The organism is Pseudomonas mandelii, assembly GCF_024138395.1.
GTDB classification, from domain to species: domain Bacteria; phylum Pseudomonadota; class Gammaproteobacteria; order Pseudomonadales; family Pseudomonadaceae; genus Aquipseudomonas; species Aquipseudomonas mandelii_E.
Genome location: NZ_JAMYDU010000023.1, coordinates 1 through 57,671, shown reverse-complemented (window position 1 = coordinate 57,671; position 57,671 = coordinate 1). Strand labels below are relative to the sequence as shown.

At 55.7% G+C, this 57,671-nt stretch carries 40 protein-coding genes and 2 pseudogenes (1 of these 42 running past the window's edge); 25 read left to right on the top strand and 17 right to left on the bottom strand.

Features of this window, described 5'->3' with window-relative positions; translation table 11 throughout:
* Positions 1–400, top strand: partial view of an NADH:flavin oxidoreductase gene (locus NHU87_RS23855; RefSeq protein ID WP_253552939.1) — the 3' portion only. It extends 1,637 nt beyond the left edge of the window; only the last 400 of its 2,037 coding nucleotides appear in the window; its start codon lies beyond the left edge, outside the window; the stop codon is at positions 398–400.
* A 111-nt stretch (positions 401–511) separates the two neighbouring features.
* On the opposite strand, the gene NHU87_RS23850 is transcribed toward NHU87_RS23855, so the two are convergent.
* The 4 genes from NHU87_RS23850 to NHU87_RS23835 all read right to left on the bottom strand — a co-directional run bounded on the left by NHU87_RS23850 (position 512) and on the right by NHU87_RS23835 (position 4,431).
* Positions 512–1,285 (bottom strand): pyrroline-5-carboxylate reductase family protein, encoded by a 774-nt coding sequence (locus NHU87_RS23850; RefSeq protein ID WP_253552937.1) that lies wholly within the window; start codon positions 1,283–1,285, stop codon positions 512–514.
* On the bottom strand, positions 1,278–1,982 hold the full coding sequence (locus NHU87_RS23845; protein ID WP_253552935.1) for a TetR/AcrR family transcriptional regulator: 705 nt from the start codon (positions 1,980–1,982) through the stop codon (positions 1,278–1,280). The genes NHU87_RS23850 and NHU87_RS23845 overlap by 8 nt, the downstream gene beginning before the upstream one ends.
* A gap of 222 nt (positions 1,983–2,204) precedes the next feature.
* Positions 2,205–3,326: a mandelate racemase/muconate lactonizing enzyme family protein gene (locus tag NHU87_RS23840; RefSeq protein WP_253552934.1), complete on the bottom strand. Its 1,122-nt coding sequence runs from the start codon at positions 3,324–3,326 to the stop codon at positions 2,205–2,207.
* Positions 3,313–4,431: an alcohol dehydrogenase family protein gene (locus NHU87_RS23835; RefSeq protein ID WP_253552933.1), complete on the bottom strand. Its 1,119-nt coding sequence runs from the start codon at positions 4,429–4,431 to the stop codon at positions 3,313–3,315. Before NHU87_RS23835 ends, NHU87_RS23840 begins: the two co-directional genes overlap by 14 nt.
* A gap of 545 nt (positions 4,432–4,976) precedes the next feature.
* Here NHU87_RS23835 and NHU87_RS23830 point away from each other — a divergent pair.
* Together NHU87_RS23830 and NHU87_RS23825 are read left to right on the top strand one after the other, a co-directional pair.
* A complete protein-coding gene (locus NHU87_RS23830) occupies positions 4,977–5,744 on the top strand; it encodes an SDR family NAD(P)-dependent oxidoreductase (protein ID WP_095942149.1) in 768 nt (255 codons plus the stop codon).
* A 12-nt stretch (positions 5,745–5,756) separates the two neighbouring features.
* Positions 5,757–6,512: an SDR family NAD(P)-dependent oxidoreductase gene (locus NHU87_RS23825; RefSeq protein WP_253552932.1), complete on the top strand. Its 756-nt coding sequence runs from the start codon at positions 5,757–5,759 to the stop codon at positions 6,510–6,512.
* Between the two features lie 109 nt (positions 6,513–6,621).
* Here NHU87_RS23825 and NHU87_RS23820 read toward each other — a convergent pair.
* From NHU87_RS23820 to NHU87_RS28515, 5 genes and pseudogenes are all read right to left on the bottom strand, one after another.
* Positions 6,622–6,846 (bottom strand): annotated as a pseudogene (locus NHU87_RS23820) (SDR family oxidoreductase); the annotation flags it as partial.
* 87 nt (positions 6,847–6,933) lie between these two features.
* Positions 6,934–8,280, bottom strand: coding sequence for an NAD(P)/FAD-dependent oxidoreductase (locus NHU87_RS23815; RefSeq protein WP_253552931.1), 1,347 nt, complete (start codon positions 8,278–8,280; stop codon positions 6,934–6,936).
* On the bottom strand, positions 8,277–9,794 hold the full coding sequence (locus tag NHU87_RS23810; protein WP_253552930.1) for an aldehyde dehydrogenase: 1,518 nt from the start codon (positions 9,792–9,794) through the stop codon (positions 8,277–8,279). Before NHU87_RS23810 ends, NHU87_RS23815 begins: the two co-directional genes overlap by 4 nt.
* Complete coding sequence (locus NHU87_RS23805) at positions 9,787–10,698, bottom strand: dihydrodipicolinate synthase family protein (RefSeq protein WP_253552929.1); 912 nt, start codon at positions 10,696–10,698, stop codon at positions 9,787–9,789. Before NHU87_RS23805 ends, NHU87_RS23810 begins: the two co-directional genes overlap by 8 nt.
* Positions 10,695–10,811: pseudogene (locus NHU87_RS28515) on the bottom strand (GntR family transcriptional regulator); the annotation flags it as partial. The pseudogene NHU87_RS28515 and the gene NHU87_RS23805, both read right to left, overlap by 4 nt.
* Before the next feature lie 370 nt (positions 10,812–11,181).
* Between NHU87_RS28515 and NHU87_RS23800 the strand changes: the two are divergent.
* Positions 11,182–12,417 carry an aromatic ring-hydroxylating oxygenase subunit alpha gene (locus tag NHU87_RS23800; RefSeq protein WP_253552927.1) on the top strand — a complete coding sequence of 412 codons (1,236 nt, stop codon included), beginning with the start codon at positions 11,182–11,184 and terminating at the stop codon, positions 12,415–12,417.
* Between the two features lie 111 nt (positions 12,418–12,528).
* On the opposite strand, the gene NHU87_RS23795 is transcribed toward NHU87_RS23800, so the two are convergent.
* On the bottom strand, positions 12,529–13,482 hold the full coding sequence (locus tag NHU87_RS23795; RefSeq protein WP_191630287.1) for a LysR family transcriptional regulator: 954 nt from the start codon (positions 13,480–13,482) through the stop codon (positions 12,529–12,531).
* A 451-nt stretch (positions 13,483–13,933) separates the two neighbouring features.
* On the opposite strand from NHU87_RS23795, the gene NHU87_RS23790 reads away from it, so the two are divergent.
* The 6 genes from NHU87_RS23790 to NHU87_RS23765 all read left to right on the top strand — a co-directional run bounded on the left by NHU87_RS23790 (position 13,934) and on the right by NHU87_RS23765 (position 20,863).
* Positions 13,934–14,971 carry a quaternary amine ABC transporter ATP-binding protein gene (locus NHU87_RS23790; RefSeq protein ID WP_253552925.1) on the top strand — a complete coding sequence of 346 codons (1,038 nt, stop codon included), beginning with the start codon at positions 13,934–13,936 and terminating at the stop codon, positions 14,969–14,971.
* 48 nt (positions 14,972–15,019) lie between these two features.
* The gene (gene proW, locus NHU87_RS23785) at positions 15,020–15,985 is read left to right on the top strand and encodes a glycine betaine/L-proline ABC transporter permease ProW (RefSeq protein ID WP_253552923.1); all 966 of its coding nucleotides are present in this window, start codon (positions 15,020–15,022) and stop codon (positions 15,983–15,985) included.
* Between the two features lie 67 nt (positions 15,986–16,052).
* Positions 16,053–17,096 carry a glycine betaine/L-proline ABC transporter substrate-binding protein ProX gene (gene proX, locus NHU87_RS23780; protein ID WP_253552921.1) on the top strand — a complete coding sequence of 348 codons (1,044 nt, stop codon included), beginning with the start codon at positions 16,053–16,055 and terminating at the stop codon, positions 17,094–17,096.
* An 86-nt stretch (positions 17,097–17,182) separates the two neighbouring features.
* Positions 17,183–18,532, top strand: coding sequence for an MmgE/PrpD family protein (locus NHU87_RS23775; RefSeq protein ID WP_253552919.1), 1,350 nt, complete (start codon positions 17,183–17,185; stop codon positions 18,530–18,532).
* Positions 18,533–18,580: 48 nt separating this feature from the next.
* Positions 18,581–19,615: a GlxA family transcriptional regulator gene (locus NHU87_RS23770; RefSeq protein ID WP_253552917.1), complete on the top strand. Its 1,035-nt coding sequence runs from the start codon at positions 18,581–18,583 to the stop codon at positions 19,613–19,615.
* A 96-nt stretch (positions 19,616–19,711) separates the two neighbouring features.
* Entirely contained in the window at positions 19,712–20,863 is a 1,152-nt protein-coding gene (locus NHU87_RS23765; RefSeq protein ID WP_253552915.1) for an MFS transporter, read from the top strand.
* A gap of 150 nt (positions 20,864–21,013) precedes the next feature.
* Here the strand turns inward: NHU87_RS23765 and NHU87_RS23760 are convergent, their stop codons facing one another.
* Positions 21,014–24,034, bottom strand: coding sequence for an EAL domain-containing protein (locus tag NHU87_RS23760; RefSeq protein WP_253552913.1), 3,021 nt, complete (start codon positions 24,032–24,034; stop codon positions 21,014–21,016).
* A complete protein-coding gene (locus NHU87_RS23755; RefSeq protein ID WP_253552964.1) occupies positions 24,022–25,041 on the bottom strand; it encodes a substrate-binding domain-containing protein in 1,020 nt (339 codons plus the stop codon). Before NHU87_RS23755 ends, NHU87_RS23760 begins: the two co-directional genes overlap by 13 nt.
* Positions 25,042–25,691: 650 nt before the next feature.
* Here NHU87_RS23755 and mexE point away from each other — a divergent pair.
* The 6 genes from mexE (at position 25,692) to NHU87_RS23725 (ending at position 36,350) form a co-directional block, all read left to right on the top strand.
* The gene (gene mexE / locus NHU87_RS23750; RefSeq protein WP_253552911.1) at positions 25,692–26,945 is read left to right on the top strand and encodes a multidrug efflux RND transporter periplasmic adaptor subunit MexE; all 1,254 of its coding nucleotides are present in this window, start codon (positions 25,692–25,694) and stop codon (positions 26,943–26,945) included.
* A 15-nt stretch (positions 26,946–26,960) separates the two neighbouring features.
* A complete protein-coding gene (locus tag NHU87_RS23745; protein ID WP_253552909.1) occupies positions 26,961–30,140 on the top strand; it encodes an efflux RND transporter permease subunit in 3,180 nt (1,059 codons plus the stop codon).
* The gene (locus tag NHU87_RS23740; RefSeq protein WP_253552907.1) at positions 30,137–31,558 is read left to right on the top strand and encodes an efflux transporter outer membrane subunit; all 1,422 of its coding nucleotides are present in this window, start codon (positions 30,137–30,139) and stop codon (positions 31,556–31,558) included. Before NHU87_RS23745 ends, NHU87_RS23740 begins: the two co-directional genes overlap by 4 nt.
* Before the next feature lie 340 nt (positions 31,559–31,898).
* Positions 31,899–32,954 (top strand): tetratricopeptide repeat protein, encoded by a 1,056-nt coding sequence (locus NHU87_RS23735; protein ID WP_253552905.1) that lies wholly within the window; start codon positions 31,899–31,901, stop codon positions 32,952–32,954.
* 226 nt (positions 32,955–33,180) lie between these two features.
* Positions 33,181–34,683, top strand: coding sequence for an ATPase domain-containing protein (locus NHU87_RS23730; protein ID WP_253552903.1), 1,503 nt, complete (start codon positions 33,181–33,183; stop codon positions 34,681–34,683).
* A complete protein-coding gene (locus NHU87_RS23725; RefSeq protein WP_253552900.1) occupies positions 34,680–36,350 on the top strand; it encodes an ATP-binding protein in 1,671 nt (556 codons plus the stop codon). Before NHU87_RS23730 ends, NHU87_RS23725 begins: the two co-directional genes overlap by 4 nt.
* Before the next feature lie 123 nt (positions 36,351–36,473).
* Here NHU87_RS23725 and NHU87_RS23720 read toward each other — a convergent pair whose 3' ends face one another.
* The 4 genes from NHU87_RS23720 to NHU87_RS23705 all read right to left on the bottom strand — a co-directional run bounded on the left by NHU87_RS23720 (position 36,474) and on the right by NHU87_RS23705 (position 42,493).
* On the bottom strand, positions 36,474–36,851 hold the full coding sequence (locus NHU87_RS23720; RefSeq protein WP_253552898.1) for a response regulator: 378 nt from the start codon (positions 36,849–36,851) through the stop codon (positions 36,474–36,476).
* Between the two features lie 44 nt (positions 36,852–36,895).
* Positions 36,896–38,110, bottom strand: coding sequence for a hybrid sensor histidine kinase/response regulator (locus NHU87_RS23715; protein WP_253552896.1), 1,215 nt, complete (start codon positions 38,108–38,110; stop codon positions 36,896–36,898).
* Between the two features lie 76 nt (positions 38,111–38,186).
* Positions 38,187–39,002: a CheR family methyltransferase gene (locus NHU87_RS23710; RefSeq protein ID WP_253552894.1), complete on the bottom strand. Its 816-nt coding sequence runs from the start codon at positions 39,000–39,002 to the stop codon at positions 38,187–38,189.
* Positions 39,002–42,493: a response regulator gene (locus NHU87_RS23705; protein WP_253552892.1), complete on the bottom strand. Its 3,492-nt coding sequence runs from the start codon at positions 42,491–42,493 to the stop codon at positions 39,002–39,004. The genes NHU87_RS23710 and NHU87_RS23705 overlap by 1 nt, the downstream gene beginning before the upstream one ends.
* A 259-nt stretch (positions 42,494–42,752) precedes the next feature.
* Between NHU87_RS23705 and NHU87_RS23700 the strand changes: the two genes are divergently transcribed.
* A complete protein-coding gene (locus NHU87_RS23700) occupies positions 42,753–43,136 on the top strand; it encodes a response regulator (protein WP_253552890.1) in 384 nt (127 codons plus the stop codon).
* A gap of 9 nt (positions 43,137–43,145) precedes the next feature.
* Here the strand turns inward: NHU87_RS23700 and NHU87_RS23695 are convergent, their stop codons facing one another.
* The gene (locus NHU87_RS23695; protein WP_253552888.1) at positions 43,146–45,488 is read right to left on the bottom strand and encodes a hypothetical protein; all 2,343 of its coding nucleotides are present in this window, start codon (positions 45,486–45,488) and stop codon (positions 43,146–43,148) included.
* Between the two features lie 129 nt (positions 45,489–45,617).
* Between NHU87_RS23695 and NHU87_RS23690 the strand changes: the two genes are divergently transcribed.
* The 8 genes from NHU87_RS23690 to NHU87_RS23655 all read left to right on the top strand — a co-directional run bounded on the left by NHU87_RS23690 (position 45,618) and on the right by NHU87_RS23655 (position 57,590).
* Positions 45,618–49,613, top strand: a complete 3,996-nt coding sequence (locus tag NHU87_RS23690) for a hypothetical protein (protein WP_253552886.1) — start codon at positions 45,618–45,620, stop codon at positions 49,611–49,613.
* A 101-nt stretch (positions 49,614–49,714) separates the two neighbouring features.
* Positions 49,715–51,007 carry a glycosyltransferase gene (locus NHU87_RS23685; RefSeq protein WP_253552884.1) on the top strand — a complete coding sequence of 431 codons (1,293 nt, stop codon included), beginning with the start codon at positions 49,715–49,717 and terminating at the stop codon, positions 51,005–51,007.
* Between the two features lie 127 nt (positions 51,008–51,134).
* On the top strand, positions 51,135–51,992 hold the full coding sequence (locus tag NHU87_RS23680) for a phospholipase (protein WP_253552882.1): 858 nt from the start codon (positions 51,135–51,137) through the stop codon (positions 51,990–51,992).
* Positions 51,993–52,092: 100 nt separating this feature from the next.
* Complete coding sequence (locus NHU87_RS23675) at positions 52,093–52,974, top strand: phospholipase (protein ID WP_253552880.1); 882 nt, start codon at positions 52,093–52,095, stop codon at positions 52,972–52,974.
* Positions 52,975–53,053: 79 nt separating this feature from the next.
* Positions 53,054–53,959 (top strand): AraC family transcriptional regulator, encoded by a 906-nt coding sequence (locus NHU87_RS23670; protein ID WP_253552878.1) that lies wholly within the window; start codon positions 53,054–53,056, stop codon positions 53,957–53,959.
* A 414-nt stretch (positions 53,960–54,373) separates the two neighbouring features.
* Positions 54,374–55,684, top strand: a complete 1,311-nt coding sequence (locus NHU87_RS23665) for an ABC transporter substrate-binding protein (RefSeq protein WP_253552876.1) — start codon at positions 54,374–54,376, stop codon at positions 55,682–55,684.
* Between the two features lie 138 nt (positions 55,685–55,822).
* Positions 55,823–56,749 carry a carbohydrate ABC transporter permease gene (locus tag NHU87_RS23660; protein ID WP_437180855.1) on the top strand — a complete coding sequence of 309 codons (927 nt, stop codon included), beginning with the start codon at positions 55,823–55,825 and terminating at the stop codon, positions 56,747–56,749.
* A 10-nt stretch (positions 56,750–56,759) separates the two neighbouring features.
* On the top strand, positions 56,760–57,590 hold the full coding sequence (locus NHU87_RS23655; RefSeq protein WP_007905617.1) for a carbohydrate ABC transporter permease: 831 nt from the start codon (positions 56,760–56,762) through the stop codon (positions 57,588–57,590).
* The last annotated feature ends 81 nt before the right edge of the window (positions 57,591–57,671 follow it).

Sequence of the window (57,671 nt, the reverse complement as noted above, 5' to 3'; positions counted from 1 at the left end):
TGAAGTCATGGCCATGAACCTGGTGCCCTACATGCGCAGTCTGCAAGATCTGGACGTCACCTTCACCGTGACCTACCGCGTCGATACGGTGCAAAAGCGTGATGGCGGGCTCGTTGCAACCTTTGGCAGCGATTACGGACAGGTTCACAAGCAGCGCGTGGTCGATCAGGTGGTCATAAACCACGGCACCCTTCCCCTGGACGATTTGTACTTTGAGCTTCGGCCTCTTTCCACCAATGGCGGCGCGGTAGAACAACATGACCTGATCGCCGGCAACGCGCAGAACATCGTCACCCATCCCGAAGGACGCTTCCAGCTGTTCCGGATCGGCGATGCAGTGTCGGCCCGTAATACCCACGCGGCCATCTATGACGCGCTGCGTCTGGTGAAAGATCTCTGAACGAACCGTCATCCATTACTCGTCGGGAGCGCTGCCATGAATGGCCAGCTCCCAACACCACCACAACCCAATGAAGGCCCTTCAGCGGGCCTTCATTGCTTATCTCTTCGGCTACATGCCTTTGCGGGCAATTTCAGCGCCTGCCTGCACGGCTCGCCCCACAATCGACTCGATGTTTTGATCGGCCATCGACTGCAGCGCTGCTGCCGTCACGCCACGGTAAGCCATCAACGACTCAATCACTTGCCGCGGATCGCGGTTGGCAAGCATCTGGCCGCCCCCCACCACTACGCCTTGTGCAGCTCGCTGCGCGATGGCAAGGGGAATTCCCGCAGCCACCGCCTGATTAGTCAGTGCCATTTGCAACATTGCCGGGAAGGCCGGCCCAGTCCCGGACAACGCACTGAGGTAATCAATGCAGTCTTCATCCGGCACTTCGTCCGCCGAACCTACGCATTCGAACAGACGCTGCATCCACTTGCGGTCGTGATCACCCAGATTCCCGGCACTGTACCAGGGCGTGAATGATTGCCTGATTTCCACGGCCGCATTCGGCATGGCCCGCACGACCACATCCGCGCCGGTGGCTGCGCTGATGGCTACCGCCGGAACGCCGGCCATCAAGGAAATCACCAGCTTGCCGCGGGCATCGATTTTGAGTTCGCGAAACTGCTCCGGCCGGATGGACAGCACGACCCTGTCGCTGAGCTCAACCAACTGCTGGTTGTCGGCCAACAGCCTAACGTCTGGCCCGAAAGTACTGACGCCGGAGCGGTTCGAGATCAATAAACGGTCAGGCCCGATGAACCTGCTATCGAGCAGCGCCTCGGCGATTGCCCGCCCCAGCCAACCGGTGCCGCCGATGATGCCCAGGGTTTTATTCATCGGCAGTGGACTCCTCGAATGTTTCAACCAAGGGAACGAAAACACCGGGCTCTTTTTCTGCGTAGCCGAACTTTCCATAAAAGCGGTCCAGCTCGCGCCGCTTCGGTGCTTTGCCGGTAAACACGCTCACGTACTGAGGAATCCGTCGAAATCGAACGACGATATCTTCATTGGTTTTCATGGAGATGTAGCCGATCTGTGTGAGGTAGATCGTCCTGGCTCGAACGTCGGCAGCCTCACCGTCGTAGCCGAACCGTCGGAACATGGTGGCCAAGGCATTCATCCGCGCCTCATCGGCCAAAGCGATTTCAGCGGTGACTTCGTCCGATTGCAACGCCCAACTGCGCACGGCAAATTCGAATTGCGAGTCGAACACTTCAGGGTTCAGCCAGCACTCGAAAACGTTGAGAATCGCTTCGGAAATACTTTCAGCGTAACTCTCACATTGACTGATCATCCCGCCGGTGTTCTTGTCCTTCCAGCGGGCCAGGAGCGCCGCGAGTAGCTGTTCCCGATCTTCATAGAACCAATAGAAGCTGGTACGGGACAAATTCAAGCGTTTGGCCAGCGGCATCACCCGCACAGCATCCACACCCGACTCTTTAAGAGCATCGTAGGCGGCGTCCAGCCAACCATCGACGGAGCCTCGCCAGCCTGCGTCCTGCGCTTTTGTTTTCGCCCTTCCTGTCTGTGACATTCGGGATGACCTTTCTTTGAAAATTCCTCGTCACTGTACACCCCAAGATCTGTGGCGTACACGGAATGTACATAGGCGTACATTTCCGAGACGTACGTCTTCTAAAATAAAGTGATCACACCGTTAATGGATACGAATCAATTCACTGGTGGAAAGGCGCGGATTTCACACAAAGAAAGCGACGCCCGAAAAACTTCATGCGCCGCGCGGCTGGAGATCAACTCAGCGATATACCGTTACGGGTTCACCGACGACGTCCCGATTGATCGTGATGCCCAATCCTGGGGTCTGCGGGGCACGGATACGGCCATCCACCACGGGAATGTCGACGTGTGCCGTGATCGGTGGATACATATCGCGCGTATCAAGCACGCAGCGCAGATTTCGGTGCGGGATAGATTGCCCGAGGTGAGTCAGTGCGGCGAACGCTACCTGTGAGCCAGCGGTCTCCTGGACACTCATCGTCAAGCCGGAGGTCATGCACATGTCGCGCAGACGTCGGGCTCTGGTCAGGCCGCCATGTTTGGAAACTTTCAGACCAATACCGTCTGCAGCCTTCTCGCTGATCAGTTGCATCACCGAAGCTTCATCCGTCGCCAGCTCGTCCATGATCAGCGGCACATTGGTTCGCTGGCGCAGGGACATGTGCTCAGCCCAGGTGGCGCATGGCGCCTCAAGCACGAAGTCCAGCCCGGATGGCAGCAGTTTCAGCATGCGCAATGCATGTTCTACCGTCAGGCCACCGTTGCAATCAACGATGAAGTATTCCTCGGGGCGGGCATCTGCAAGTGATGCCTCAATGCGCGCGGCATCCAGCGCGGGCCCACCCTCCTCCGGTGTCGCGCCGACCTTCACCGAATGCCCCAGGTACCCTTGCTTTCGAGTCTGAGCAATTCGACGACGCATGTCTTCAGGATCGCCGGCATAGGTCGAGTCGATAATCGGCATGGAAAGTCCTGTACTGCCCCCCAGCAGTTCACACACCGGCATCCCGACCGCTTTGCCCAGGATGTCCCAGCAAGCCACATCAATCGCAGCTTTCGCATGAAGGTGGCCCATCAAGGTGCTGTCCATGAGATCGTTGATACGGTCAACCTGACGGGGATCCCGGCCGATGAGCAGGTCCGCCATTTCGGCGATACCCGCTCTCACACCCAGGGCGTGCGCTGCAATATAGTTCGGGCCAAAAGGCGTCGACTCGCCCCAGCCTTCAAGACCAGTGTCTGTACAAATACGCACTATCGTGGAGTCAAAACTTGTGTAAGTACGGCCGCCTGACAGCTTATAAACGCCGCCAGCGTATGGCAGATCTACTTGATAAACTTCAATTTCAATGATCTTCACAAACACTCTCCTGTGGTGGCACTAATACCAGTTTTCCCGCATAACATTTTTCTATGAAGTCATTCTGTGCCTTGGCAATGTCGGACAGTGGATAACTGTTGCTGACAAAGGGACGGATGCGACCGTGTTCAATATGACCGACCAACTCATCGAAAACTGCATCCTCCTGGAAAGTGCAGCCATGAAATGTGAGGTCTTTCAAGTAAAGCGTTCGCAGATCCAGCTCGACGATTGGGCCAGCGATAGCACCCGAAACAGCGTAACGACCACCTCGCTTGAGCACTTGCAAGAGTGCGGGCCAGTCTTTGCCACCCACCAGATCCAGCACCACGGAGACGCTATTTTCACCAAGCGCCTCAACTAAATTTGCGTCTCGATGAACAACACGATCGGCGCCCAGAGTCAGAATTTGATCCGCCTTGCTTGCACTGGTAATTGCAATCACCTCGGCGCCACGGTATTTTGCCAACTGGACCGCCGCCGATCCCACACCGCCACTTGCACCGGTGATCAGTACTTTGTCAGCGCCATTGACGGCTACACGCTGGAGTAAAAGTTCGGCGGTTGAATAGGCACATGGAATAGAAGCTAACTCGATATCGCTCCAATCACTGTTCACCGGCCATGTGTCCGCTGCCGGCGCAACTGTAAATTGCGCAAAAGCCCCATTGCAGTCTGAACCGTAAGTCCAGCACTCGAACGGCCGATTCTCAACCGGTGCTCGCAGCATGTTGCGTACCAGTACTCGCTGACCGATTCGAGAATCGTCCACCCCTTGGCCAACCGCAACAATGCGCCCGCAGCAATCTGCGCCCTGGATCAGCGGAAACTTGAGCGGCACACCAGACCAGGATGCGTCCTCAGTGTCGATCTGAGCGAACCCAGAAGCGCCACCCGAATTTGTATCGCCGGTTATTTGTTTGGAGTACCAACCAATACGCGTGTTGATGTCGGTGTTGTTGACTCCAGCAGCGCCAACTTTTATCAAGACTTCGCCGACACCAGGGCGAGGCACTGGCACATCGGTTCGATACTCCAGTTGCTCCGTACCCCCATGCCCCTTCAGAAGCACAGCGTGCATGGTCTTGGGTAATGTAAACGTCATTCGGCTCTCCTAGTCGTTTGAGTTATGCAACCTGTCTTCGATTTTTATTTGTCGGCGGATTGCCAAGAGGATGTTTGCTGCGCGTGCAAACAAAAAGACTGTACTGGCGGTTATTTATTTTTATTCATAGGCGCTCAAACTCTGTGTATTCAACGGCCTAGGTATTGCCAGCAAAACAATGAGGCTTGTAAATTGCAGATTTGTAGCTTTCTACTTAAAGAAAACCTTAGCAGCTGATACCCCCTGTCCATAATGATATTTTAGACACATAAACGATGACCTCCCGTTATGAACACCTCACGTTCCGTGGGATTGCTCGTCATGACACATCGATGCTCAGGCAGGGATTGTGTTAGCGGCTAAACTACATTCCGCCCCGTGCCAACCGGCTCGGCATACCGGTTTGAGCGCAGTTCTAAACTATCGAGTCAGAAATTCTTGGATAACGTCAGGTTATCTTTGGCCCTGTAAAAAAGTTGCTGGACGCTGCGCTCCATTGAAATTAAATAATGGATCCGCCAAAAACTTACCAGGCAGGTTGCCCGATGAAATTCAATAATAAAGTGGTGGTCATTACCGGCGCTGCCGGCGGTGTCGGACAGGCGTTAGCACTATTGTTCGCCCGAGAAGGCGCAAAGCTTGTTTTGTCTGATCTTGATGAAGCCGGTTGCAAATCAATTTCCGCCAAAGTCCGTGACTTAGGCGCCGAAGTGCACTACGTGGCAGGCGATTTACGCCGTAAAGAATATTGCGAAGCGATTGTCCAAACTGCCGTCGATGTTTTTTCGGGGATCGACATCGTATTGAACAATGCGGGCATCATTCCCCGCGGCACGATTGAGGAAACCACTGACGACATGTGGTTCGACGCCATGGGCGTAAACCTGAATGCAGTGTTCTTCATCTGCCGTGCCGCGATACCGCACATGAAAAATCGCCCGGGTGCCGCAATCGTCAACACATCATCTGTCTGGGGCATTTATCCAGGCCCCGCTCATGTTGCGTATTGCACAAGCAAAGGAGCTGTCGCGGCTTTAACCAAAAATCTGGGTCGTGATTGCGCCCCCTTGGGCATCCGCGTCAATGCCGTATGCCCGCACGAAATCAATACCCCGATGATACGCAGCGGCTTTGAACGTCGCGGCTTGGATCCGGACAAAGCCGTGCAAGAACTGAACAAGAGCGTGCCATTAGGCCGTATCGCCGAGCCTGAAGACATTGCGGATGTCATTGCATTTCTGGCGTCCGACGAGGCCAGGTACATCGCCGGCGAAACGGTAGAAGTTACAGGCGCCAAGCCGGTGTCCGGCTAAGGAGAGGTAGCGATGCTCAAAGGTAAAAATGTAGTGGTGACCGGGGGCGGCAGAGGGATTGGCCGAGGCATCACCGAACAATTGCTTGAGGCGGGAGCTTGCGTGTTGATCGCTCAGCGCCAGGCACTGGACGCCGACTTGCAAAATCACCCTCAAGTCTATTTCGTCGAGGCTGATCTCGCCTCGATGGAGTCACCTAATTTGATTGCACAGTTCGCCCAGGAGCAGCTTGGCGGTATCGATGTATTGGTTAACAACGCCGGGTTCATGTTCGAGAAATCCATTGATGATATGACCGAACAAGACTGGGATCGCATGATGGCAGTCAATCTGCGGGCGCCAGCGTTCTTGTGCAAGGCGTTGGTGCCTCAGATGCGTCAGCGAGGCGGTGGCAGCATCATCAACATCGGGTCGATCGAAGGGATAGGCGCCAACCCTGAACATGCCGCGTACTGCGCTTCCAAGGCGGGAATCCATGGGTTGACCCGAGCCTTGGCAATCGATCTCGGCCGAGACAGCATCCGCTGCAATGCCATTGCTCCTGGGTGGATCAATTCCGAGCTGAGTGATGCATACCTCTCCGCTCAAGCTGATCCGCGTGCGGCGCGCCAGGCACTCCTGCGCCTTCACCCGGTCGGGCGTACCGGATTGCCGGCGGATGTTGGCGGGACAGTCGTTTTCCTGGCCTCCGAATCATCGGCCTTCATCACCGGGCAGGTGCTGGTGGTGGATGGGGGGCGCACGGCGAAACTGCCACTGCCGTTTTGATCGAAGCAGCCTTACCTGCGACGGAGGGAGTCAGTCACCTACCTCCGTTGCAAGTCGCGCGAAGCCGGACTCAGACCCGCTGCAAAATTTTGCAGCGGGCACGCATTGATTACTTGGGTGCTTTGTTCTCTGTCAGGCAATTGCCACCATCGATCACCAGCAACTCGCCGGTAATGTAACTGGACTCAGGTGAGGCCAGGAATGTAACGGCAGCCGCCACTTCTTCCGGGCGACAAGCCCTGCCAACCGGTACATACTTCGCTTCATTCTCTTCCTCTGGAGTGCTTGACCCTGTGGCGATCCAGCCCGGCGCGACCGGATTCACAGTGATTCCATAGCAAGGCTGCAGGGGTAGAAGCGGTTGCATATTTCAGTGCTTGAATGAAGAGAATCTGAAGGAAAAGCCGACAACTTAAACTTGTTAACCTTCTCGCCCGGCCCAAAACTCATGCCAACGAATGACCGAACTGACACCCAGCTTCGTTATTATCTTGGGGGGTAGCCTGCTGGGTCCTGGCGCGTGACTGAAACTATCCAGAAAATCAGAACGTACACCCGAAGCCAATTCCGCCGCCATGACACCTGCCAGGGTGCTCTTGACCGTTCCCAACCCATTTTCGCAGCAAGCCGAATACAGGTTTTCTTCGATCTCGCCAAATGCAGCGGCGCTGTTGCGGCTCAAACACAGGCGGCCGGCCCAGCTGAACTCCAACGCAGTGGATTTCAATTCGGGAAAGCGTGCATCCAAGGAATGTCGCTGTTCTTTGGCCACCGCAGCTACCCGCTCTGGAGTGACCTGGATACTCGGGTCATAGGTAAACTTTGTCCGAATGACAATACGCGAGAGACCGTCTGAAGAGATCTTGCGAACGGTCGCGCCCATTGGATCCGCCGGCAACAACGCCCACTTGGCTTTGCCCGGCACCTCTTTCCTGAATGCATCATCACTGTACGCCGCTGTCATGGAAGCGTAAGTGAAGACGTGCAACAGGCGTCCTTGATAATGGCCAAAGTCTTCAATGTGCCCGTTAACCCCCAGAATGACCTTGGGGGCGTGCACCGTCCCGTTATGAGATCGAGCGCTCCAACCACTTCCCTGCTGGGTCAATTCAATAATCGGAGAGCGTTCGAACAGCGTGATTTTCCCTTCGAGCCCTGCTGCCAGGTCCCTAATGTATTGCGCGGGTTGAATCATCACTGCGCCGGGAGTGTAGATCCCACCGTGGTAATAGGTGGACCCGGTGATTTCGCGCATTTGCGCGGCATCAAACATCTCGAACTTCTCGCCAATTCGTTCAAGAGATTGAGCGTAATTGACGTTCAACTTCAATCCCCGCTCAGTGGCGGCCGCGTTGATCTTCCCGGAAGGGTCGAACGTTTCGGCAGACATGCCGTACTCCCGCGCGGCTTCAGCGGCAAAAGCAATCGCAAAACGATTTTGCGTGATTTCCAGCGCCGTTGCAGACTCACTCGCCACGGAATACTCCCCGGACGACAAACTGTGCGGCACATCGATCATGAAGCCAGAGTTTCTGCCCGCTGGCCCCTTGGCGACTTCATGAGCATCGACCACAACAATGCTGTCGCCAGGGTGTAACTGTGAAAGTCTGCGAGCGGCGGAAAGGCCGGCAAAACCGGCACCGATAATCAGCCAGTCCGCCGTCACGTTTCCATCAAGCATGCGGACAGGCGCAGTGCGTGCGGAAATCGCCTCCCAACCTGAAACCCCGGTGTCTACCGGCAGGCGCTTGATGGTATGGGTGCTCATTTTTCGGTCTCTTCATCCGACCGATCAGACACATCGATCCAGATGGTTTTGATTTCGGTGTATTGGTCATGGGCAAAGATGGATTTGTCCCGACCGCCGAACCCTGATTCCTTGTAGCCGCCGAAAGGCGTCGACGCATCACCCTCACCAAAGCAGTTCACGGTGACGATGCCGGCGCGGATTTCTCGCGACAACTTGATTGCCCGCCGCAGGCTGCCGGTGTAAACAGAGGCCGCCAGGCCATATACCGTGTCATTGGCCAGCGCAATGGCTTCGGAGATCGTGTTGAAGGAGGTGACCGAGAGAATCGGGCCGAAGATCTCTTCCTGGAACAGCCGGTTGTCTCGACCAACACCGTCAATCACCGTTGGCTCTACAAAGGCACCGTCTTTGGTCGCGCCACCGTAAACCACTTCAAGCTTTCCAGCGGCGGCGTGCTCAAGGTACGACTTCACTTTGGCAAAATGCTCAGGGCTGACCAGCGACCCTACGCGGTTTTCCGGATCGAGTGGGTCGCCCATTTTCCATTCGCGGATGTACGCGCCCATGCGCTCTAGCAGCTCGTCTTTAACAGACGCATGGACGATCAGACGTGACGTCGCGGAGCAGTTTTCGCCCATGTTCCAGAACGCGCCATTGACGACATGCTGAGCGACGAGATCCAGGTCTTGGGCATCATCCATCACCACGGCCGGATTTTTTCCTCCGCACTCAAGCACGATGCGTTTCAGGTTCGAATCGGCGGCGTAATGCAGGAAACGGCGACCGGTCGCGGTGGAGCCGGTGAAGCTCACCATGTCGACATCGTTGTGCAAGCCAATCGGCTCACCGACCTCTTTACCCGTACCGGTCACAATGTTCAGTACACCAGCGGGTATACCGGCTTCAAACGCCAGTTGAGCGACACGCAACGTGGTCAGCGAAGTTTGTTCAGCTGGTTTGACGATGACTGAACAGCCCGCAGCGAGCGCCGGGCCGATTTTCCAGGCCAGCATCAGCAGCGGGAAGTTCCAGGGCAATACGCAGCCCACCACGCCGATCGGCTCCCGAACTACCATGGTCAGCGCGTCGCTGCCCACCGGGGCGGTGTTGTCATAAATCTTGTCGATCAGTTCTGCGTGCCAGCGGATCGTGTGGATGGTGTCGGGGATGTCGACCAACTGACATTCGCTGACCGGTTTGCCGCTATCGAGACTTTCGAGGACGGCCAGTTCGTGTTGATGGCTTTCAAGCAGGTTTGCAAACTTCAACAGAACCGCTTTGCGCTCCCGAGGAGAAACAGATCTCCAGCGTCCATCCTCAAAGGCCTCCTTGGCATTGCTCACCGCGAAGTCGACATCCTCGGACGAACAAGCGGCGACGTCGGTCAAAAAGTCACCGGTCGCCGGATTGTTCGTGGCGAAGGTTTTGCCCGAGATCGCGGGTTTAAACGCGCCATTGATGAACGCCTTGGAAGGCAACGAAATATCTTTGGCCAGAGCGGCATACTCGGCCTTGCTCAGAAGATCACCCATGGCTGGCTCCCGAAGAAATGTTGGCTACGTTACGTTTGAGTTCAGTAATGACCGACGCGAAACTCAGCTTTTCGTCCGCTTCAAGTGGCTGCAATGGCAGGCGCACGTTACCGACTTTCAATCCGGCAACTTCGCAACCGTACTTGATCGACTGCACGAACTTCCCACCGTCCAGGGCATTCATCAGCGGCATCATTGCCGACATGATTTGACGGCCTTTGTCGAAGTTCTTTTCGATCACGCAGGCTTCATAAAGCGCAACGTGTTCCTTGGGCAGGAAGTTGGAACCTGCGCACACCCAACTGCGGGCGCCCCAGGCAAAAAACTCGAGGGCCTGGTCGTCCCATCCGCAGGACAAGGCGATGTTGGGGAACTGCCGGGCCAGCCTATGCACCTGGCCCATGTCGCCAGAACTTTCCTTGATGGCGACGACGTTTTTCGATTGACTGACACGCGTGAAATATTCTTCATCCATCGAAACGCACATGCGCCCCGGATAGTTGTAAAGCATGATCGGCAAGTCCGCTGCGCGATCGATAGTGAGCGCGTGAATCGCGTTTTCCTGTGAGGTTGGCAGCGCGTAAGGTGGGGACGTGACGAGAATGGCGTCCGCTTTGATCGATTTGGCATCCTTGGCGTACTGAACCGCATCTTCGGTGCGAATCGCCCCGGTACTGACGATCAGTTGCACCCGAGTGCCGATCACATCTTTGGCGTAGGCCGCCAACTCGGTGCGTTCTTCCGAAGTCTGCGCATAATACTCGCCGGTCGAGCCGCCGATAATAATGCCGTGCACCTTCGCCTCAATCAGCGACTCCAAAACTTCCGAGTACACATTCCAGTCAATCTCCCCATCAGAGTTATAAGGCGTAACTGCTGGCGTATAAATACCTTCAAATTTCAAGATAGTTGCTCCGAATGCGAGGTAGGTGGAAGGTCAACGAGCGCGTCAGCTTTGATGCCTTGAGGCGCGATAAAAATCTCCATGTTTTCACGGGACAGTTCCCAATGCTCAAAACACGAGATCGCCAGAGGTTGTTTTACTGACTAAGTACCGTTAGCTGTTGAATCCAGACTGGCATGGGGCAATAAAGTGGTCAATAGCGTGTCTTCCCCGTGCAGACATCTTTAAAGCGATATAGCGCACAGAGTCGAAAAATATTTATCCTTTAAATTCAATTGGTTGCGAATAGGATATTAAAGCCACGCTATCGATCGATAACATTTGTTTATGCATTGATAAGCGTAAAAGTTTCTTGTTGGGGTGTGATTGCAGACGTAGTCTTTACAACAGCGATATTTTCGGCGAAATGGCGTTACTCAATATCGAGATTTATGCAAATAATGGTCTTTTGTCGTCCCTTTGGTATTTTGGAGTGTGTTGACCGTGAGCACTAAATCGGCAGTTTCAAATCTTATTGCGCAGCGCAAGCCTGACCACGCGCTGCCAGGTGCCCTTTATAGCGATCCAGACGTTTACAGGCAGGATCTGGAACAGATCTGGCACAAAAGCTGGATCTTCGCAGGGCACACATTTGAGCTGGAGAAGTCGGGTCAGTACTTGTCGCTGCAAATCGGCGATTATCCTGTCGCTATCGTGCGTGGCGCAGACAAACAGATTCGGGCCTTCCACAACTCCTGCCGTCATCGCGGTTCCAAGGTGTGCCCGGAAGCCAGCGGCAAGGTCGCCAAGCTGGTGTGCCCTTACCACAAATGGACATTCGAGCTGGATGGCCGCCTGCTGTTCGCCGGGAACATGGGGGACGATTTCGACAAGTCTCAGCATGGGTTGAAGTCCGTGCATTGTGAGGTCGTCGAAACGTACATCTATGTATGCGTAGCTGATGTCGCCCCAGACTTTTCGTCGTTCAGAAAATCCGTCACCCCTTTCGTTGCGCCTCATAACCTGGACGACTGCAAAGTCGCCTTTGAGTCGAACATCATCGAGAAAGGCAATTGGAAACTGGTTTTCGAGAACAACCGTGAGTGCTACCACTGCGATTGTACCCATCCGGAATTGATGCACTCGTTCGTGGACAACCCATCAGTGGGCGGCGCCGGCGGCGATGAAGATCTCGAACTCAAAGAGCACTGGGATCGCTGCGAGGCGGCAGGTCTGCCTAGCCGATTGGTCATGGATGATGAAGGTCGTTTCCGAATGACGCGCATCCCCCTGTTTTCCGGTGCCGTCAGCTACACAATGGATGGCAAGCCTGCGGTCGCCGGCCGGCTGGACACCACCGGTGAAGCCAACATCGGTGCGCTGCTTTATTTCAACTACCCATCCACCTGGAACCACTTTCTGGGCGATCACGCGCTGAGCTTCCGCGTTCTGCCCATGGGTCCGGGCGAGACGTTGGTCACTACCAAATGGATCGTCAAGAAGGACGCGCAGGAAGGTGTCGACTACGACATCGATCGCCTGACCAAGGTTTGGCTTGCAACCAATGACCAGGATCGCACCTTGGTTGAAGGCGCACAGGTCGGCGTCAGCTCTCCTGCTTACGAGCCGGGTCCATTGTCGGTGGCCAGCGAAATTGGTGTGTGCCAGTTCGATCATTGGTACTGCAAAACGATGCTTGAGCAGCTCAATGACACGATCCCGTTAAGATCTGTCGGCTAAGTGCGAAACTGCCGGTGGTGAGAACCACGAATGATCACCACCGGCATACCCAAACTTCCCCTCCTCGCCCCCGAGTCACTGCTCAGGCAGTACTCCTATCTTCTAAACAGCTCAGGAAAACTGGGCGAGAATCCAGTCGCGTAACCGGCAACAGGCGTCGTCATTGATCCGGTCTTCTCGAAATGTCAGATAGTGCTGACTTTCATGAAGAACTACTTCTTCTTCAATCGGACGAATCAGCGTGCCGTTTTCGATCAGGTTTGCAACCAGGTGATTCCATCCGAGAGCTACGCCCTGATGGGTCAACACCATGCTAATTACCAGGTTGTAGTCGTTCGCGTTGAAAACGTGAGGGCTGTCGTGGGGGCGTTTCTCGATATCAACATCGTGATAAGCCAGCCAAACGCCCCAGTCAACGTGCTCCGCTACCTGGGATCTGCCATAGGGGCTGAGGTTTAGCAAAACCCCGTCGCGTAATCCTTCCAGGCTGGACAGCTCAGGGTGCTCCTCTTTGTAACGAGGTGTGCACACCGGGTAGATGACGTCATGAAACAACGGATAACTGCGGTAGCCATCCTGAACCCTGGCCATTTTGGTGATGAAGATGTCTGGAGTAACACCCGGCTCCATCGACAAAAAGTTCTGAGTGGTTACCAGATTGAGGTCGATGTCTGCGTTCTTGGTAAAAAAACCCGGTAGCTTTGCTGCGAGCCAGAGGGCTGAAAACGCGGGAGAACAGCAAAGTGTCAACGTGCGCTTGCCTGCATTGTTGGTGCGAATGCGCTCCGCCGCTTGGGAAATGTTGACGAAAGATATCTGTGCAGCATCAAAAAAGATGGATCCGGCCTCCGTCAACTCGACGGCTCGCCCCACCCTCTTGAAGAGATCCACCCCAAGGTACGCCTCAAGCTCCCGAATCTGACGGCTAATCGCCGCTTGAGTAACGCACAGCGCTTCAGCCGCACGCGTAAAACTCTGATATTTGGCGGCGGCTACGAATGACTTCACTGCTTTCAGAGACGGCATTTTCAGCAGCGTCATGTCTGGATCGATGTGCTTAACCATAACCTAGAGTATTGAATATCCGGTTCGGGGCCCTTTGGAGAGCCGTTTGGGACGAGATCGGTTCAAGAGGGTTCCACCTAGAGCCTATGTTGGAGCGTAGCTGAAACAGAGGGTCTAAGACAGGGCCAGCGGCAGTCGCCTTCGCAACCAGCACTGTCACAGTCGTAAATTGATACGACTAATTGATCGATAACATGACGTTATTGATTGGCCGGAAGAAATGTTGTTAGACGCTGACTCTATAAGGTAATAACTTGGGTCTCAAGGAACTGATTAATTCGGCACCGATAAAACAAGAATAATAAACATCACATAATAAAAGAGGATGGTCACAATGACTAACTCCCAACCTTTCTCCCAGCTTGACTGCCCCCATAAGCACCGTCTTAACTGATTAAGATAGGTATATCTAAACTCTTGATCTTACGTCGTATTTACAGCAGGAGGGGTTATGAGTCTTGGTGACGAAATACTCTCGGTAAAAAACATTTACAAAGTCTTTGGTACTCAGCCAAAGCTCGCGATGGAGATGCTGGCTCGCGGTGCTGATAAAAGTGAAATTTTCAGCAAAACCGGTCAAGTCGTTGGCGTTTTTGATGCCAGTTTCTCCGTAAAACGTGGAGAGATTTTCGTCATCATGGGGCTTTCCGGTTCCGGAAAGTCGACGATGGTGCGGTTGTTCAATCGACTGATCGAGCCAACCTCCGGAACGATCCATCTTAACGGACAAGAAATCACTGGTCTGTCGGACGCCGACCTTCTCAGCGTTCGTCGCAAAGACATGAGCATGGTGTTTCAGTCGTTTGCCCTGATGCCCCACATGAGTGTTATCGACAACGTTGCCTTCGGCCTGGAAATCTCGGGTGTCGAGGAAAATGAACGGCATAAACGTGCACTCGAGGCACTTAAACAGGTGGGGCTCGATGGCCACGCCTACAGCTATCCGCACCAACTGTCCGGCGGTATGCAACAGCGGGTAGGCCTGGCCCGAGCGCTGGCCAACGACCCCGCCATCCTGTTGATGGACGAGGCCTTCTCGGCACTCGACCCGTTGATTCGCCACGAAATGCAGGGCGAACTGATCCGCCTGCAGGCAGAACAGCATCGCACCATCATCTTCATCTCCCATGACATTGACGAGGCGATTCGCATTGGCCATCGCATTGCGATCATGGAGGGTGGCCGGGTAGTTCAGATCGGTACCCCGCAAGAGTTGCTTTGCAACCCCGCGAACGATTACGTCAGAGCTTTCTTCAAAGGCTTTGATGCCTCGAAGATCCTCAAGGCGGGTGATGTTGCGAAAATTTGCGCAGAGCATCCGTACGCCATGGATCAATCCACTCCTACGCTGCGCGACGATGTACTCCTGCAGGACGTCTTTCACATCGTTGCGGATGCAGTTAATCCCGTTGCCGTGCTGGATCGCCAGGGTGTGTTCAAAGGCACGATCTCCAAGAGCCTACTGCTTCAGACAATGAGCCGACACTAAATAGTCTCTATTTGCTGGCTTGCCAGGCTCGGACATTCAGGTGATGACATGAACGAATTCAGTTTTCTAGACCCGTTTCAATCCATCAACATCCCTTTGGGCCAATGGGTAGAAGTTGCCCTTAATTATCTGGTTCAGAATTTCCGCGAGGTATTCCGCTCGATAAGATGGCCAATCGACCAAGTACTTAATGGTATTCAGTACGGACTACTGGCCATTCCTCCGTCAATATTCATTATTATCGCCACGCTCTTTGGCTGGCAGGTAGGCGGAAAAAGAATTGGTATTCTTTGCTTTGTTACTCTTACGCTATTAGGCGTAATCGGCGTATGGAATGACGCCATGATCACCCTCGCGCTGGTGCTCACTTCACTGTTTTTCTGTGCAGTTATTGGCATACCGCTGGGTGTCCTGTGTGCCCGGAGTGACCGGCTGGAGATGCTTCTGCGGCCGGTGCTCGATGCAATGCAAACACTGCCTGCATTTGTTTATCTGGTACCCGTGGTGATGCTGTTTGGTATCGGCAACGTGCCGGGAGTACTGGTCACGATCATCTTTTCGGTAGCACCACTGGTCAGGCTCACCAATCTGGGAATTCGCCAGGTACCGGAAGACAAGGTTGAGGCGGCCCGGGCTTTCGGATGCACCCCACGCCAGATGCTCAGGCGGGTTCAACTTCCTTTAGCTGCACCGACGATCATGGCGGGCCTGAATCAGGCATTGATGTTGTCACTTTCCATGGTGGTGATCGCATCAATGATTTCGGTTGGCGGGTTGGGGATGATGGTACTTCGCGGGATTGGTCGCCTTGATATGGGCTTGGCAACCGTCGGTGGATTGGGGCTGGTATTGCTGGCGATTTTCCTCGACCGACTGACCCAGGCGATGGGCGAACGCAGTAACAGGGCAACCAAAGGTGAGCACTGGTACCAGACAGGCCCGGCGGGTGTCATTTATCGCCTGAAGAGAAAAAACACTGTTACAAAAATAGAAGTTAGTCCCAAAGAAAGTTAATCCGCTTAGCGGCGCGTTGTGAACAAAAAGAAATGCCAACTTAGTAACCCACCCAAGGTAAACGATAATGAACTTCACAACCTTCGGAATAAAACAGAAATTCATTCATTCTGTGGCGCTTTTAGTTTTAGCGGTAGCACCTGTGTTCGCATCGGCCGCAACGGCGCAGGAGCCCGGAAAAGGGGTATCAATCACCCCGATCTTTCCGTCAATCGCCGAGGAGCGGTTTCGCGGAGAGATTGCAATGGCGGGTCTCAAGGAGTTGGGCTACGACGTTGAAACACCAAAGGAAACCGAGTACTCCACGATGATGGTTGCGATTGCCAATGGTGACGCGGATTTCTCAGTGCATTTGTGGGAGGAACTGCACAAATCTTTCTACGCGAAGGCCGGCGGCGATGAGACGATGGTGAAAACCGGCGCTATCATGCCGGGCGTGTTGCAGGGCTACATGATTGACAAAAAAACAGCCGATGAACACCACATCACCTCGCTCGCAGATTTGCAGAAGCCGGAAATTGCCAAACTGTTCGATGCCAATGGTGACGGTAAAGCTGACCTCACGGGTTGCAACCCGGGTTGGGGCTGTGAGCTCGTCATTGCGCACCACATGAAAGCCTATGACCTGATGAAGACCGTTTCCAATAATCAGGGCTCCTATTTTGCCTTGATGGCGGACACCATCGCTCGTTATAAACAAGGTAAGCCAATTCTCTATTACACCTGGGTACCTCAGTGGATCTCCGGTGTTTTGGTCGAAGGTAAAGATGTTGTTTGGTTAACCGTGCCACGTACGGATCTTCCAGGTGGTAAAAACGATACCAACACTACCTTCAATGGTAAAAACCTTGGTTTCGCGGTAGACAGTGTCAAAGCGGTAATCAATAAAGAGTTCGCCGAGAAAAATCCGGCTGCCGTGAAGTTCCTGTCTGAAATGCAGATCACTACCGACGATGAAAGCGAGCAAAATCTGAAAATGCACAATGGTGAAAAAAGTGCAGCTGACATTACTCGTCACGCCAAAGAATGGATCGCGGCCCATCGCGCGAAATACGACAGCTGGTTGGCAGACGCACGAGCCGCGGCTAATACAGCCACCGCAAAAAAATAGTCCCTTCATTTAAATCTGCATGAAAGGTTGCCCTGCCCCCGGCAACTTTTTATCCGTTTGGGCGTTCATCATTCAGGAATCATGAAATGCAGTTGTATTCATTCGTCCAGAATTTCAGTTACAAGGACGCGCCCCTGCATACACGCGAGTTGGTTAAAACTTGCCTGCTCGACATTATTGGTGTGGCCGCCGGAGCCCGCGACAACCAAACCAGCGTGATGCTCAAAACTTACGCTGACACCCACTACTCGGCCAACAAGCTGTCCAGCCGCCTCTGGTTCGACGGCAGAGCCGTTCATCCATTGGGCGCCGCGTATGCAGGCGGTTTCTGCGTTGATAGCCTGGATGCACATGAAGGTCACTTCACCTCCAAGGGGCATGCGGGTGCAACCGTTGTCCCGGCCATTGTTGCATTGGTTGACGCGTATCGCAGTCAGGGCAAAGACATCAGCGGCGAAGAATTCCTCAGCGCACTGTGCATCGGTTACGAGACCGCCTTGCGGGCGGGCCAGGCATTGATGGCCACCGCCCCGGAATATCATGCCTCAGGTGCCTTTTCCGGGATCGGGGTCGTTTGCGCTGGCGCCCGCTTGCTGAAACTTGATGAAACGACGTTCCGTCATGCGCTGGGTATCGCGGAATACTTTGGCCCGAGGTGCCCGATGATGCGCCTGGTGAGCTTCCCAACGATGTTGCGTGATGCCCACGGCGCCGGGGCGTATGCCGGACTGAATGCACTACTGATGGCACAGATAGGTGTCACTGGCGCTCCAGCCGCCACCGTTGAACCTTTGGAGATTTCCACTTTCTGGCAGGACATCGGAACCCGTTGGGAGATCGACGAGCAATATTTCAAACCGTGGCCGGTATGTCGCTGGGCGCAACCGGCACTCACGGCCATGACCGATTTGATGCGAGCACATTCAGTCATCACTGCGGAGTTGATCGAGGCCATTGATGTTGAAACATTCCACGAGTCTGTGTGTTTGCAGGGGCATTTTCCAAAGAATGCGGACGAGGCCCAGTATGCGCTAGCGTTCCCACTCGCCGCCTTGATCGTTCGCGGGAAGCTGGGGCCAAAAGAGGTCACCGGGGATTCCATTCATGCGCCAGACATCTTGCATATCAGCGAGAAAATAACCCTTCATGAGGCGCCTGATCTGTCCGCCAGGTTCCCGGAGGAAATTCTCTCCCGCGTCACGGTTACCCTGACAGACGGCACACGCCTTACGAGTCCAACCGCGACGGCCAAGGGCGACCCCGGCAACCCTATGTCGAGCGACGAACTCACTGCTAAGTACCATTTACTGGCTGATGACAGCTTGGGAACCACACTCAGCAATGCCATCAAGAACAGTGTTGAAGCATTACCCGGTAGTGATGACTGCCAATCATTCTTTGATTTGTTGCTGTCCGCTCCAAAAACCGCTGTTTAGATTGCGCAACGGTTTCTTAGCTATTCGTTCAAGTGTCAAAGAGGATTTATGCCATTCGTATTCGAGAGCGTGCTTAAAGACAAGAATATGGGGTACTCCTATACGGCCGAGAAACCATTGAAGCCGCAGGCGGTAACTCGTGTAGCTTTCGTGCTTTTGAATAATTTCTCGATGATGTCGTTTACCGGCGCTATTGATGCGCTGGTGACTGCCAACCTGATTAGCGATACACCGGCGTTTGAGGTGTTGACTGTCGGCATCAAGAGCCGTCTGGTCATGAGCGATCTGGGAATTGCGATTTCAGCAGACCTGGAGCTATCACAACTACCGGATCGTATCGACGTTCTGATCGTCGCCGGTGGTTTACGGGTCAAACTGATCAGCGACCCGCTATTACGTCGCAAGCTGCGAAACGTCGCCTCTATTGGCGCGACCATGGGCGGTTTATGGAACGGCGCATTTTTCCTGGCAGAAGCTCAGCTAATGGATGGTGTCGAGTGTGCCTTCCATCCAGATGGGCGAGCGATGATGGAGGATGTTTTCCCCAAAGTCCTGGTCTCTTGTCGAACGCACGTCATCGATAGAAATCGCATAACGTGCGCCGGCGCCAGCAGCTCCTTACGAATGATGCTGGAGCTCATCACCGCTAAACAAGGCGTGTCTCTGACCCATGCTGTCGAGGAAATACTTAGCTGCGATCAAACCCCTGAAGTCTCTGGGATATCGACAGTCATCGTTGACGCTGACCCCACCTTGCCACAAACCCTGAAGCTCGCTTTAGAACTGATGCAAAAGAACATCGAAGAGCCGCTATCCATCGACGAACTGGCCGAATGTGTGAACATTTCCCGACGACAATTGGAGCGCCGTTTCTGCCGCTTCGTCGGCGCCACTCCCACACGTTACTACCTTGAGTTGCGCTTGACTCGAGCGCGACAGCTTATTTTGCAGAGCAATCGGCCGATTACCGATATCGCGATCGCGACCGGCTTTTGCAGTTTCGCCAACTTCCATATGCGCTTTCGTGACTTCTTTGGCGTAGCGCCAAGTCGTTATAGAGCGACGTATGAGCGCAGGCGTTAGTTTTCCGAAACGCAAGCACGCAAAAAACAAAAAAATCCGCAAAGTCTAAGCCGAGTAAATGATGGTTAACATCACCGATAAGGATTACCGAGAATTATGAATGCTCCATCGTCAGTGTTGATACCGACGGCTAACTACAGCGAGCGGATGTCTACACGCATTGCCTTCCTCATCGCGGGCTTACTCATGTCCGCTTGGGCGCCTCTGGTTCCATTGGTAAAGGCACGTGTCGGTTTGGACGATGGTGGCCTGGGGTTGCTGCTTCTCGGCCTTGGCGGTGGATCTATTGTAGCCATGCCCTTTGCTGGATATCTCACTGCGCACTATGGATGCCGACCGGTCATCATCTGGGCAACTATTGCACTGTGTGCCGTTCTGCCTCTATTGAGCACCGTGGTGTGGCTACCTGGACTGGTGATAGCCGTCATTATCTTCGGCGCCAGCATGGGCATGCTTGATTGCGCCATGAACATACAGTCCGTCATCGTCGAGAAAAACAGTGGGCAGGCACTTCAGTCCGGCTTCCATGGCCTTTACAGCGTCGGAGGTATATTGGGCGCCGGGGCGATGACCGCTTTACTGACCTTCGGCCTGGATCCACTGATGGCTGTGCTCTGCATCGTTGCCACAGTTTTGGGATCACTTTACAAGGCTGCACCTGCTTTGCTGACTTATGGCACTGAACGGGGTGGGCCATTGTTCGCGGTGCCCAGGGGTATCGTGCTGTTTTTAGGGACGCTGTGTTTCATCGTATTCCTCACTGAAGGTGCAATGCTTGACTGGAGCGCGGTCTTCCTTGTCTCGAACCGAGGGTTAGAGCCGAGCATCGCCGGTTTGGGCTACGCATCTTTCGCCGCTGCAATGACGGTGGGCCGCCTGACGGGAGACGCCATCGTCAGCAAACTAGGCGGCGTGCGCGTCGTTGCGCTAGGCGGGCTCTGCGCAGCGGCAGGCATGCTCGTGTCACTCGGGATCGATGGCTGGCCCGCATCCTTGATCGGCTACGCCCTGGTAGGGGCAGGCTGCTCGAACATTGTCCCAGTTATCTTTACCGCTGTAGGCCGACAGCAACGTATGCCACAGGCGGTTGCCATCCCCGCTGTCATTTCGATGGGCTACGCGGGCATTCTGATAGGTCCCGTATTTATTGGGGCAGTCGCCCATCTAAGCACCTTGTCATTCGCTCTGGGTTGCCTGATTGTTCTGCTGATTTTTGTCAGCACAACAGCTCGAATACTTCGCAATTAACCGAATCTTTTCAGGCGCGATATCTCTCCACTTCATCCTGGAGAGACCCTATAAGAATTGCTTCAGTGTTATTCCCCCACGGAGAGGTTTAGAGGGATCCGGATAGCCTGTCATAAACGCACGCCGAGCGTATTACCGTACGCAGAGTCATTAACGCCCGGGTATTGGAATGCTTGGGCGTTTTACAACGCGTTTTCGCCTTAGCGAGTCAAGGCTCGCAATGCGGCTCGATTGAGGTAACCGGGGCGTACGCAGTAACAGAGTGATTTCATCGCAGCTGACCGCGCTGCTGAACAAATGGCCCTGAATTTCATCGCAGCCGTTTTCACGCAGGAAAGTTTGCTGCTCTTCGGTTTCGACACCTTCGGCAATGACCTTCAGGTTCAATTTGTGCCCCAACGAAATCACTGCGGTGGCGATGGCTTTGTCGTTCTCATTGTCGGGCAGATCGCGCACGAAAGACTGGTCGATCTTGAGCCTCGCAATCGGGAAGCTTTTCAATGCTGCGAGGCTGGAGTAGCCGGTGCCGAAGTCGTCGATCGAGAGACTGATTCCCATTGATTGCAGTTCCTTCATTTTGCTGATGGCTTGCTGAAGGTCTTGCATGATCAGACTTTCGGTCAGCTCCAGCTCAAGGTACATCGGGTCCAGTCCGGTTTCTTGCAAGGCATGCCTCACCCGGTCGATCAGGTCTCTTTCGATGAACTGGCGTGCTGAAATATTCACCGACATGGTGATCGGCGGACAGCCCGCATCCTGCCAGGCCTTGTTCTGTCTGCACGCGGCATGAATCACCCAGTCGCCGATGGGCACGATCAACCCGGTCTCTTCGGCCTGCGGAATGAATTTGATTGGAGACACCATGCCGAGCTCGGGGTGCTGCCAGCGGATCAGTGCCTCTACGCCGATAATTTGACCTGACTGCAAATCCACCTGTGGCTGGTACAGCAGCAGGAACTCGTCATGATTGAGTGCGTTTCGAAGCCCGTCTTGCATGGCGAGCTTGCCCTGATCCTTGTTATTCATCTCGCTCGTATAGAACTGGTAACTGTTGCGACCCAGCTCCTTGGCGCGGTACATGGCGGCGTCCGCATTACTGAGCAACGTGTCGGTATCAATGCCGTCAGCGGGATAGGTAGCCAACCCCATACTGCAGGTGACGTGGAGTGTATGTCCGCTGAGCTGAATCGGTCGCAGGATGGCTTCCTGGATTTTGTGCAGGGCTGGAGTAACACCGTCGATGTCTGAGAGCTGGTCGAACAGGATGATCACGAACTCGTCGCCACCCAGTCGCACGACGGTGTCGGTGCGGCGTACACACTCCAGCATGCGCTGGGCGACGGTTTTCAGCAGTTCGTCTCCAGCACTGTGCCCAAGGCTGTCATTCACCAGTTTGAATTTGTCCAGATCGAGAAACACCACCGTCACCAGTCGGCTGTAGCGCTGAGCATAAAGTATTGCCTGCTTGAGACGATCTTCGAGCAGTGTGCGATTCGGCAGCCCGGTCAGTGCGTCATGGTCACCCATATAGCGAATGCGCTTTTCGGTAAGTTGGCGTTCTATCGCAATGCCGGCAAGAGGTGTCGCCATGTTGATCAGTCGCGTCTCGGTCGAGCTAGGGCTGCGTACGGTGCTGGAATACAAGGCAAACGTACCCAATACTTTTCGCTCATGGGACAGAATCGGCGTCGACCAGCAGGCGCGAAATCCATAGGGCGCAGCGACTGAACGGTACTCCTCCCACAGCGGATCCAACTCGATATCGGTGACGATGACCGGTTCTCGTCGATACACCGCGGTGCCGCATGAACCGACATTCGGACCGATCGCAATCCCGTCAATGAGCTGGTTATAGGCTTTCGGCAAACTGGGCGCAGCTCCGTGCAGCAGGTGCTTGCCCTCCTCATCCAGCACCAGGATGGACACCATCATCCCCTCCAGTTGGGACTCGACCAGGTGAGCCAGGCTTTCGAGGACTTCGGCAAGCTCGGTGCTCCTGGCGATCAGCTCCAGGACATGACCTTGCCCGGCACGGATGACGGCTTCTTGCTCTAATCGGCTGTTTTGCAGGGCGAGCCGCTCTGTGGCGATACTCAATTGGACCGTTCTTTTTTCCAGTTGAAGTCGGTCCTTGAGGAATTGATTCACCGCGCGAGCCATGTTGCCGATCTCGTCCTTCCCATGTTCCGCCATCATCACATGCGTTTTGTCAGTATGTTCCTGACGCAATTGCCGGCTTATTTCATTCAGGCGCACGAGCACATGACGCCCCATGAAGACCCGGGTCACAAACCAGGCGAACACCAGGCTGGCGCCCAACATGATCAGCACCCATTGCTGGCTACGATTTGAGGCCTCGACCAGGCGCTGCAGGGCTTCGCGATAGTCTTCGGTGTAAGCACTGGATTGCGCACGGGCCACCGCGACCAGAACCCCGGCCTCATTCTTCAGTTCCTCATTGAAACGCTGTATGACGTTGTGCTGATTGATGAGCCTCAGGCGCAGGGAGAAGAGATCGGGCGTCTGCACATCAGCGTCGGTTAACTTGCCAGCGGTGCGTGACAGGCGCTCATAGCGGATCCGCAGCCGTTGCACGGCATCACTGTCAACAGCCTGCGGCAGATCGAAAAGCAATACCGTCAGTTCCAGGCTGGCCCGGGTCTGCGTCGCGGTTAACCGGGCGGTGTGATCCTCCATGGTTTGCTCGAAGATGACCTCGGTTTGCAGCAGGCTTTCTCGCAGCTGCGCAACGATGTTGGCGGTATTGCGGAACATCTGACTCGACTGATGCATGTCGAGTATCGCCACGCCACTGTTCGCGGCAGTCAGCTGCTGCACCAATTGATCAAGGGCTTCAAGCTGTTCGACGGTCGCCGCATAGCTTGAGCGCAGGGTGTCGGGGGATCGGGTTGTCAGAAGCTGATCGGTCTGGCGTTCGATCAGCAAGGTACGCTGCAGCATGTCTTGCCCATCTTGCATGCGGATCAGTCGTTCATCCGTCAGCTGGCGGGTGGCGCTGTTTGACGTGCGCAAGGCGTAGACCGCAGTTGCACCACTCGCCAGGATCAGCAGCGCCAGCGTCAGAAACGCCAGGGTGAACTGTGCGCGTAGCGATTGCGGCAATAGCTGGCGTCCAAGCCGGGAAGTAACGTCCAATGTCAGGGATTCCATTGGTGGCGATAGATGTCTCGATAGCCATTGTCAGGGTCGTACTGGAATTTTTTTCCGCCGTCGAAGACGATATTGTCGGCATTGACCAAGTGAATCGGCGCTACGAAGCCGCTCACCGGCTGACCTGCAAACAGCCGGTTCAATTCATCCATCACTTGCCAGCCATGCAGGTTGAGCGGCTCGGCAACGGTAACGGTCTGGTAGGTTTTCGCCTGTATGCGCAAGAAAGCCGAAGCGCTGCCATCACCGGCAGACAACAGACTGATGCCGTCACTGGGTATTGCAGCACTGGTCAGTGAGGCAATCGAGTAGTCGAAATAGATATCGTTGATGGCCAGCGTGTGGGTCCAGCGCTTGCCATAGCGCTGAAGCAGCTCCTTGGTGATCTCCGGCATCTTCTCGCCACTTTCGGAGATCGCGACATCGCGCACTTCCAGCAACGTACATTCCCGACAAGCCCGAATAACGTTTTCCATGGCCTTGGCTTTCGCCATGGCGATGCTGTACTTGGAGTCGGTCAGGATGACCACGCCGGCGTGCCCGTTTGACTGTGCCACTGCCGCCATGGCCGTGAGGCGAGCCACTTCGAGCGGGTCGGTCGTGACGTTCATGGCCACCGGCGTGCCGTCAATCGGCCCCGGACGTGCCCCGACGTGCCAGCCAACCACCGGCACATCCCTGTTGGCGAAGAGGATCAGCGCCGCATTGTTCTCAAGGGCATCGGAGCCGCACAGAATAAGGCCGTCGGGTTTCGCTGCCAGCGCATCGGAAAAGGCCTTTGCGCGCCCGGCCGCTGATCCGGCGCCATCGAATATCTTCAGCGTCCAGCCCATCGCCTTGGCTGCCTCGCGAGCGCCCTGCGCGACACCGACAATTCCTCCGTTACGCAAATCTTCTGCGACAAGGGCGATGCTCTTGCCCCGCAGGGCTTGCGGGCCGGATTCAGGGCCGCTCCAGCGAACGGCTTCAAGGGTGGCCCTGGAAACGATTTCCTGCGCTTGAATCACCGTAACCGTGGTGTTTTCGACAGCGGATCCGGGAGTTGCCGTGAAAAGACAGAAAACCGTAATTGAAGCCCAGGGCCTGAGTATCCAGGACCTGATCAGACGGGTTCGATCACCGCATGTGATGCCGGGTCTGGAGCCGATGGCGCGATCATAGTCTGGCATGGTGTCCCTTTTTGCCAAGAGTGCAGCGTTCACTATCCGAAAGGATAGTCGGTTCTGCTGTCATCAGGTCTTTTGTGGGGAAAGTGCACGAACTTCAGTCCTGAACATTCAGGAATGTGGGACAGGGGTCCATGGCACAAAAACAGGGACGAAGGCCAATTGCATCGTTGACTACGCTGGTTTGATTTTTGTATTGGCTGATGGCCTCTTCGCGGGCAAGCCTCGCTCCTACAGAAGAACGCGATCAACCGTAGGAGCGAGGCTTGCCCGCGAAAGCCGTAACACGGTTTCAAGCCAACCGTTGCACTCTCTGCAACACAGAATTGTCATCATTTCATTTGATAGCCCACTGATGGAAGGTGCATGCTAGAGGGCTCGCTTCGAGCTGATATCATTCCGAATGATAGTTACCTTCGCTTCATTCGATTCGTGCCATACCACCCCGCCAAGCATCATCCGTCCATCTCAATACATTGGCGGATGCATCCATGGAACAGTCACTCAAACATTTGCGCTTCCCCTTGGCCCTGTTGGCCGTGCTGGTGATGAGCGCCTGCGGCAAGACCCCGGACGCTGCCGCCACGATGCCCGCGGCCAAAGTCAGCGTGGCCAAGGTGCTGGAACAACCGGTCAACGAGTGGGATGAATTCACCGGGCGCCTTGAAGCGCCGGAAACGGTAGAGATTCGTCCACGGGTTTCCGGTCAGATCGATGACGTGGCCTTCACCGAAGGCGCGCTGGTCAAGAAAGGCGATTTGTTGTTCCAGATCGACCCGCGTCCATTCCAGGCTGAGGTCCGCCGCCTCGAAGCCCTGGTTGCGCAAGCTCGCGCCACGGCCACCCGCAGCGAAAACGAATCCCAACGCGGCGAACGTCTGCGCACCAGCAACGCGATTTCCGCCGAACTCGCCGATTCGCGCACCAGCGCGGCTCAAGAAGCTCGCGCCGCCGTCGGTGCCCTCCAGGCCCAACTGGACCTGGCCAAACTGAACCTGAGTTTCACCCGCGTCACTGCGCCTATCAGCGGCCGTGTCAGCCGTGCGGAAATCACCGCTGGCAACCTGGTGACCGCCGATACCACCGCGCTGACCAGCGTGGTGTCCACCGACAAGGTCTACGCCTACTTCGACGCCGACGAGCGTGTCTTCCTTAAATACACCCAGCTCGCCCGCCAGGGCCAACGCGGCGCAACCACGCCGGTTTACCTCGGCCTGTCCAATGAAGATGGCAACCCCCACCAGGGCCAGATGAACTTCGTCGACAACCAGGTCAACCCGAAGACCGGCACCATCCGCGGTCGCGCGGTGTTCGACAACAGCGACGGCACCTACACCCCGGGGCTTTATGCTCGCCTGAAACTGGTGGGCAGCGGCACCTACTCCGCCGTGTTGATCAATGACGAAGCGGTCGGTACCGACCTGGGTAAAAAGTTCGTGCTGGTGATGGATGCCGACAACAAAACGGCTTACCGCCCCGTCGAGCTGGGTCCGAAGATTGAAGGTCTGCGCATCGTGCGCAGCGGCCTGAGCAAAGACGACACCATCATCGTCAAGGGTTTGCAACGGGTTCGTCCTGGTTCACCGGTCACTCCTGAAGTGATTCCGATGGCCAGCGAACAAACCCTCGCGGCTCTCGCACAACAACGAAAAGCGCTGGAAGCCAGCAACCTGCCTCAAGTCGCACCTGCCAAGGTCGCGCCAGGTACGGTTGTGAAAGTGGCTGCTGCGACTCCACGCGGTTAAGGGACAATTACTCCGATGAATTTTTCCCAATTCTTCATTTCACGGCCGATCTTCGCAGCGGTACTGTCGCTGCTGATCCTGATCGCCGGCGCCATCTCGCTGTTCCAGTTGCCGATCAGCGAATACCCGGAAGTCGTGCCGCCGACCGTTGTGGTCCGTGCCAACTTCCCGGGCGCCAACCCTAAAGTCATCGGTGAAACCGTGGCCGCTCCGTTGGAGCAAGCCATCACCGGCGTCGAGAACATGCTGTACATGTCCTCGCAGTCCACCGCTGACGGCAAGATCACCCTGACCATCACCTTCGCCCTGGGCACTGACCTGGATAACGCGCAGGTACAGGTTCAGAACCGCGTGACCCGAACCGAGCCGAAACTTCCCGAGGAAGTGACGCGCATCGGTATCACCGTCGACAAGGCGTCGCCCGACCTGACCATGGTTGTGCACTTGACCTCGCCGGACAAACGCTACGACATGCTCTACCTGTCCAACTACGCCCTGCTAAACATCAAGGATGAGCTGGCGCGTCTGGGCGGTGTCGGTGATGTTCAGCTGTTCGGCATGGGCGATTATTCGCTGCGGGTGTGGCTCGATCCGAACAAGACCGCTTCGCGCAACCTGACCGCCACCGATGTGGTCTCCGCGATTCGTGAACAGAACCGTCAAGTGGCGGCCGGTGCCCTGGGCGCTCCGCCTGCGCCGAATGCCACCGCGTTCCAGTTGTCGGTGAACACGCAAGGCCGTCTGGTTTCCGAGGAGGAGTTCGAGAACATCATTATTCGCTCCGGCGAGAATGGTGAAATCACTCGCCTGAAAGACATCGCTCGCGTCGAACTCGGCTCCAGCCAATACGCCTTGCGCTCCTTGCTGAACAACCAGCCCGCGGTGGCGATCCCGATCTTCCAGCGCCCTGGCTCCAACGCCATCCAGATCTCCAACGACGTTCGGGAGAAAATGGCCGAGCTGAAGAAGAACTTCCCGCAAGGCATGGACTTCAGCATCGTCTATGACCCGACAATCTTCGTGCGCGGTTCCATCGAAGCGGTGGTTCACACCCTCTTCGAAGCACTGATCCTCGTTGTGCTGGTGGTGATCCTGTTCCTGCAAACCTGGCGCGCCTCGATCATCCCGTTGGTGGCGGTGCCGGTATCCTTGATCGGTACGTTTGCCGTGATGCACCTGTTCGGCTTCTCATTGAACGCCCTGTCGCTGTTCGGGCTGGTACTGGCCATCGGTATCGTGGTCGACGATGCGATTGTGGTGGTGGAGAACGTCGAGCGAAACATCGGGCTCGGATTAACCCCTATAGAAGCCACCAAGCGTGCGATGCGCGAAGTGACCGGTCCGATCATCGCGACGGCACTGGTGCTGTGTGCGGTGTTTATCCCGGCTGCATTCATCTCCGGGTTGACCGGGCAGTTCTATAAACAGTTCGCCCTGACGATTGCGATTTCGACCGTAATCTCGGCCTTCAACTCGCTGACCTTGTCGCCGGCGCTGGCCGCCGTATTGCTCAAGAGCCATGACGCACCGAAAGACCGTTTCTCCAAGGTTCTGGACAAGATATTTGGTGGCTGGTTGTTCCGTCCGTTCAACCGCTTCTTTGACAAAGCCAGCCATGGCTATGTCGGCACCGTGGGCCGGGTTATCCGCAGCAGCGGGATCGCCCTGCTGGTGTACGCCGGCCTGATGGTGCTGACGTTCTTCGGTTTCTCCAATACCCCGACCGGCTTCGTACCCGGCCAGGACAAGCAATACCTGGTGGCCTTCGCGCAACTGCCGGATGCCTCGAGCCTGGACCGTACCGAAGACGTGATCAAGCGCATGTCCGACCTGGCCCTGAAACAGCCTGGCGTTGAAAGCGCCGTGGCCTTCCCGGGTCTGTCGATCAACGGCTTCACCAACAGCCCGAACGCCGGCATCGTCTTCGTCACCCTGAAACCGTTCGACGAGCGTAAGGATCCGAGCATGTCCGCCGGTGCGATTGCCGGTGCATTGAACGGCCAGTACGCCGGGATTCAGGAAGCCTACATGGCGATCTTCCCGCCGCCGCCGGTACAAGGCCTGGGGACCATTGGCGGTTTCCGCCTGCAGATCGAAGACCGGGGCAACCTGGGCTATGACGAGCTGTACAAAGAAACCATGAACATCATCACCAAAAGCCACGGCGTGCCGGAACTGGCTGGCCTGTTCACCAGTTACACAGTGAACGTGCCGCAGGTTGATGCCGCCATCGACCGGGAAAAAGCCAAGACTCACGGCGTGGCCGTCAGCGACATCTTCGACACCCTGCAGATCTACTTGGGTTCGCTGTATGCCAACGACTTCAACCGCTTCGGTCGCACCTATCAGGTCAACGTTCAGGCTGAGCAGCAGTTCCGTCTCGAATCGGACCAGATCGGTCAGCTGAAAGTGCGTAACAACCGCGGCGAAATGATTCCGTTGGCGACCTTCATCAAGGTCAGCGACACCTCGGGGCCGGACCGCGTGATGCACTACAACGGCTTCATCACCGCTGAAATCAACGGTGCGGCAGCCCCCGGCTACAGCTCCGGCCAGGCCGAGAAAGCCATCGAGAAATTGCTCAAGGACGAATTGCCCAACGGCATGACCTACGAGTGGACCGACCTGACCTACCAGCAGATTCTGTCCGGCAACACCGCGCTGTTCGTGTTCCCGCTCTGCGTACTGCTGGCGTTCCTGGTGCTCGCCGCGCAGTACGAAAGCTGGAGCCTGCCACTGGCGGTGATCCTGATCGTACCGATGACCCTGCTGTCGGCAATTACCGGGGTGATTGCCTCGGGCGGCGACAACAACATCTTCACCCAGATCGGCTTGATCGTACTGGTGGGACTTGCGTGTAAGAACGCGATTCTGATTGTCGAGTTTGCCAAGGATAAACAGGAAGAAGGCCTCGGCCCGCTGGCGGCGGTGCTGGAAGCTTGCCGTCTGCGTCTACGGCCAATCCTGATGACCTCCTTCGCGTTCATCATGGGTGTTGTGCCTCTGGTCTTCTCCAGCGGTGCCGGTGCCGAAATGCGTCATGCCATGGGTGTGGCCGTGTTCTCCGGGATGCTCGGGGTGACCTTCTTCGGTCTGTTGCTGACGCCGGTGTTCTACGTACTGATTCGCAACTTTGTGGAGCGCGGTGAAGCGCGCAAAGCGGCCAAAGCCCTGAAAGTGGAGGCGCAACAATGAGCCTGAAAGCCTTCCTGCCGAGCCTTCTGGTACTGGCCCTGAGTGCCTGTGCTGTTGGCCCGGACTACAAAACCCCAACCACGGAGGCGGCCAACATCACGGCCGCCACCGATGGCAGCGCCGGTCAGAAGAACTTCGACCGCGCCCGTTTCGAAGGCATCTGGTGGCAGCAGTTCGACGATCCGACCCTCAACCAGTTGGTGACGCAATCCTTGCAAGGCAACCGCGATTTGCGCGTGGCTTTCGCTCGCTGGAAAGCCGCCCGGGCAATTCGTGATGACGCCAGCAATGACGCCATGCCGACCATCACCAGCCGCGCGAGCAGTGATCTGGCCAAAGGACAGATTCCCGGCCAGACCACCGACCGCGTCAGCAGTGAACGCTATGACCTGGGCCTGGACATGGCCTGGGAACTGGACTTGTTCGGTCGCATCCAGCGCAATCTGGAATCCAGCGACGCCGAACAGCAGGCAGCTGAAGCCGATCTGTACCAACTGCAAGTCACCATGATTGCCGAACTGGTGGACGCCTATGGCCAACTGCGCGGTGCGCAATTGAGGGAAAAGATCGCCCTGGCCAACCTGAACAATCAGCAGGAATCGCGCAAGATCACCGAAAGCCTGCGTGATGCCGGTGTCGGTGATCAGCTGGACGTGGTTCGCGCCGATGCGCGCCTGGCCTCTGTCGAAGCCAGCGTGCCGCAACTGCAGGCCGAACAGGTGCGTCAGCGCAATCGCATCGCCACCCTGCTGGGCGAGCGTCCGGACAAGCTGACCGTCGACCTGAGTCCAAAAGACTTGCCGGCAATCGCCAAGGCCCTGCCGATCGGTGATCCGGGCGAACTGCTGCAACGGCGTCCGGACATCCGCAGCGCCGAACGCCAACTGGCGGCCGCCACCGCTCGTATTGGCGTGGCCAAGGCTGATTTGTTCCCACGAGTCAGCTTGAGTGGCTTCCTCGGTTTCACCGCCGGGCGCGGTTCGCAGATCGGTTCTTCGGCGGCCAACGCCTGGGCACTCGGCCCAAGCATTACCTGGGCGGCGTTTGACCTGGGCAGCGTACGCGCCCGTTTGCGCGGCGCCGATGCTGAAGCCGAAGGCGCCCTGGCGACCTACGAGCAGCAAGTACTGCTGGCGCTGGAAGAGTCGGAAAACGCCTTCAGCGATTACGGCAAACGTCAGCAGCGCCTGATCTCGCTGATTCGTCAAAGCGAATCAAGCCGCGCCGCTGCCGATCTCGCCGAGATTCGATACCGCGAAGGCACCGAAGACTTCCTCGTGCTGCTCGATGCTCAGCGTGAGCGCCTGGCAGCGGAAGACACCCAGGCCCAGGCCGAAGTCGATTTGTATCGCGGCATCGTCGCCATCTACAAAGCCCTCGGCGGCGGCTGGCAACCAGAGACGGTCGCCAGCAAGTAATGGTTTAAAGAGCTCCTTTGGTTGGCCGCAACCAACCAATTTCTTTGCCCCGCGCCTCATTCGGTCGCGGGGCTTTTTTTTTTGGCTGCATACCCTAGTGCAAACACCACAACTCCTGTGGGAGCCGGCTTGCCCGCGATAGCGGTCTGTCTGGCACATGGATGTTGGATGTACCGACGCAATCGCGGGCAAGCCCGCTCCCACAGGGATTTGGGGGTATCAGGAATAATCAGTTACCCCAAGACTCAAATCGCGAAATCCTCACTCGTGGTTTGACTCACAGCCCGGCCTGACCGAAGCTGATGACTTTGCAAAAACCTGCCACCCCCCGGATTCCTGCATGCCTCAGTCCCGCCGCTACTTGTTCATCAGCCTCTGCATATTGCTTGCCCTCGCCCTCGCCTGGTTTTTCATGCGCAGTACGACGCCTGTGGTGCCGGCGGCGATCAAGCATGGCTACAGTGAAGCGCTGGCCCAGGCACGCGCGGGTCAACCTGGCGCGGCGCGAGTGCTTTATCAGCAATTGGGTCGCCCTGACCTGTCGGCCAAGCGCCGTGTGTGGCTGCATACCGAACTGCCCAACTACCCAAGCCCGCAAGCCCTGAAACTGGCGAATGCAGACCTGCAACATCCCTCGGCGGATGTGCGCATCGCAGCGATCAAAAGCCTCAGCGGGCTGGTGCCCAATGGGCAGCGCAGTCTGTTGCTGGGGCCCTTGCTCGATGACAGCGACCCGAGCGTGCGGTTTGCGGCGGTCAACGCCTTGTTGGGGCTGACGCCGGATGAATTGGGGTTGTACTTCGGCCCTTTGGAGCAAGCCATCGATGCCTGGGAACAACGCCTCAAGCGTCAGCCGGAAAGCGCCGAAACCCAATACCAACTCGCGCGCCTGCACTTGCACAATGCCGAGTTGAAGGACGCGCAGCAGGCCCTGGAGCGCACGTTGCAACTGGCGCCCGGTAACCTGCCGGCGCTGGTAATGCAGATCGAAGTGCTGGATAAACAAGGCCAAAGCGATGCCGCCAGGCAATTGTTGGCAAAACAGCTAAAGGCCCAGCCTGACTCGGCCTACCTGCAACATGCGCTGGGGCTCTGGTTGCTGCATCACGGGCAAAGTGAGTTCGCCCTGCTCGGGCTGTCCAAAGCCGTGGAGCTTGAGCCGGACAACAAGGATTACCGCTACGACCTGGCCACCACGCTGCACAGCGAGCAAGAATTGGAAGCGGCGCAGAACCAGCTACAGGAAATCGTCCAGCGTCACCCGGCGGATCGCAAGGCGCGCGTACTGCTGATCAATTACTGGAAGGAAAGCGGACAGTTGCAGAACGTGCAGATATTGCTGGCACAGCTGGAGCAGCTCAATCCGGATGATCCAGCGTTGCAGCAAGGGCTTTAAAAGACCGCCTCTGTAGTAGCTGCCGAAGGCTGCGTTCGGGGCCGCAGCTCCCGTCGGTCAATCGATGACGAGTGCTACGCGCTCGAACGCAGCCTTCGGCAGCTGCTACAAATCAGAGCAACAAAAGGTTGAACCGCCGTCTCGGCGAAAGGTCAAGTGATCAGGCAGTCTATTGCGGTGCTCCCAGCCTGCTGCCTCGCTTCCCCTAGTCATGAGAGGGCATTTCTTGTCTACATCTAACGAGTTGATCAGTGCAAAAGCCGCCACCGGTATCGAAGGTCTGGATGACATCCTGGCCGGTGGATTGTCCCGCGGTCACGTGTTCTTGCTGGAGGGTGAACCCGGAACCGGCAAAACCACCGTCGCTTTGCATTTTCTGTTGGCTGGCGCCCGTGCCGGCGAGCGCTCGTTGTACATCACCCTGTCGGAAACCGAGCGCGAGCTGCGTCAAGGGGCGTTGTCCCATGGCTGGGAGCTGGATGAGAACATCCATATTTTCGAGCTGACGCCACCAGAAAGCCTGCTCAATGCCGAGCATCAGCAGAGTCTGCTGTATTCCTCGGACCTGGAACTGGGCGAAGCCACCAAACAGATTTTCGAAGCGGTCGAGCGAGTCAAGCCGACCCGCGTAGTGCTCGACAGCCTATCCGAAATCCGCCTGCTGGCCCAAAGCTCTTTGCGCTACCGCCGGCAGATTCTGGCCATCAAGCATTACTTCGTGCGCTACGACGCCACGGTATTGCTGCTGGATGACCTGACCACCGAAGCCCTCGACAAAACCGTGCACAGCGTGGCCCACGGGGTGATTCGTCTCGAAGAATTGACGCCCAACTACGGTGCCGAACGCCGGCGCATCCGCGTGGTGAAGTATCGCGGTCAGAAGTATCGGGGTGGTTTCCATGACTTCACCATCATGGGTGATGGCGTGCATGTGTTCCCGCGCCTGGTGGCGGCCGAACATCGCGGGCGTTATGTCCGCCAGCAATTGACCAGTGGCATCCCGGAAATGGATGCCCTGCTCGGTGGCGGTATCGAGACGGGTTCCAGCAGCCTGATCCTCGGCCCGGCCGGTACTGGCAAATCGCTGATCTCGATGGTCTTCGCCGCGGCGGCGGTGGCCCGTGGCGAAAAAGCCGCGCTGTTCATTTTCGATGAAGAACTGGGGCTGCTGTTCGAGCGAATGAAAAACATCGGCATCGACCTGAAGGCTCTGGAAGAAACCGGCAACCTGCTGATCGAGCAAGTGGACGCCGCCGAATTGTCCCCCGGCGAGTTCTCCTACCGGGTTCGTCGTTGTGTCGATGAGGGCAATATCAAAACCGTGGTGATCGACAGTATCAACGGTTATCAGGCGGCGATGCCCGAGGAAAATGCGCTGGTGCTGCACATGCACGAGTTGCTGCTGTACCTCAATCGCCAAGGCGCCGCGACGTTCATGACCGTCGCTCAGCATGGGCTGGTCGGTGACATGCAGGCCCCGGTCGACATTACCTATCTGGCCGACACGGTCATCCTGTTGCGCTACTTCGAAGCCCTGGGCAAGGTTCGCCGGGCGATCTCGATCATCAAGAAACGCACCGGCAGCCACGAATCGACCATTCGCGAATACCGCATCAGCGGCCAGGGCATGACCATCGGTGAACCACTGGATGCATTCCAGGGTGTATTGCGCGGCGTGCCAACCTACCTGGGTGCGAGCAAGCCGCTGCTTGAGGAAGATGTCCAGTGACGGCCATGGAGGCGATGTCCGAGCGCGCAATCATTCTTGCGCCGTTGGGGCGCGACAGCCAGATCGCGCTGATGATGCTCAACGAGGCAGGAGTCGAAGGGGTCATCACTCGGGATCTGGGCGCTTTGTGCAATGAGCTGTCGCTGGGTGCCGGCCTGCTGGTGATTGCTTCCGAGGCCTTACTGGGCGCTGACCTTGAACCACTGCTGGGGCTGATCGAGCAGCAACCGGCGTGGTCGGATTTGCCGATCGTACTGCTGACCCACCACGGTGGCCCGGAGCAGAACCCTGCGTCGCGACTCGGTTTGCAGTTGGGCAACGTGACCTTTCTCGAGCGACCGTTTCATCCGATCACGCTGATCAGCCTGGTTACCACCGCGTTGCGCGGCCGACGACGGCAATATGAAGCCCGGGACCGGTTGATTGATCTGAGCCAAAGCGAACTGCGCCTGCAAAATACCCTCGAAACCCTCGAACAACAGGTCGAGGAGCGCACCGCGCAATTGCGCCACAACGAGGAAGTTCTCAGGCAGTCGCAGAAAATGGAAGCAGTCGGCCAACTCACCGGCGGTATTGCCCACGACTTCAATAACATGCTGACCGGCATCATCGGCAGCCTGGAGCTGCTGCGTCGACGCCTGGCCCGAGGGCGCACCGAGGACCTGGACAGTCTGATCGATCTTGGGGTGACCTCAGCCAACCGCGCGGCGGGCCTGACACATCGTTTGCTGGCATTCTCCCGACGGCAGTCGCTGGATTCAAAACCGGTGCAGATAAACACCCTGGTGGTGTCGATGGATGAGCTGTTGCAGCGCAGCATCAACGAGAGCATTCACCTGGAAATGCAGCTGGACGAGCAACTGTGGGTGGCCGAGGCGGACCCCAACCAACTTGAAAGCGCCCTGCTCAACCTGGTGCTCAATGCCCGGGATGCCATGCCGGACGGCGGAAAGCTACTGGTCAAAACCTCCAATCAGCATCTGGACACGGTGTTCACCGAGGCGCACAGCAACCTGAAACCGGGCGATTACATCGTCCTGAGCGTCACCGATACCGGTTACGGTATGCCGCAAAGCACCATCAACCGGGCCTTTGACCCATTCTTCACGACCAAACCCATTGGCCAGGGCACGGGCTTGGGTTTATCGATGATTTACGGTTTCAGCAAACAGTCCGGCGGCCATGTCAGCATTCACAGCGAAGTCGGAAAAGGCACCACGGTCAGTCTGTTTTTGCCGCGTTTCAGCGGGGAACTGGTGCAGGACACCCGAATCGATGCCCAACTCGCGCCTTACGCCCGGAACGGCGAAACCGTGCTGATCGTCGAGGACGATCCCGCTGTGCGAGTTCTGGTCAGTGCCGTATTGAGTGAATTGGGCTACGCCTTCGTTGAAGCGGGCGATGCCGACAGCGCCGTACCGATTCTCAACTCCGGTCAGCGAATCGACCTGTTGATCAGCGACGTGGGACTGCCGGGCATGAACGGCCGGCAACTGGCGGAAATCGGCCGGCAGTATCGGCCTGATCTCAAGGTATTGTTCATCACCGGGTATGCTGAACACGCCGCCGTGCGCGGTGGCTTTCTTGACCCTGGCATGCAGATGATCACCAAGCCGTTCACCTTCGATTTGTTGACGGCGAAGGTGCGGGAGATGATCAGAATCTGAAGGATTGCGGCGTAGGAGCTGCCGCAGGCTGCGATCTTTTGATCCTGAACGCAAAAAAGATCAAAAGATCGCAGCCTTCGGCAGCTCCTACGGGGGGCCGTCTGGTCAACGATATAACCGCCTTCAGGACAACATGTCCTGCATGATCCGTTGCAACACATCCAGATCGAACGGTTTGGCCAGGATCGGCGCTTTGCGGGTGATCGGGCTGTCGGTCTCGCGAATTTCCTGCGGATAGCCGCTGATGAAGATGACCTTGAGCTCCGGTCGCAGCTTCACGGCGGGTTCGGCGATCTGCACGCCAGAGATTCCCCCCGGTAAGCGGAAGTCGGTGATCATCATGTCCAGATGCGGTTTGCTCGCCAGAATTTCAAAGGCCTGCTCGCCGTTTTCGGCTTGCAGCACCCGATAACCCTCGCCCGACAAGTAAGCAGACAGCACCATTAGGATCGAAGGGTCATCCTCGACGATCAGTACCACATCTTGTGCATCTTCACTCATGGAAAACCTTTGTTCGGTCAATAGCTGCTGATACGACCGTGAGGTCACTCAGAGGTTGCGTTTATCGGGCTGTTTTCCTGCAGCGGCAGACGAACGCGAAACAAGGCGCCTTCGCCAATCCGGCTCTCGACGGTGATGGAGCCACCGTGGGCGGCGACAATCTGCTCCGAAATAAACAACCCAAGGCCCAGTCCCGCTACAACAGCCTTGGCGCTAACCCTCTCGAACTGCTGAAAAATGCGCTGCTGATTCTCTTCACTGATCCCGATACCGCGATCCTGAACCTCGACCCACGCTTGCCCGCCCTGATTGTACACGCGTACGTCGATCGGACTCTTGGCGCCATAACGTAGCGCATTGGTCAACAGGTTGGACATCACTTGTTCAATGCGGAACTCGTCCCAATTGCCCACCACGGGCTGCTCGGCCGTCAAGGTGACCGACGACTCCGCGGCCTCGACCTGCGGGGCAAAGTTTTGCAGAAGGTTGTTCAGCAGCTGCACCAGGTCAAACCGACTGGGGCGTATCGATAACTTGCCGGTGCGGATCCGCGACACATCGAGCATGTCTTCGATCAGGCGGATCAGGCTTTTGATCTGCCGCTCGTCGCGATCGACCATGGCGTGCATCTTGTCCAGCGTGAATGCTGCGGCGTTATCCCGGGCCAGGTGCATTTTGCGCAGTTGGGTTTCAAGAATCAGGCCATTGAGTGGCGTACGGACTTCATGGGCAACGATGGACATGAAGTCATCACGCATGCGCACTGCTTGCTCCAGCTCATTCTGGGTGTTCTGCAACTGTTTAAGCAGCGCCTCCTGTTCCCGGCGACTTTGCTCCAGCGCTTCGACCTGATGCTTCATCGCTTTGCTTTGGCGATACAGGTCGACGAAAACATTGACCTTACTCTTGACCGCATGAATATCCAGCGGCTTGTGCAAGAAGTCTACCGCACCACTTTCGTAGCCCTTGAACGCGTAATTCAGCTCACGGCCGGCGGCACTGACGAACACAATCGGGATGTTTTTGGTTTTTTCCGTGCCGCGCATCAGCTCGGCCAGCTCGAAGCCGTTCATGCCGGGCATCTGCACATCAAGAATGGCCATGGCGAATTCGTGCTGCAGCAACAGCGACAAGGCTTCGTCGGCGGACAGGGCTTTGTAGACGATACGGTCTTCACGCCTGATCAAGGCTTCCAGCGCCAGAAGGTTCTCCGGCAGATCGTCGACGATCAGCAATTTGGCCTGGATGTTACTTAGCATGCGATTCGTTCCCGCTCGACAAGCAGACGGCCGATGCCGCGAAGATCCAACCGATGAGTATCCAGCACTGCCCTGTTCATGATTTGCGATAGATCCGTTCTGGTTTGACCAATGCTTCGAATTTATTGCCATAGGCCGAAAAATCCAGGGTTTCCTTACTGCCCAGCGCCAGAAACCCCCGATGACACAGGGATTCGTGAAACAAGCCGAATGCGCGACCCTGCAGTTTTTTATTGAAATAAATCAATACATTACGGCACGAAATTAATTGAGTTTCCGAGAATACGCTGTCGGTGGCCAAGCTGTGATCGGCGAAGGTCACGTTGTCGCACAAGCTCTTGTCGAAAATGGCGTAGCCATAGGCCGCCGTGTAGTAATCGGCGAACGAACGCCGACCTCCGGCCTGCTGGTAGTTGTGAGTGTAGGCCCGGACATTCTCCAGGGAGAAAATCCCCTGCCGGGCTTTATCCAGCGAGCGCGGGTTGATGTCGGTGGCATAGAGGATGGTGCGATCGAGCAGGCCTTCTTCGCGTAGCAGAATCGCCATCGAGTAAACCTCTTCGCCGGTGCTGCAACCGGCGATCCAGACCTTGATCGACGGATAAGTCTTGAGCAGGGGCACCACTTCCCGACGCAGCGCCAGGAAATGCGAAGGATCGCGGAACATTTCACTGACCGGGATCGTCAGCAATTGCAGCAGTTGCATGAACGCGGTCGGATCGTGCAGAACCTTCTCTTGCAGCGCCGAGATGGTTTGGCACTCGAACTGACTCAAGGCGTGATTGACCCGGCGCTTGATCGACGCGGCGGAGTAATCGCGAAAATCGTAGCTGTATTTGAGGTAGATCGCCTCGATCAACAACCTCAATTCGATTTCGGTATTGCGCTCCACTAGATGCGTTCCATCTTCGGTAACCACACACGAATCAGCGAGAACAGGCGATCCAGATCGATGGGCTTGGCCAGGTAGTCGTTGGAACCGGCTTGCAGGCAGCGCTCCTGATCGTCTTTCATAGCCTTGGCCGTCACCGCAATGATCGGCAGCTTGCGCCAGCGCGGATCCTTGCGGATTTCGAGGGTGGCTTCGAAACCATCCATCTCCGGCATCATCACGTCCATCAATACCAGGTCAATGTCCTCGACTTCATTCAATTTCTCGATCGCTTCACGGCCGTTACGGCCAATGACCACGATAGCGCCTTTCTGCTCCAGTGCACTGGTGAGGGCAAAGATGTTGCGTACATCATCGTCCACCAGCAGCACTTTACGTCCTTCAAAAACCTTATCGCGACTGCGAGCTGTCTTGAGCATTGTCTGACGTTCTTGGGACAGCCGCGATTCGACCTGGTGCAGAAACAGTGTCACTTCGTCCAGCAACCGCTCGGGCGAGCGCGCGCCCTTGATGATGATCGAACGCGAATACTTGCGCAGCTCGGCCTCTTCGTCCCGGGTCAGATTGCGGCCGGTATAGACGATCACCGGCGGGAACGAGCAGATATCCTCGGTGGACATGCGTTTGAGCAAGTCGTTGCCGAGCATGTCCGGCAGCTTCAGGTCGATAATCATGCAGTCGAAAATCGTGCCGCGCAGCAGGTCGAGCGCATCCTGCGCCAGGCCGACGGCGGTGATTTCGATGTCCTCATCGCCGATCAGACGGGCGATGCTGTCGCGTTGCACATCATCGTCTTCGACCAGCAATACCCGTTTGACCTTCTGCGTCAGTTTGTCTTCGAGGCGGGCAAACACATCCTTGAGTTCCTCGCGGGTGGTCGGCTTGACTGCATAACCGATGGCGCCCATGTGCATGGCGGCTTCGACGCGGTCTTCGACCGAAATCACGTGCACCGGGATGTGCCGGGTTTCGGCATGCTCTTTCAAACGCTGCAATACCGTCAGCCCGGAATGATCCGGCAGGCGCATGTCCAGCAGAATCGCATCGGGGATGAACTGCCTGGCCAGATCGTAGCCTTCGTCGGCGCCGTGGGCCACCAGGCACTGATAACCCAGTTCATGGGCCAGGTCATAGAGAATGTGCGCAAAGTTCGGCTCATCCTCCACCACCAGAATGCAGCGAGTAGCGAAGGGTGCCTTGTTGCGATCATCGTCGAAACGTGGAATGTCGACGTCGGCAATCAGCGGCACAGGCGCAGCAATCACGGGGCTTTTCAACATGGAAACCGGCGAGGCTTTCATCGTCTCGACAGGCGCGTCGCCCGGCTCGACGTAATGCTGCGGCAACACCAGGGTGAACACACTGCCCTGCCCTGGCGTGCTGGTCACGCTGATAGAACCGCCCAATAACGTGGCCAGATCACGAGAAATCGACAAGCCCAGGCCAGTGCCGCCGTAACGGCGATTGATGGTGCCATCGGCCTGACGGAAAGCTTCGAAAATGCTTTCTTGCTGATCCGGCGCTATACCGATGCCGGAGTCGCGAACGATAAAGGCGATGCCGTTGCCCGGGTGAGCAGCGACGTTCAGGTTGACCGTGCCCTTTTCGGTGAACTTCACTGCGTTGGACAGCAGGTTCTTGATCACTTGCTCCAGGCGCTGGCGGTCGGTGAACAGCATCAGCGGTGCATCGGCCTGCAAATGCACCTGGAAATCCAGTTTCTTGTCCGCAGCCAACGGCTGGAACATGCCATGCAAGCCTTCCACCAGACGCGCAACACTGGTGTTTTCCGCACGCACCTCAAGTTTGCCGGCCTCGACCTTGGAAATGTCGAGAATGTCGTTGATCAGGTTGAGCAAGTCGTTACCGGCGGAGTAGATCGACTCGGCGAATTTGACCTGCTCGGCGCTGAGGTTTTCCTGCGGGTTTTCCGCCAGCAATTTGGCCAGGATCAACGAACTGTTCAGCGGCGTGCGTAGCTCATGGGACATGTTGGCGAGGAATTCGGATTTGTATTTGCTTGAGCGCTGCAGCTCTTCGGCGCGCGCTTCGAGCTCAATCTGGGCCTGATTCAGTTCGGTGTTCTTCAGGTCCATGGCATCGCGTTGCGCGGCCAGGATCTGCCCCTGCTCGGCGAGTTGTTCATTGGTTTGCTCCAGCTCCACCTGCTGGGTTTGCAGGTGCGTCTGGGACTCCTTGAGAATCCGCGACTGCTCTTCCAGCTCTTCGTTGGCGCTCTTGAGTTCTTCTTGCTGAACCTGCAGCTCTTCGTTGAGTTGCTGGGCTTCGGCCAGCACTTCCTGCAAACGCTGACGATAGCGGGCGGCCTCGATCGAGGTGCCGATGTTGCCGGCAATCAATTCGAGCAGTTCAACATCACGATCCGCCAACGTGCGCAGAAAACCCAGTTCGATCACACCGTTGACCCGATCGTCGTCGCTGGTCGGCACCACCAATACGCTGTGCGGTAAACCTTCGCCAAGGCCGGAGCTGACTTTGAAGTAGTCGCCCGGTACGTGATCCAGACGAATCAAGCGCGCCTGTTGCGCCACTTGGCCGACAATCCCTTCGCCACTGTAAATCTGCTGATCAAGCGCTTCCTGTTCCCGGGAGAAACCGTAAGACGCGATGCGCTTCAGGCCGCCATGATCCTCACGGACATAGATCGCCGCGACAGCCGTCCCTAAATATTGGGCGCAGAACTGCAGAATGTTGCGCCCCAACAGATTGAGGGATAACTGCCCCAACACTTGCTCGGCCAGTTCGGTCTGGCCGTTGCGTAACCAGGCTTGCTGTTCCAGGCGCCGGGCACTGGCCTGTTGCCCGGCGAGGTTAGCACTGTAACTTTGCGATAGTTTGAGCAAATCCCGGCGGCCAATGTAGGCCAACAACCCGCTGATACCGGCCACGAACAGCAGATAAAGGGCGATGCTCCAGATCGTGGTGTGGCGCACTTCCTCGTTACGCGTGGTGCGCAACTGCTGTTCCATGTCGATCACGTCTTCGAATTGCTTGCGGATCTCATCGGTCAATCGTTTACCGCGTCCGGCCTTGACGGCGCCGCGATAGTCACCGCTGGCGCGCTGCAAATCGATCATCGATTGCGCGTAATGGGCCCATTCCGTCTGCAAGGCCTGGAGCCGGCGCAGACGATCAGTCTGGATCGGGTTGTCGGCGGTCAATTCGAGCAAGGTATTGAGCGCGACGGCGATTCTCGGCTTGGCCGTCTCATAAGGATCAAGGAAATGTTCGTCGCCACTGAGCAGGAACCCGCGCATGCCGGTTTCCAGATCGACGGTCAGCTTAATCGCCTCATTGGCATTATTGATCACCCGATCGGTGTGCTGGACCCACTGGATCACCGACAACAGGTAGGTGATCAAAGAAACGAAGAAAACTGCGCTGATGACGCCGACACCCAATGGCAGGCTGACGTTGCGGCTCAGGAGTTTACGGAATCGTTGCTCATCAACCGAGGACGCAGAGGTCATGGGGAGTCCTTGTCGAGCTGCTGAAAACCATCGAGTCTGCCCCAAAACGGCCGACCCCATCCATTTTTCTGACATGTTTTGCGGCAAAATCCTGCATTTAGCTGCTCTGGGACAAAGGAGCGGTTATTCTCTGCGGCTCTTGTGCGGCTATTGTTTTTGTAGCGCGTCGGGAACTTGTCGTGATTCGTCACTTACTCATGCAAGAGCCCGGCGGTTTCGATCGACCGGCAACCGCGAATTCAACCTTTGAGAGCCCACTATGTCCACGAACGCCTCCACCATTCTAGTCGTCGAAGACGATGCCATCGTGCGCACGCTGATCGTCGATGTGCTGGAGGAACTGGAATTCAGGGTGCTTGCGGCGGATGGCTGTGAAGCGGCGCTAGAGTTCATCAACGATGAAGACCAGTACATCGACTTGATGATGACGGATGTAGGGTTGCCGGTCATGGACGGTCGGGAATTGGCGAAGCAGGCGCGCATGCTGCGTCCCGAGTTGCCCATTCTGTTCGCCAGCGGCTATGCCGAAAGTATCGAGGTGCCTGATGGCATGCATCTCATCGGCAAGCCATTCTCGATTGAACAGTTGCGGGACAAGGTCAAGAATATTTTGCCCTCTCCCCCTTTGCCCACCGCTGGGTAATGACGCGACTCAAGCGCTAGGGCGTTTGCGTTTAGCCTCCTGCCGCTCTCTGAAAGCGATGATGTCATTGACATCCACTTTAGCCTGTGGCCGTGCAGGTGTCGGAGTAGTGTCTGGCACAGGCTGCACTGCTTCCTGCTCGGCCACCGCCTCATTACCAAAATCGACGCCAACAAGTCCGTTGATATCAGTCAGCGGCTGGCGGAATTTATTCCCAACGTCTCGACCAATGCCTTTCAATGGATTGACCTCACTCGCCATGATCGCTCGATTGATTGCTTTGGGGTTGGGAATGAACTTTCCGGTCTTGTCATAAGCGCCGAGGATCAAGGCAGGTGTTAAATCGACGGCATAGTTGATTTCCAAAGGAGGCAATTGTTTCAACCCGGAGTTGGGGCGAAACGCCAGTTCGGTATTGGCGTACAAATGAAATCCCTCCAACTGACGAGCATCGACGAAATAGGTATACCCACCTTTTTGGCCCCCATATACAAAGGCCCCTGCGCCGTCTTTCTGGTAAAAAGCCGAGGTTGAAATCCCGGCGCCATCAAGATCGAGTGCATCGTGCGCCCCCCCATAACCCCCTTTGAAGCCGTTAACCTGGTTGAGATCCCTGATCGGCGTGCGTTGGGTAAAACCCTTTTCAAATATTACCGTTGGGTCGCGCATGTCCCCGCGAAATACAAAACCCTGGTAAATAAAGCCTTTTTCCGGTCCGGAAAGCCTCACCACCTGCGAGTTCGTGGCGAGAGACTGCGCCACATTGGGCCCACCCGCCAACTCCGACAGGTAGCCTGCGACAAGCACCCCCTTACCTGCTTCAGGTATCTCTTTGCCAGCAGTACTCGCCAACTGATGGCTGATGCTGCCTGCGGGTCTGCGCACCAACGAGGGTCTGTTGCTGCGCTTTAGCGTTTCGAGCACTCGGCGGCTGATGTTTTTCCTGGCAACCGCAGAAAGAACCTTACCCAAGAGTTTTTCGGCAATGGGACCGGCGAGCTCAGCCAGTACCCCAATTGCCGCGTTGATCCTCAGTCGCTCCGCCTCGGAAGGGTCATCAGAGATCTCGGCACGGATCAAATCAGTCGCCGACGCCCCAATTCCCAACAAGAAGGGAACCAGCATTCGAATCGGTGCAGATACCCACGCCGCCGTTCCTCCGGTCGGAATCGAAACCGCGAAAGCGATGCATTGCAGCAGATACCCGGCTACTTCCAGTGCAATATCAGTCATACGCTCGGCGCGGGTTGAGACCAATGTATCAATGTCCGCCAACGCTCGCCCGATTTGCCGGTCAAAAAGGTCTTTGCCAATGTCCGCACTGGCTCGAAATACAATCTCTCGATAGTTTGGGCGCGTCGCGAACAAGGGGAATTCCATTCCACGATATTTGAAATCACGGACGTAAGGTTTCTGTTGGGCGCTCAATGGAACACGCTTTAACAGACGCTTTTGCAGTTCCGGATGGTTTTCCAGAAACCTTCCGCGCTCGTCATGCCCGGCGGGAAATTCGATGGCAACACCGTCTTCGCCCAAAAAAAACAACACGCCGCGATCCAGATTGCTGCGCCCGATAAACACGGCGTTATCGACCTCAAGATCCGGGTCGCTGTGCAAGTTAAGAAGGCGCGCAGGGATCAAGCCTTTGAGATACTCAAAGGCAATTATCCTGTCTTCCATTGAGCGAGCGTCACTCTTGATGAACTCTACGACCAGCTTGTTGAGTTCGGCTTTTTTTAGCAATCGCCCAAAAGCGTGCGCCGCAGGATGCTGTAAGCTTTCGGCAACATACTTATTGAAGTCAGCCTGATAGTCGGCCCCCTCCAAAGTCTTTACAAGCTTGGCAGGATAGTAGGAAGGCCATTGTATTTCAGAGTACCCCCTGTCTTTGAGTACACGATAATGATAGCCGGTGCATAGTTCTGCCAATGTAAATTTTCTCTCCTTCCAGTTGGCGGAATCTTTTTCAGCTTTAAGCATGTCACTGCGATTGGGTTGTTTAACTTGTATATATTTAATCATCACTTCTGAATCATACTTTATCTGCGACCTGCTTTTTTCGTCAGGCACTAGCGCTTGCACAGTCTCATCAATGCGATCACGAATAAAATATGCAGGATCAAAGCTGGCTGGGTCAGCGAAAACCGAACAGCCATGCAATATTTCATCACTCAGATTTTTCACATCAACACCATCAATCTCTGTTTCATCGAGCGAACTGATTTCGAATGTTCTGGTTTTCGCCATTGGCACAGGCTCTTCCTCCCCCAGATCACTTAGGGGGTCCAGCAGCCTTAGAAGCGAATATTGATCTTCGGCATCGTCATAAATGCCAGGCAAATCCATGTTCATAACTTATTCCTGCGAACAGCAACAAAGCACGACTGCACTTTTCCATTACTGCAAGCCAGGCACAAGCGTAGCCACCCCCAACCAAACAGTAAATCGTGGAGATATTATTAATAATTACGACACAACAACATGTATGCGATGATGATAAAAAACGTATTGCTCGCAACCGGCGACGGCAGCGCTTTAGAATTTCAAACCCTTGCAAAACACACTTACACAACAGGTCTTGATAACCGCAAGACAACAAAAGAGGATCTCCCAAACATAAAACCCAAACCAAATGGATTTGTCATGATCATCAAACACGCCAACTCGCCGACTCAAAGATACTTATCCAGATCTGTCCCCAATACCGCCATTCAAAATCACCATTCTCAAAGTGACCACAATGAGCGAATGGAGGTTGTATATAAACTAAATCAGCGCGGAGAAAAACCTGGCTCTTCGCAAGCAATCATGCTGGAAGGTGCCGCCATCTCCCTTGAGTCCGGGTCGACGCTTGAAGACGCTCTGCAACCCGGCAGGGAATTGCTGCAAAAATTGTCCGAACGAAACGCCTTCAAAAAATTAATGGCTACACTCCAACTTCCCGGGCACTCACTGTTCGAAGTAACTTCCGAAGGCGAAATAAACGCAAGATACTCAGGCAAAACAATTGGCTTTGCGAACGCATTCAAACTTGCACCGGATCTGAAAGATGATCTTCATACATTGGTTGAAATGGCGCAATTGACCGGTGGCGTCATCTCTCTCGCTGACCATGTCGAGTTGACGCAATGGCTGAAATTCCATGGTTACATCATTCCCCGAACCGCTTCCGAAGGTTCCAGGCTGACAGAGTTCATGAAACTGAAGCCAGTGAGTCCACCGCTTGGTAACTATTGGGAAATGATCAAAGCCGGAGGAGACAATTCGGTCACTCTTTCTGCCGATCAGCGCAGCGAATTCCGCACACTCATCAGCAGTTATATCAAGGGGCAGTCGTTACTTGAGCATCTTGTAAATGACATTTTGGGCGGGCGGTCTACGCCTTTCAAACGCTCGGAGGTTCAGGGCATTCTTGAAAAACTGGTGTCCAGTCCCATCGCTTTTTACTGGGCCAACGCTTATGTGCGGGATCTGGGCTGGTATGGAGCGCAAGAAAACCAGCCCCAATCCGATGAATCGCTCAAGCAAATGATACTGACTTCGCTCTTGCTCAATCTTCATTCTGGCGTCGGCGAACAAGAGCCTCGCAACCATGCGGCAGGTTTCAACTTATATGCTGTCGAGCACATGGAAAAATCCTTCGCCGATGTTCAAACGGAATTCGAAAGGCACCTGATCGAGAACCACCGGATTACCGAAAGAGATGCGGCACTGGCCGCTCATCTGTTGCTGGCAGAGGCCGCACCGGAATTTCTGGTAAGGGATCTGCCTCCCACCCTGTTATTGGGCACGCCGCCATGGGTCGAATTTTGCCGGATCGTCGCGGTGGAGGAAATCATTGCGCCGGGATCGACGCGCTCGATGACTTATGCGCAGCTACAACAACTGTTGAAGTTTGACGGGGTCTGCGAGTCGCGAAAGACGCTCGACGCTCTGGCTGCCGTGGATCCTGTGATTGATTGGGCATTGCTTAACAAAATCGTCACGCGGGATGACGTAGAAAAGTCGGTCACAGACTCGCTTGAAGTGGCATTAGGCGCGTACGTCCGACATGCCAAGACGCTTGCCGAAACGGCCGAAACATTGTCTCGCCCTCTGCCGACTCGCAAAAGCATCGCACTGGATATCCTCAAACAGGTGGCCAAAGGATGTACCTATCTTGAAAACGACGTCCTTCACCAAAAGAAAAATCGACCGCTGGAGGACGCTTACGCCGACCCGTTTCCCGTATCGCCTGTAGAACTGCACATGTCCAATGATCTGGTGACCGGTGACTGGGATTTGAAGAATGGCGAAAGCATCTACAAAGCGTTTCCCGGCATGCTTGCAAACCTGATTGCTCCTGATGGTGAGTTCTACCGTCAGTTCAATCACGCCTATGTGGCTCATGTACAAGCAATGAACATGCATGTGAAGCAGGCTTTTTCTTCAGTGCCACTGCCTGATCGGACACGCCTGCTAAAAGGCAAGGTCACGATATTCACCGTAAGACCTTCTGTCGCGAAACTCCAATCGATCACCAGCCTTCCCACGAATCCCATAGCGTCGATCATTGACACGGTCCTGAAAACGACCCAGCGCAAACCGACGGAAAGTCATAAGGACATAGATGAGGCAAAGGGTCGATATGGTGTAGTCATCTGTTCACACTTCGAAGGTCGAGTGACGTGTTACGAATTATTTACCTTGCACGGAACCTGTCGCGAAAACACCCGGCTGGCAGAGCTTATCCAAGGGGAAAACCTTTTAAGCACAACCGTTCGCAGCAATGAGAAAAACTACTCTCCTCCTGCAAAAGTGCTTCAGCTGCCTACGAACATCGAGTGTTATACCCATGGAGTCACACCCGGCCTCATCAACGTCAGTCATGGTGTGATCGAAAAAGTCGGTGAATTGTCAGCGTCTCCACTGGCGCCAGAAATCAACGGTTATTACCAGAGTTTCTATTCGACAGAGTTCGACCGATTGGTGAATTTCGTACTCAAGCACAGACCCGTCGCGACCTACGATGAATTGGTGAAAGAGTGCTGGGGACAGACCAGGCTGGAGGCATTGCGGGCAAAACGGGAAAAGGATCTGGATACGTTTCTAAATTTTGTCGTGCCCTTCAAATCATGTATCGAAGACTTGAGCTCAGACGATCTGGATCGACAATTCCAAGGGGTGACGGCCTGTACTTTAGAAGCCGCGATGACCGTTCTGTTAGTGGTCGGAGCCATTGCTCAGATTGCCAGCCTGGCCGCCAAAAGCATGAGCATTGCTACCAAGGCCAGCAAGATCGCTTCGACGGGACTCGGATTGGTGAGCAACCTGTTCAATCCGCTGGACGGAGCATCCGACTTGCTTTTACATGGCGCAAAACTGTTGCGCAATACGTGGCGCCGCAGCGTGGCTGCACTGGATAACGCGATTTTCGACGCGCGCAAATGGTCGAGCGTAACGCCACACCGCCAACTGGCCGCCACTATCGACCCTGACACTGTTCGCCTGGGAACCTGGCGTCCCGCGCAAACGTCCCAGGATGTTTTCCAGGTATGGGGTATACGCCACAATGACGAATGGTACGCGCTGAACCGATTGGGCCAGCCTTGGGGAGCCAAACTGGAACATTTCAATTACAAATTCAAACTGCCTACCCTGCCCTGGCACAGGATCATGCCCAAAAGCTACACTCATCGTTACATGAAGAAAGCGATTCCCGCAGCCAAAGCCAAACTCGACAATGCCATCCATTTGTTGGCCGATGCAGAGTCAAACGACGAAGTTCGCAAGGTTCTAAAATATTTGTTTGGGACGGGATCCGACGAAGCCGCTCAACATATCGGGCTCAAACTGCGAGCAATGCGCAAGGATCTTGATGCTTTCACGCTCTCTAATGTGTCGTTCAGAAAAGCTGATATCAACGCGGTGGCAGCACTGAATGTGCCCGATTACAAACGGTGGAAGAAAACGGTAATCAATGGGACTACACATAAAGAATCCATCAAGAAATTCATCAAGATTTACCCGGAACATCTGGATGATTTTTATCGCTCAACCAAATATGATGAATCCAGAATCGCGGATGTGTTGATTCATGAGATGTCACATGGTGCACCAGGCACACTCGATCTGTATTATGGAAAAACGCTGGATCGCATTGAATTCGACGCTGCACCGTTAATTGATTTTGCGCGTAACCCCCGTATGATTGACCCGTCCTTTTCGAACCCTTACAGGACCGTGAGCACGGAAAAGTTTACTCACCTGGACCACTTTGAATCCGTTCGCCCCAGTCTTCCGACTCTGGTTCAGAAGCACCCAGCCTTATACAACGCGGACTCTTATGAAGTAGCGGTTTCCTTGATTGACCAAATCAAATCCGACCCTTTTGGATTTGGCGTAAATATGACTACCATCGAGACTGCGCTAAACAACACCCCAGCCGACAAATTCCTGGGCACATTAGAAATTAATCTGTGCAGAGTACCGGATTGACTTTTTGCTTCGATACAATCCACGCAGGATTAAAATCATCCAGCGCTGTGGTTTAATTGCGTCCCGGCAACCGGACCGATTATCCGCCCCAAGGAATACCGATGACTCAAACCGCTGCCACCAAAGTCCTGGTCATTGGCTACGTCTGGCCCGAGCCCCGCTCTTCAGCGGCCAGCGGGCACGTCATGCAAATCCTTGAAACCTTTTTGCAGCAAGGCTGGGACATCACCTTCAGCAGCCCGGCCGGCACCGGTGAACACCGTGCGGACCTGACCGCGCTAGGCATTCACGAAATGCCGATCGAGCTGAACAACAGCAGTTTCGACACCTTTGTCAGTGAACTGGCACCGGATATCGTGCTGTTCGATCAGTTCATGATGGAGGAACAGTTCGGCTGGCGGGTAGAAAAGCACTGTCCTGATGCGTTGCGTGTACTGGAAACCTCCGATTTGCAAAGCCTTCGGCATGCCCGGCATCAGCGACTCAAGGAGCGCTTGAAGGCCAGTGACGACGTTGATGATTTCAGCGAGTTATTCGCCCCGGCACTGCGTGCAGAGTTCGAGCTCATGGCCGATACCGATCTGGCTAAACGGGAGATCGCCGCGCTGTATCGCTGCGACTTGAACCTGATGATCTCCGAAGTCGAGATTCAATTGCTGGTCGAGCAGTTCGGGCTGCCGCGACAACTGCTGCACTGGTGTCCGCTGATGGTCGATCCGCCGAGTGCGCCACCGCCAGCCTTTGAAGATCGTGCGCATTTCCTCAGTATCGGTAACTTCCGCCACGCCCCCAACTGGGACGCCGTGCTCTGGATGAAAACCACGATCTGGCCGCTGATCCGCCAGCAACTGCCAACAGCTCAGTTGCACATATACGGCGCTTACACGCCGCCCAAGGCCACGGCGTTGCACAACCCGGCACAGGGCTTTCATGTGATGAACTGGGCAGAAGATGCGTTAGCCGTTATGTCTGCTGCGCGGATTTGCCTCGCTCCTTTGCGCTTTGGTGCCGGTATCAAAGGCAAGATTGTCGACGCGATGCTATGCGGTACGCCCAATGTCACCACGCCGATTGGCGCAGAAGCTATGCACGGCGAGCAACCGTGGCCCGGTAGCGTGGCCCGGACAGCTCGGGAATTCGCCAGTTGTGCCGTGCAACTTTATACCGATAAGGTTTGCTGGATGAAGGCCCAGGAAAATGGGCAATCCCTGTTAGCCAACCGTTACCAGACATCCGTTCATGGCGCTTCCTTGATCGAAAAGCTGGTTTATTGCCAACAGCATCTAGCGCAAATCAGAAGCGATAACTTTACTGGCAGTATGTTGCGCCACCACCAACATAAAAGTACGCAATATATGGCCCAGTGGATAGAAGCAAAGACTCGAAATCAATAACTACCCCCCTCAAAGTTGAAGCGCCACAGCTTAATAAAATACATTATTTGAATAAGGTTTTTTATTGGCTGTTTCGCTCGCCTCCTCTATAAATACTTTACCTTTAACCCATGCAAGGACGCATGAGATGGACGGTTACACTTTCAACCGTTGGATGACGGACTTACCTGGCATTGACTCAATGAAACTCAACGAGTTGATTCTGCCTGGCGCCCATAATGCTGGCGCAGACAAAAAGGCAACTTACCTGGCGCCCGGCGTTTCTCACTGGGCTGTTTGTCAAAACAATTCTTTTTACGAACAGTTGAACAACGGCGCACGCGCGCTCGATGTAAGAATCGAATACAACGTCGACTCCAGAGGGGTTGGCACATTCTGGTTCCAGCACAACGGCTTCCGATCATCCCGGTCGCTGGAAAACCTGGTTATGCAGGTGAGTCGTTTTCTACAGGAGAATCCCGACGAGTTCGTCTTGCTCGATTTCCATGAACTGACATCTGCCAATACTTCCTTTGACCACAAGGAGTTCAACCGATTTCTGCTGACACATCTGGGCCAGAGAATCATTCCGTCTCGTAACAAGTACATGAGCCTCGGTCAACTAAAGCAGGCCAGTCTTACCCAACGGTTATGGGTTGCTGCCGAACACCATCCGGATCTGGATCAAGGCTGGTTACTCTCCAAAATTCAACACGAATGGAGCGGCCAATCGCTGACCAGTGTCAAGAAGGTGCAAGCGCTTATCGCTCGCGTGATGCAAGATCCTCCGTCACCCTGGATGCCGTGGTCTCTCTCCGCGACCAGTTATACGGCACTCGGGGGGCCCGTAGACATCAAAGAGCACCTTGACCGGTGGTTCGCCCCCGCCTCGGACGGCTGGATCTTGAAATGCAGCATTATTAATGCAGACTTCTTCGAAGAATCGAAACTTGTGCCCAATTGCCGCATCGCTAACATAATCAAAGCCCGGACACTCAATAAATAGATATCTCTTGGGTTTGTATCAGTCAGGATAATATTCGCATTACACATCTGATACAAACCACTTCACCGTGATGAACAGTGAAGCCCAAAGAGGAATGGCAATGACAAATAAAGAAACAGGACGACTCAATAAAAACACTTGGATGAGCACTATTTCAGATATCCATAAATTAAAACTCACAGAGATCGTTTGGCCCGGCGCTCATAACGCCGGCATGGACAAAAAAGCGCCGAACTATGAAGTGGTGATCGGCAACTGGACAACTTGCCAGAACGATTCGTTTGCCTGGCAACTGTCCAATGGCGCGCGGGCTTTCGATCTGCGGCTCGGCTACACATTCGGACCTGTAGAGCCGGTGTTTTACTTTCATCACAATGGGTTGCAGTCCCATCGGATCCTCGATGAACTGATCGATGCGGTATCGGCCTTCCTCGATCGAAATCCGGATGAATTCATCGTGCTGGACTTTCATCAACTTGGACTCGCAGGCAAGCCCTTCGACTATAAGAAACTCAACGATGTGCTGGTGCGTCGTCTTGGGCGTCGAATCATCCCGCACAGCGACGCGTTGAAAACCGTGGGTGAACTCAAGCGCACCAGCTCCCTACGCCGCATCGTTATGGCAGCCCGAAGTGCGCCGGGCCTGGACAGCGAGTACTTCTGGCCGCGCATACCGCACAAGTGGCGCGACCAAACGTTCACTGATACCCGCGAGCTGCGTAGTCATATCGCTACAACCCTTGAAGAGGCGCCCTACGAAACATTTCTCTGGTCGCTGTCGGCGACCACCTATTCGCTATTGGGCGGCCCGCAGCACATAAAAAGCCAAATCAATGACTGGTTCAGTACAACGGGCGACTGGGTAACCCGTTGCAGCATCATTAACATCGACTTTTTCGACGAGTGCGAAATTGTCCGCTATTGCTGGAGCGCCTCCAGCATGAAAGCCGTGTATGGCCGCTCGTTGCATGAACCGTCCTGAACGGTCAACGTCGCAGGCTGGCACAGAGAGCCTGGAAAGAGGCATGATCAACAGGCGATAACAATAAAAGTACCCTGACATGAGCCGACCAGCCAGAGTTACCGATCCTTCCTACGAATTGATGGACGACCATAACGGGTTGTCCATCATCTATCGTCAGCACGGCTTCCCCTGCCCTTTGGTGCGCTGGCATTTCCACAAGGAATACGAACTGCACCTGATCATCGCCAGCTCCGGCAAGGTGTTCATCGGTGACTACATCGGCAACTTCTACCCGGAAACGCTGTTCCTGACCGGACCCAACCTGCCCCACAACTGGATCAGCCAGGTGGCCGAAGACGAAGTGGTGCCCAAGCGTGACATGCTGGTCAATTTCACTGATGAGCTGTTTGAAAACGGCCATCAGGTGTTCGCCGAACTCAAAGCGCTCACTCCGCTGCTGGAGCGCGCGCAGTACGGCATCGAGTTTCGCTGCAAGCGTACGATCCGCCAGGCCATGACCTTGATGCAGCGCATCGCCGACACCCAGGGCATGACCCGGCTCGGGCACTTTTTCATTCTGCTGGAGTTGCTGGCGGCATCCGATGACTATCAGTTGCTGTCCGGTGCGACGACGCCGCAATTGGCCGATGAACACAATATCGACCGCACCAACCGGGCGGTGGACTACATCTTTGCCCATTACGCCCGCGATCTGCCCCTGGAAGAAGTCGCCGAACACTTGGGCCTGAAGCCGACCTACTTCAGCCGTGTGTTCAAACAGGCTACCGGGCGTTGCTTCATCGAATTCGTCAATCGCCTGCGCATCAGCAAATCCTGCGAGCTGCTGGCCGATGGCGACAAAACGGTGACCGATGTGTGTTTCGAGTCGGGCTTCAACAATATTTCCAACTTCAACCGACGCTTCCAACAGCTCAAGGGCATGACGCCATCGCATTACCGGCGGTTGGCGGTGCAGCGTTTGACTGAGCAAAACCTGGGTTGAAGGCCTTGGTTATGTGGTGATTTTCAGATCGCCTTCGCGGGCAAGTCGGATCGCCGCACCGCTCGCTCCTACAAGAGCGAGGCTTGCCCGCCAAGGGGCCGATGAAACCTGTACAAATTCAATGACCGCCCGCCTCTGCGAAGCCTTACCACATACCCCTGTAGGAGCGAGGCTTGCCCGCGAAGAGGCCGGTGAAACCTATACAAATTCGATGCCTGCTCGCCTCTGCAAAGCCTATCCCTGCATCCCCCGCTCCAAATCTCAGTGCAAAAAAGTATCGATCACAGTGCGATGGATGATTTGTCAGCCCATCGATTGAAGGCTGTAATCAGTGCACATTCTTCCTGACTTCGGAAGACACAAAAACAATAACTGTCCTTCTGTAACCCGCGGGGTGCAGAAAAGGAGTGCACGATGCAACCTTCGGTAAAAGCTCTGCTTGCTCTCACCTGCATGACCCTCAGTAGCGTCAGCCTCGGCGCCCAGACCCTGACCATTGCCACCGTCAACAACAGCGACATGATCCGCATGCAAAAACTCTCGAAAACTTTCGAGGCCGAGCATCCGGACATCAAGCTCAATTGGGTGGTACTCGAAGAAAACGTCCTGCGCCAACGCCTGACCACCGACATCGCCACCCAGGGCGGGCAGTTCGATGTGTTGACCATCGGCATGTACGAAGCCGCACTCTGGGGCGCCAAGGGTTGGCTGGAACCGATGAAGGATTTGCCAGCCAGCTACGCCCTCGACGACGTGTTCCCTTCGGTACGCGAAGGCCTTTCGGTCAAGGGCTCGCTCTATGCCCTGCCGTTCTACGCTGAAAGCTCTATCACCTATTACCGCACCGACCTGTTCAAGGAAGCCGGGCTGACCATGCCCGAACGCCCGACCTGGACGCAGATCAGCGAATTTGCCAGCAAACTCACCAACAAAGACAAAGAACAGTACGGCATCTGCCTGCGCGGCAAGGCTGGCTGGGGCGAGAACATGGCCCTGATCACCACCATCGCCAATGCTTACGGCGCACGCTGGTTCGATGAGCAGTGGAAACCGGAATTCACCGGCCCCGAATGGAAAAACGCGCTCAACTTCTACGTCGACACCATGAAGAAGTCCGGCCCTCCTGGCGCGTCGAGCAACGGTTTCAACGAAAACCTGGCACTGTTCAACAGCGGCAAGTGTGCAATCTGGGTCGATGCCAGCGTGGCCGGCTCGTTCGTCACCGACAAGACCCAAAGCAAGGTCAGCGATCACGTCGGCTTCACCTACGCACCGCATGAAACCACCGACAAAGGTTCGGCCTGGTTGTATTCCTGGGCGCTGGCCATTCCGACCAGTTCCAAGGCCAAGGACGCGGCGAAAACCTTCAGCACCTGGGCCACTTCCAAGGAGTACGGCGCACTGGTCGCGGAGAAAGACGGCATCGCCAACGTGCCGCCCGGCACTCGTGCTTCGACCTACACCGAGGCCTACATGAATGCCGCGCCGTTCGCCAAGGTGACGCTGGAATCGCTGAAAGCGGCGGACCCGACCAAACCGTCTCTCAAGACTGTGCCCTACGTCGGCATCCAGTTGGTGACCATTCCCGAGTTCCAGGCCGTGGGCACCCAGGTCGGCAAGCTGTTCTCGGCAGCGCTGATCGGCCAGACCACGGTCGACCAGGCTTTGACCGCTGCCCAGTCAACCACCGAACGTGAGATGAAGCGCGCCGGTTATCCCAAGTAACCCCGGCCCCCTGTAGGAGGGAGCGGTGCGGCGATCCGACTTGCCCGCGAAAGCGGTGTGTCAGGTAAATCGCCTTCGCGGGCAAGCCTCGCTCCTACAGTTGATCTTCATTGTCTGTTCCTAATGGGTTCTATCGCCATGAATATTTCAACCGCCAAAGCTCACATGGACATCCCGCAACCGGTGCGTAAAAGCCGGTTGAGCAACCCCGGCTGGTTTCTCGTCAGCCCTTCGGTAGCGTTGTTGCTGCTGTGGATGATCGTGCCGCTGGGCATGACCGTTTACTTTTCAATGATTCGCTACAACCTGCTCTACCCCGGTGAAAACCAGTTCGTGGGGCTGGAGAACTTCAGCTACTTTCTGAGCGACTCGGGCTTTCTTCCCGGTGCCACCAACACCCTGTTGCTGGTGGGCAGCGTGCTGCTGATCAGCGTGGTGTTCGGGGTGTTGATCAGCGCATTGCTGGAGGCCAGTGAGTTTCTCGGTCGCGGCATCGTGCGGGTGATGTTGATCTCGCCATTCTTCATCATGCCCACCGTCGGTGCGCTGATCTGGAAGAACCTGATTTTTCACCCGGTCTCGGGGATTCTCGCCTACATCTGGAAGCTGTTCGGCGCGCAGCCGGTGGACTGGCTGGCGCACTACCCGCTGCTGTCGATCATCATCATTGTCTCGTGGCAGTGGCTGCCCTTCGCGATCCTGATCCTGATGACCGCCATGCAGTCCCTCGATCAGGAGCAGAAAGAAGCCGCGCGCCTGGACGGTGCCGGTCCCATCGCGATTTTCTGGCACCTGACCCTGCCGCACCTGGCCCGGCCAATCGCGGTGGTGGTGATGATTGAAACCATCTTCCTGCTGTCGGTGTTCGCCGAAATCTTCACCACCACCAACGGCGGCCCAGGCTACGCCTCGACCAACCTCGCCTACCTGATCTACAACCAGGCGCTGGTGCAGTTCGACGTCGGCATGGCGTCCGCCGGTGGTTTGATCGCGGTGTTGATTGCCAACGTCGCGGCCATCGTGCTGGTGCGAATGATCGGCAAAAACCTGACAGATAAAGCCTGAGGCCTGCGCCATGACTCTTCAACAATCCCGCCGTTTGCAAAGCCTGCTGCTCGGCACTCTGGCCTGGGCCATCGCGATCCTGATCTTCTTCCCGATCTTCTGGATGGTGCTGACCAGTTTTAAAACCGAAATCGACGCGTTCGCCACGCCGCCGCAGTTCATCTTCACACCGACGCTGGAGAACTACCTGCACATCAACGAGCGCAGCGACTATTTCAGTTTCGCCTGGAACTCGGTGGTGATTTCCTTCAGCGCCACGGCCCTGTGCCTGTTGATCGCAGTGCCGGCGGCCTACTCGATGGCGTTCTACGAAACCCAGCGCACCAAAGGCACGCTGCTGTGGATGCTCTCGACCAAGATGCTGCCGCCAGTGGGCGTGCTGATGCCGATCTACCTGCTGGCCAAGAGCTTTGGCCTGCTGGATACGCGGATCGCACTGATCGTGATTTACACGCTGATCAACCTGCCGATCGTGGTCTGGATGATTTACACCTACTTCAAAGACATCCCCAAGGACATCCTCGAAGCCGCACGTCTGGATGGCGCGACGCTGTGGCAGGAAATGGTCCGGGTCCTGCTGCCAATCGCCAAGGGCGGCCTGGCTTCCACGGTGTTGCTGTCGCTGATCCTGTGCTGGAACGAAGCGTTCTGGTCGCTGAACCTGACCTCGTCGCAGGCCGCGCCACTGACCGCGTTGATCGCCTCGTACTCGAGTCCTGAGGGGCTGTTCTGGGCCAAGTTGTCGGCGGTGTCGACCCTGGCTTGTGCACCGATCCTGATCTTTGGCTGGATCAGCCAGAAACAATTGGTTCGCGGCCTGTCGTTTGGTGCCGTGAAATGAAGATCGCCGCTCCAACACGATCCCTGTAGGAGCCAGGCTTGCCGGCGAAGGCGATCTTCCGGACGCCTTCGCCGGCAAGCC

Coding starts and splice junctions, on each gene's coding strand:
- NHU87_RS23850 (WP_253552937.1), bottom strand. CDS start 1,285: ATGAATAAAACCCTGGGCATCATCGGCGGCACCGGTTGGCTGGGGCGG.
- NHU87_RS23845 (WP_253552935.1), bottom strand. CDS start 1,982: ATGTCACAGACAGGAAGGGCGAAAACAAAAGCGCAGGACGCAGGCTGG.
- NHU87_RS23835 (WP_253552933.1), bottom strand. CDS start 4,431: ATGACGTTTACATTACCCAAGACCATGCACGCTGTGCTTCTGAAGGGG.
- NHU87_RS23830 (WP_095942149.1), top strand. CDS start 4,977: ATGAAATTCAATAATAAAGTGGTGGTCATTACCGGCGCTGCCGGCGGT.
- NHU87_RS23825 (WP_253552932.1), top strand. CDS start 5,757: ATGCTCAAAGGTAAAAATGTAGTGGTGACCGGGGGCGGCAGAGGGATT.
- NHU87_RS23815 (WP_253552931.1), bottom strand. CDS start 8,280: ATGAGCACCCATACCATCAAGCGCCTGCCGGTAGACACCGGGGTTTCA.
- NHU87_RS23810 (WP_253552930.1), bottom strand. CDS start 9,794: ATGGGTGATCTTCTGAGCAAGGCCGAGTATGCCGCTCTGGCCAAAGAT.
- NHU87_RS23795 (WP_191630287.1), bottom strand. CDS start 13,482: ATGGTTAAGCACATCGATCCAGACATGACGCTGCTGAAAATGCCGTCT.
- NHU87_RS23790 (WP_253552925.1), top strand. CDS start 13,934: ATGAGTCTTGGTGACGAAATACTCTCGGTAAAAAACATTTACAAAGTC.
- proW (WP_253552923.1), top strand. CDS start 15,020: ATGAACGAATTCAGTTTTCTAGACCCGTTTCAATCCATCAACATCCCT.
- proX (WP_253552921.1), top strand. CDS start 16,053: ATGAACTTCACAACCTTCGGAATAAAACAGAAATTCATTCATTCTGTG.
- NHU87_RS23775 (WP_253552919.1), top strand. CDS start 17,183: ATGCAGTTGTATTCATTCGTCCAGAATTTCAGTTACAAGGACGCGCCC.
- NHU87_RS23770 (WP_253552917.1), top strand. CDS start 18,581: ATGCCATTCGTATTCGAGAGCGTGCTTAAAGACAAGAATATGGGGTAC.
- NHU87_RS23765 (WP_253552915.1), top strand. CDS start 19,712: ATGAATGCTCCATCGTCAGTGTTGATACCGACGGCTAACTACAGCGAG.
- NHU87_RS23760 (WP_253552913.1), bottom strand. CDS start 24,034: ATGGAATCCCTGACATTGGACGTTACTTCCCGGCTTGGACGCCAGCTA.
- mexE (WP_253552911.1), top strand. CDS start 25,692: ATGGAACAGTCACTCAAACATTTGCGCTTCCCCTTGGCCCTGTTGGCC.
- NHU87_RS23745 (WP_253552909.1), top strand. CDS start 26,961: ATGAATTTTTCCCAATTCTTCATTTCACGGCCGATCTTCGCAGCGGTA.
- NHU87_RS23740 (WP_253552907.1), top strand. CDS start 30,137: ATGAGCCTGAAAGCCTTCCTGCCGAGCCTTCTGGTACTGGCCCTGAGT.
- NHU87_RS23735 (WP_253552905.1), top strand. CDS start 31,899: ATGCCTCAGTCCCGCCGCTACTTGTTCATCAGCCTCTGCATATTGCTT.
- NHU87_RS23720 (WP_253552898.1), bottom strand. CDS start 36,851: ATGAGTGAAGATGCACAAGATGTGGTACTGATCGTCGAGGATGACCCT.
- NHU87_RS23715 (WP_253552896.1), bottom strand. CDS start 38,110: ATGCTAAGTAACATCCAGGCCAAATTGCTGATCGTCGACGATCTGCCG.
- NHU87_RS23705 (WP_253552892.1), bottom strand. CDS start 42,493: ATGACCTCTGCGTCCTCGGTTGATGAGCAACGATTCCGTAAACTCCTG.
- NHU87_RS23700 (WP_253552890.1), top strand. CDS start 42,753: ATGTCCACGAACGCCTCCACCATTCTAGTCGTCGAAGACGATGCCATC.
- NHU87_RS23695 (WP_253552888.1), bottom strand. CDS start 45,488: ATGAACATGGATTTGCCTGGCATTTATGACGATGCCGAAGATCAATAT.
- NHU87_RS23690 (WP_253552886.1), top strand. CDS start 45,618: ATGTATGCGATGATGATAAAAAACGTATTGCTCGCAACCGGCGACGGC.
- NHU87_RS23685 (WP_253552884.1), top strand. CDS start 49,715: ATGACTCAAACCGCTGCCACCAAAGTCCTGGTCATTGGCTACGTCTGG.
- NHU87_RS23680 (WP_253552882.1), top strand. CDS start 51,135: ATGGACGGTTACACTTTCAACCGTTGGATGACGGACTTACCTGGCATT.
- NHU87_RS23675 (WP_253552880.1), top strand. CDS start 52,093: ATGACAAATAAAGAAACAGGACGACTCAATAAAAACACTTGGATGAGC.
- NHU87_RS23670 (WP_253552878.1), top strand. CDS start 53,054: ATGAGCCGACCAGCCAGAGTTACCGATCCTTCCTACGAATTGATGGAC.
- NHU87_RS23665 (WP_253552876.1), top strand. CDS start 54,374: ATGCAACCTTCGGTAAAAGCTCTGCTTGCTCTCACCTGCATGACCCTC.
- NHU87_RS23660 (WP_437180855.1), top strand. CDS start 55,823: ATGAATATTTCAACCGCCAAAGCTCACATGGACATCCCGCAACCGGTG.
- NHU87_RS23655 (WP_007905617.1), top strand. CDS start 56,760: ATGACTCTTCAACAATCCCGCCGTTTGCAAAGCCTGCTGCTCGGCACT.